We start from the raw sequence: 55,493 nt of genomic DNA, 5'->3' as shown, positions 1-55,493 counted from the left end.
CAGCGGGCGGTGGCCCGGGGCCGTGGCGAGTTCGATGCGTGTGTGGGACTCCTCCATGTGTACCGGCGCGCCCAGCGTGCCCGTGAGGTGGGCGACGCCCGGCACTGCGGCCGCGGCCTCGCCCACGGGGCCCTGCGGGGGCGTGGGCCGTCCCCCGCTGGTGGCCGGTGGCGGTTCCGGGGCGGTGTCCAGGAGGGCCGTGACCCGCAGGTCGATCTCCGTGACCGCGAGTCCCAGAGTGTCCTCGCAGGCGACGAAGAGCGCGGTGCGGAGCCGCTGCGCGAGCACCTGAAGAGGCTCTTCCGCCGCCACGGCGAGGTCCGCTTCGATACGGAGCGGTCCCGGCGGAACAGCGACCGGCGGAGGAGTCGGGGTGGCGGGTGCGCGAGCCGTGTCCGGGGCGATCAGGGCGATCCGGAGCCGGCCCAGCTCGACGCCGTTCACCGCCCGCGCCGCCGCCGCGCGCAGCACCGTGTCCGCCGCCCGTTCGGCCAGCCACACCCCGGCCGCGGTATCGCCGAGGGGCAGCAGTCTGCCCAGCCCGAGCCGGGTCCGTACCGCTCCCGCCCATCCGTGCGCCGTCGTCATTGCTCCAGCCTGCCGCATCCCCGGCGCGAGAGCGGGCAAGCACACATAGTGTGGTCAGCGGGGTCCGGAATCCACTTACGCCCGGGAAAGGGGCGCATGGCGATGACCGACACCGATATCAACGTCAATGTCACGAAGGAAGGCCCGGCCAGGCGAGGCGGTGGCGGCGATCCGGGGACCCGGGGCCGCACCACCATCGCCGACGGCGTCGTCGAGAAGATCGCCGGGCTCGCCGCGCGGGACGTGGTCGGGGTGCACGCCATGGGCAGTGGCGTCTCCCGGACGTTCGGCGCGGTGCGCGACCGGGTCCCCGGCGGCGCCAGGGCCAGCGTCACCCGCGGGGTGAAGGCCGAGGTCGGTGAGGTGCAGACGGCCCTCGACCTCGAAATCGTCGTCGACTACGGAGTGTCGATCTCCGATGTGGCGCGGGCCGTCCGAGAGAACGTCGTGTCGGCGGTCGAGCGGATGACCGGCCTCGAGGTCGTCGAGGTCAACATCGCCGTCAGTGACGTGAAACTGCCGGAAGAGGAAGAAGAAGAGCTGGAACCGCGGATCCACTAGGCCCCGGCCGGCCTGATCGGCCGGACCGGACCTGGGGCAGGGCCCGTCAGGCGGGCGAGAGGAGCTCACGATGAGCATGGCGGTGGCCGGAATGCTGGCCGGTATGGCGCTCGGGTTCGCCGGGTATTTCGGCGGCTTCGCGGCCTTTCTGCTGGTGGCCGCGCTCGGCGCGGTCGGGTTCGTGGTGGGCCGGGTGCTCGACGGCGACCTCGAACCGGGCGACTTCTTCCGGGGCCGTGAGCACGGCGACCGGCGGAGGTGATGACCCCAGTGGCCGCTTTGCCGGTACCGATCCCGGCTGCCGAGCGCGGCGCGACCACGATCGCCGACCGGGTCGTCGCCAAGATCGCCACACGGGCGGCGCGCGAGGCGCTGGAACACGTACCGGAGGGCGGCGCGGAGCCGCACGCCGCGGTCACGGTCCATCACGGCCATGTCCGTGTCCGGGTCGGCCTCGAACTCGACTATCCCTGCGACATCGGCGCCCAGTGCGGTGCGGTGCGTCGCCGGGTCACCCAGCGAGTGGAGACGCTGGCGGGGATGGCGGTGTCCGAGGTGGCGGTCCAGGTGGAGCGGCTGCACTCCGTTCATACGCGTCGCGCGGCCCAGGGGAGGCTTCGATGACCGAGCCGTCCAACGGCACCCAGGGCACGAACAGCACCAAGGAAAAGGACCTGGACCAGTCCGCGTCCGCCGCCGCGTACCGGCCGCGCGCGGCGGCCAAGGGCGGCGCGCGCGCCCACCCCCGGCGGTTCTGGTCCCAGCGCCGGGTCCCGGCCGGGCTGCTGGCGGCGGCGGTGATCGCCGGGGCCGGGGTGTTCCTGTACGACATCGCGGCGGTACGGGCCGGCCGGCCCGGCATGCAGTGGCGCAAATCGCTCGCAGGCCGACTGGACCAGTGGCGGCTGGACGACATCTGGGTGCTGGTGGGCGCGGGCGTCGCGGTGGCGCTCGGCGTACTGCTGATCGTGCTCGCGGTGACGCCGGGGCTGCGGAGGCTGCTGCCGATGCGGCGCGATGACGCCGACGCCGACGCCGACGCGGACACGTACGGGGATGTACGGGCCGCACTCGACCGGGCCGCCGCGGAGCTCGTGCTGCGCGACCGGGCGATGGAGGTGTCCGGGGTGCAGTCCGCGAGGGTACGGATGCGGCGCCACCGCGTCGCGGTCAGTGCCGTGTCCCACTTCCGCGAGCTCGACGACGTACGGGCGGACTTGGACGCCGCCCTCGACTCGGGCATCCGTGAACTCGCTCTCGTCCGGCCGCCCGCGCTGACCGTGCGTGTCCGCAGGCCCGCGAAGAAGCCCTGAGAAGAGGTGGCGACCGGGATGCTGCACATCGTCAACCGCGTGCTGATCGGCCTGGCGGGCCTCGTGCTGCTGGGCGTCGGGGGAGCGGCCCTCGCCGCCGGGCTGGATCTCGACGTGCCGTCCTGGTGGCCGTGGAGAGGTCCCGGCGACGTCCTGGTCAGCGAGGCCGACCGGCGCAGGTGGCGGGCCGAGGACTGGTGGTGGCCCGTGGTGATCGCGGTGCTCGCGGTCGTGGTGCTCCTCGCCGTGTGGTGGCTCGTCGCGCAGCTGCGCCGCCCCCGGCTGGCGGAGGTGCTGGTGGAGAGCGGGGACGGCGAAGGCGCGCTGCTGCGGGGGCGCGCCCTGGAGTCGGTCCTCGCGGGTGAGGCGGAGGACCTGGAGGGTGTGGCTCGCGCGAAGGTGGTCCTGCGCGGCCGCCGCAACGCCCCCGCCGCGCGGGTCCGGCTCCTTCTGGAGCCGCACGCCTCACCGGGCGAGGCCCTGGACCACCTGGCGTCCGAGGCCCTGGCCCGAGCCCGTGACTCGGCGGGGCTGACGGCCCTGCCGGCGGAGGTGCGCCTGCGCGCGGAGAAGCACCGCGCCAAGCGTGTGCTGTGACGTCACGGAGCGGAGCGAGAAGCCCTGCCCCCCGTCGTGACGTCACGGAGCAGGGCCGGCAGCCCCGCCCTGCGTCGTGACCTCAGGAGGCAGGGCGAGAAGCCCCGCCCTCCAGGGACTCCAGAAGGCGCCGCAGGCTGTCCGCGAGTGTGCCGCGGTCCTCCGACGACAGGGCCGCGAGCAGGCGGTGCTCGGTGGCCAGATGGTCGGGGAGGGCCTGGTCGATGAGATCGCGCCCGCTGTCGGTCAGGGTCACGTCCACGACGCGGCGGTCCGACGGGCTCGGGGTGCGGGTGACCAGGCCGCGCTCCTCCAGCCGGTCGAGACGCTGCGTGATCGCTCCCGATGTGACCATGGCCGCGCGCGTCAGTTCGGCGGGCGTGAGCCGGTGGGGCGGGCCGCTGCGGCGCAGCGTCGCGAGGACGTCGAAGGACGCGGCGTCGAGTCCGTGCGCGGCGAACGTGCGACGCAGCTCGGCGTCGATCAGCTGCGAGAGCCGTTTCAGACGCCCGATCACGGCCATGGGTGACACGTCGAGGTCGGGGCGCTGATCGGCCCACTGCCGCAGTACGAGGTCCACGTGATCCGCCATGCCCGGCAGTCTAGCCAATTGCTTAGCACTAAGGTACTTTTCCTTCGTAAGGTCTCTTAGCGCTAAGCGATAGCGCTGGGCCATCGATGTGAGGGAGCAGTCATGCGCATCACCGTCTTCGGAGCGGCCGGAAACGTGGGCAGCCGTGTGGTCACGGAGGCCATCGCCCGGGGTCATGAGGTCACCGCCGTGACCCGGGACCCGGCGCGGTTCCCGGAACTCCACCCCCGCGCCCTCGCCCGGGCCGGGGACGCCGCGAACCCCGAGGACGTGGCCGGGCTGAGCGCCGGTCAGGACGTCGTGATCAGCGCGACCCGGCCCACGCCCGGCCATGAGGCCGATCTCCTCAGGGCCGCCGAGGGGCTGCTGGCCGGGCTCGCCCGCACCGGAACGAGACTGCTGCTCGTGGGCGGCGCGGGGAGCCTGACCCTTCCCGGTACGGACGGGCTCACCGTGCTCGACGACCCCGCGTTCCCGCCCGACTGGCGGCCGATCGCCCTCGCGTGCAACGACCAGCTCGCGGCCTGCCGCGCCGAGACCGTCGTGGACTGGGCGTACCTGAGCCCGGCCGCCGTGCTGGAGCCCGGGGAGCGTACCGGCCGCTACCGCATAGGCGGGGACGAGCTGCTGACGGACGCCGACGGCAACTCGGCGATCTCCATGGAGGACCTCGCGGTGGCCCTGCTCGACGAGGCCGAGCGGCCGAAGCACCACCGCACCCGTTTCACGGCCGCGTACTGACCCCGGGGGCGGGCCTCGAAGGGACCCTCGGGCGGGCCCCGGAACCGACGCCCCGGCGGGCCTCGGAACCACCCCGCCGGGGCGGGCCCCGGAATCGCCCCCGGAGCAGGCCTTGGAACCGACTTTCGGGCGCGCCCCGGAACCAACTCCCGGCGGGCCCCGGAACCGACCCCGGGCGGGCCCTGGAACCCCCCGCCGGTGCCTCGGAACCGGACCCTCCGGGCGCGGCCTTCATAAGCCCTCAGAACCCGTGCCGTGAGCCCCCGTCCACCGGAAGCATCACGCCCGTGAGGTACGAGGCCGCCGGTGACAGCAGGAACGCCGCCGTGCGGCCGAACTCCTCCGGGGTGCCGTACCGCCGCAGCGGGATGAGGGACTCGTTGGCCGCCCTGGCCGAGTCCGCGTCGCCCGACAGCGCGTCGAGCTCGCGGACCCGGTCCGTGTCGATCCGGGCCGGGAGCAGGCCCACGACGCGGATGCCGCGCGGGCCCAGCTCGTCGGCGAGGGACTTGGCGAAACCGGCGAGGCCGGGGCGCAGGCCGTTGGAGATGGTCAGGCCGGGGATCGGTTCATGGACGGATCCGGACAGGACGAAGCCGATGACCCCGCCCTCGCCGAGCGCCGCAGCCGCGCCGCGCGCGAGCCGGACCGCGCCCAGGAAGACCGCGTCGAACGCCGACCGCCACTGCTCGTCCGTGTTGTCGGCGACGAAACCCGGCGCCGGTCCGCCGACGCTGATCAGGACGCCGTCCAGGCGGCCGAAGTGCTCGTGCGCCGCCGCGATCAGACGCTCGGCGGCCGCGGGGTCGGCGTTGTCGGCCGCGATGCCCACCGCGTCCGGCCCCAGTTCGGCGGCGGCGGCCGTGACGGCCTTCTCCTCCCGCCCGGTGATGATCACCTTCGCTCCGTCGGCGGACAGTGCCCGCGCCGACGCGTTCCCCAGTCCTCGCGTCGCTCCGGTGACGACGTACACACGGTCCTTCAGCCCAAGATCCATAGCCCTATCCTGCCGCCTCGTGCGCGGCGAGAGCGAGAGCGGACCCCACCAGGCCGATATGGCTGAACGCCTGCGGGTAGTTCCCCAGCTGCCGCCCCGAGGCCGGGTCGTACTCCTCCGCCAGCAGCCCGACGTCGTTGCGCAGCGCGAGCAGCCGTTCGAAGAGCTCCTTCGCCTCGGCCACCCGGCCGGTCATCCGCAGGGCGTCGACCATCCAGAACGAACAGACCAGGAACGTTCCTTCACTGCCCGGCAGCCCGTCCACCGCGCTGCCGCCCCGCACGCTGTAGCGGCGGATCAGCCCGTCGTGGCCGAGTGCGGCCCGTACCGCGTCGACCGTCCCGATCACCCGGGGATCGTCCGGCGGCAGGAAGCCGACCCGCGGAATGAGTAGCGTCGCCGCGTCCAGTTCCCGCGATCCGTACGACTGGGTGAAGGTGTTCCGCTCCGGGTCGAAGCCCTTCTCGCACACCTCCCGGTGCACCTCGTCCCGCATCGCCCGCCACCGCCCCGCGTCGCCGCGCAGCCCCGCGTCGGCCTCCAGGGCCTTCACGGCACGGTCGGCCGCGACCCACACCATCACCTTGGAGTAGACGAAGTGGCGCCGGTCCCCGCGCACCTCCCACAGGCCCTCGTCCGGCTCGCGCCACTTCGACTCCAGGAAGTTCAGCAGGGTGAGCTGGATGTTCCAGGCGTGCGGCCGGCCCGCGAGCCCCGCCCGGTGGGCCAGGTGCAGCGAATCCATGACCTCGCCGTACACGTCGAGCTGGAGCTGGTCGACGGCCTCGTTGCCGACCCGCACCGGCGCCGAGCGCTCGTAGCCGCTCAGCCACGGCAGCTCCAGTTCGGGCAGCCGCCGCTCCCCGGCGACCCCGTACATGATCTGCAGATCCGCAGGGTCGCCCGCCACCGCCCGCAGCAGCCAGTCGCGCCACGCCGCCGCCTCGCTGAGGTAGCCCGTCGCGAGCAGCGCGTCGAGGGTGAGCGTGGAGTCGCGCAGCCAGCAGAAGCGGTAGTCCCAGTTGCGTACGCCGCCGGGGTCCTCGGGCAGGGACGTGGTGGGCGCGGCGACGATCCCGCCCGTCGGGAGGTACGTCAGTGCCTTGAGGGTGATCAGCGAGCGCAGTACGGCGTCGCGGTACGGCCCCTCGTAACGGCACTGTCCCGTCCACCGCGCCCAGTCCTCCAGGGTCTGCTCCAGTGCCTCGAAGGGCTCGATGAGCCTCGGCCGGGCCTCGTGCGAGGGATGCCAGGTGAGGACGAACGCCACCCGCTCGCCCGCGCCGATCGTGAACGACGAGCGGGTGCTGAGCTCCTGGCCCCAGGTCTTGACCGGCACGGACTGCGGATGCTCGATGCGCAGCCAAACGGAGTCGGGCCCGGCGACCGCCACCCGGTGGCCGTGGGAGCGGCGCACCCACGGCACGATCGAGCCGTAGTCGAAGCGGAGCCGGAGCGTGGCGTACATGTCGACGGTGCCGCTGACGCCCTCCACGATCCGCACGACCTCGGGGACCTTCTCGCGCTGCGGCATGAAGTCGATGACCTTGACCATGCCGGTCCTGGTCTCCCACACGGTTTCGAGGACGAGAGTGCCGGGCACGTAGCCGCGGCTGGTGCACTTCCCGGCGTCCTTCGGCGCGAGCCGCCAGTGGCCGTTGTCCTCGTCGCCGAGGAGCGCGGCGAAGCAGGCCCCCGAGTCGAAGCGCGGCAGGCAGAGCCAGTCGATCGAGCCGTCCATGCCGACCAGGGCCGCGGTCTGCAGATCGCCGATGAGCGCGTAGTCCTCGATACGTTGCGTCACGCTCTGGCGTGTTCCCGCAGTGCCGCTTCCCTAAGCAGTGCCGCTTCCCTGAGCAGCGGCGGTGGCGGGCTCGGCCGTCCCGGTCTGCGCCGCCGCCTCGCGGTCCCGCTTCTCACGGCGTACGAGAACCACCCAGCCGACGGGCACACCGGCCGCGAACAGCCACCACTGAACGGCGTACGCCATGTGTGCGCCGATGGAGTCGTGGTCGGGCGCGGGGATCAGCTCGGGCGTACCGCCCTGCGGCTCCGGCGCGGTCTGCTCCAGATAGCCGCCGAGAACCGGCCGGCCGATCCTCTTGGCCTGCTGCTCGCTGTTGATGAGCATGATCTGACGGGGCGGCAGACCGGCCAGGTCCCTGATGCCGCTGGCGCCGGTCGTCTGGTCCGCCATCAGCCGGCCGGTGACGGTCACCTCGCCCTTGGGGGCGGGCGGCACTTCGGGGAACGCCGCCTGATCGGCCGCCGCGGGCACCCAGCCGCGGTTGACCAGGACGACGCGGCCGTCCGTGAGGACGAGCGGGGTCAGCACGTGGAAGCCGATCCGGTCGTCGCTGTTGGTCCGGCGGCGTACGACGACCTCGTGCGCGGTGTCGTACGTCCCGGTCGCGGTGGCCCGACGCCAGTAGTCGGCGCGCGGAACGGTGTGACCGGGGGAGCTGAGCTCGGTGACCGGGACGGGCCGGGCGGTGAGGTTGTCCGAGATCAGCGCGTTCTGCGCGACCCGGTGCTGGTGCCGGTGCAGCTGCCAGAAGCCCAGCTCGACCATGACGGGGATGAGGACGAGGCTGATGAGGGTGAGGATCACCCACTGCCGGGACAACAGGAAGCGGTACACCCCACGACCGTACAACTCGGCCATGGGGTGCATTCAGGCGGGTGGGGGAGGCCCCGGTGTCCGATGTCCGACCGAAGTCCGACCGAAGTCCGACCGATGTCCGGGGCCAGGGCCGGGGCCCGGGGTCTCACACCTTGTCGACGATGCCCGCCCTCCCCTCCGCGCGGGCGCAGTGTCCGCCGCAGTACCAGTGGCCCTCGACCTCGACGCCCTGGCCGATGATCTGGACCCGGCAGTGTTCACAGATGGGTGCCATCCGGTGGATGGCGCAGGAGAAGCAGTCGAAGACGTGCACCGCGCCCTGCGCGTGCACCTCGAAGGACATGCCGTAATCGTTTCCGCAGACCTCGCAACGTGCCATGCGCCGCATGCTCCGGAGCGCGGGGGCGCGGAGCAAGATCCCGGCTGGCGGGTCGGCGAGGCTGCACCCGACCGGCGCAGTGCCGTCCGCGAGGACCTCCCGCGCGGGTCAGTCCTCCGCCGGAGCCACGTCCCTCAGCAATTGGGTGAAGGCCGCCTCGTCGATGACCGGTGTCCCGAACGACTTCGCCTTGACCGTCTTCGAGGTCGCCGAGTCCGGGTCGTTCGTCACGAGCAGGCTCGTCAGCCGGGACACGCTCGTCGCGACATGCAGCCCCGCCTCGATCGCGCGGTCCTCCAGCAGCTCGCGCTCGATCGAGGTGTCCCCCGAAAAGGCCACCCGCATGCCCTGTTTGAGCGGTTTGTCCGACTCGTAGCGCCCGGGGTTGGGATACGGACACGGCGGCCGCTTCCGTGACGGGCGCCACCCGGCGGCCGACGGGTACGGCTGGTAGGACGACCTCGACGCCTGGTACCCGATGCGGGGGGCGGCCGGGGCCGACGACCACTCGGTCAGCGGCCGGCACTCCAGCAGCGGCAGCCGCACGCCGCGCTCCGCGGCCGCGTGCAGGCTCGGCCGGAACGCCTCGGCCAGCACGCGCGCGTCGTCCAGCGCGTTGTGCGCGCGCTGCTGGACGACGCCGAAGTGCGCGGCGAGGGACTCCAGCTTGTGGTTGGGCAGGGGGAGGGCGAGCTCCTTGGAGAGCGCGATCGTGCACAGCCGCTGCCGCACGGGCGGGACGCGCTCCGCCCGTGCGTACTCCCTGGCGATCATGGACCAGTCGAAGATCGCGTTGTGTGCGACGAGCACCCGGCCCTCCAGCCGGCCCGCGAACTCGTGGGCGATGTCCGCGAAGAGCGGCGCGCCCTCCAGCACGTCGCTCGTGAGTCCGTGGATCCACACCGGGCCCGGATCCCGCTCCGGATTCACCAGCGTGTACCAGTGGTCCTCGACATTTCCCTGCGAGTCCAGCCGGTAGACGGCAGCCGACACTATCCGGTCGTCCCGGGCGAGTCCGGTGGTCTCCACGTCGACGACCGCGTACCCCTGTGGGTACGCGGTCGGCCACGCTGCTGCGGTCATGCGGTCGTCGAGCATGGTCACAGAGAATACGGGGCGTCACTGACAACGCCGTCCGCGCCGCCCGCCCGCCGGCTCCGCCGGACCCGCTCGCCCCGTCAATTCCCGGGGGACAGCAGCGACTCCACCAGTGCCCGTACGGAGCGGGTGAACAGCCGCTCGGGGTCCGCCGGCCGCGCCAGTGCCCGGGCCAGGTCCGGGTCGTGTTCCGCGGTCTCGGTGCCCCACAGCTCGTCCTCGCCCGGCGACTGCACCGGCGCGCGCTCCCGGTTCCGTTCGACGAGGACGAAGCCGACGATCTGGAACTGGACCGCCCGCACGGCCTCGGCGGCGCGCGCCCCCCGCAGCCCCGCGGCGTGCACCTCGTGGACGAGCGCCCGCTGGGCGGGCAGGAACATCCGCTCGGTCAGGCCCCGCTCGTGGACCATCGCGATCAGATGCGGCCGGGCCCGCAGTTCCCGTCGCAGCCGCCGGGCGACGGACTCGATGCGGGCCGCCGGGGTGTGCCCGTACGGGCGGATCGCGCCCATCTCCTGGACGGTCCGTTCGACCAGCGCGTCCAGCAGCGACTCGCGATTGCCGACATGCCAGTAGATCGACGTCACCGCCGTGCCGAGTTCGGTGGCGAGCTTGCGCATCGTGAGGGCGTCCGGGCCGTGCTGCCGGACGAGGCCCGCGGCGGCGTCCAGTACCTCGTCACGGGTCAGGGCGGTACGTGACATGGAGCCCCCAATTCTGGTGCGTGCACGGCTCTTTACCCTTCATCGCAGCCGGTGTAACTGTGTTACAGAACCCCCGACGATGACGCGACGAAGGGTGGTACGACATGGCACGCGTACGGTACGGCGCGCGCACCGAGGCCGAGATCGCCGCGGCCCGCGCGGCCGGCGCCGAACTCCCCGACATCTGGTCCACGGGCGTGGTCGCCCTGTGGGAGACCGACCCGGACGCGGTCGCGGCCGTGCTGCCGCCGCCGCTCAAACCCACCGACCGCCCCCTCGTGCGGGCGAACATCAGCAAGGTCGACCTCCCCGGCTACCCGCTCGGCGCCGGCTCGGTCGCGGTCGCCGCCGCCCACGGGGACCAGCGGGGCTGGTATCCGCTGGTCATGCCGATGACCCACGAGCGGGCCCTGATCGGCGGCCGCGAGGTCTTCGGCGAGCCCAAGAAGCTGGGCGAGGTCACGGTGGAACGCGACGGCCTGGTCGTACGGGCCGCACTCGCCCGGCACGGCATCGCCTTCGTCGAGGTGCGCGGCGCGGTGTCCGAGACGCTGCCGCTGCCCGAGCCGACCGAGAAGACCGACTTCTACTTCAAGTTCCTCCCGTCGGTCGACGGAGCCGGTTCGGGCTTCGACGCCGACCCGGTCCTCGTCCACTGCGTCCGGGGCGAGAAGGTCCGCAAGCTGGAGCGGATCACCGGCGACGTGGTGCTGCGCGAGTCGATGTACGACCCGGTCGCCGACCTGCCCGTCCACCGGCTGGTGGAGCTCACCATCGGCGAGAAGACCACCGACCAGAAGGGGCGCGTGGTGGAGCGGGTCAGCGCACAGGCGCTCCTGCCCTACATCCACCAGCGCTACGACGATCCGCAGCAGATCCTCGACGGCCCGCCGGAGGGAAGCGTCCGATGAGGCCGGAGCCGGGACAGGTCGCCGTCGTCACCGGCGCGGCGAGCGGCATCGGACGCGCGATGGCCCGCCGCTTCGCCGCCGAGGGGCTCAAGGTCGTCCTCGCCGATGTGGAGGAGGCCGCCCTGGCCAAGGCCGCGGACGAGCTCGTCGCGGACGGCGCCGAAGTGCTCGCGCGGGTGGTGGACGTCGCGGACCGGGACTCCGTACGGACCCTCGCGGACGCCGCGTACGAGACCTTCGGGGCCGTCCACGTGCTGTGCAACAACGCGGGTGTCGGCTCGGGCGCCGAGGGCCGGATGTGGGAACACGAGCCGAACGACTGGAAGTGGGCCTTCGCGGTGAACGTGTGGGGCGTCTTCCACGGCATCCAGGCCTTCGTCCCGCGCATGATCGCGGGCGGCGAGCCCGGCCATGTCGTCAACACGTCGTCCGGGGACGGCGGCATCGCCCCGCTGCCCACCGCGTCCGTGTACGCCGTCACCAAGTCCGCCGTCGTCACCATCACCGAGTCGCTGTACGCGCACCTGAAGGCGGAGGGCGCGCGGGTGGGGGCGTCCGTCCTCTTCCCGGGCCCGCACATGCTCCGCACGGGCCTGTGGGAGTCGCACCGCAACCGGCCCGAGCGGTACGCCAAGCAGCGGCCGCGCAGGACCCCGTACCGGAGCCTCGACCAGTACGAGGCCGCGATGAAGGCGGCCGGCCACGACGTGCTGTTCACGCCCGTGGAGGAGGTGGCGGACTTCGTGGTCGAGGGCATCAGGGACGACCGCTTCTGGCTGATCCCGGAGAGCGAGCACAGCGACCGCCAGATCCGGGCGCGTTCGCAGTCGATGCTCGACCGCGCCAACCCGTCGTATCTCGAAAGCTTCATCCTTGAATGAGGCCTTGAATGAGGGACGTGTCATGACGGACCCGAACGACCCCTACCTGATCATCTCCTCCGACTGCCACGCCGGGCTGCCCACCGAGGAGTACCGGCCCTACCTCGACCGCCGTTTCCACCGGGAGTTCGAGGACTTCCTCGCCGGCCGGGACCGCCGCCGTGAGGAGATGACCCGCCTCGGCGTACGCAACGAGGCCTTCGCGGACAAGTGGTTCAGCGACAACGAGGAAGGCCTGCGGGGCGGCTGGGACACCGGCCAGCGGCTCAAGGAGCTCGACGGCGACGGGGTGGCGGCGGAGGTCGTCTTCCCCGACGCGGACGCCGTCGACAGCCGGACCGCCGCACCCTTCGGCGTCGGCCTCGGACTCTCCGGCGACCAGGACCCGGAGCTCGGCATGGCGGGCGCGCAGGCGCACAACCGCTGGCTGGCCGAGTTCGTCTCCGAGAACCCCGCCCGGCACTGCGGCGTCGCCCTGCTCCCCGTCACCGGCGAGGTGGACCGCGTCGTCGCCGAGATCCACCGGGCCAAGGAGTCCGGGCTCGGCGCGCTGATGATCCCCTCCATGTGGGTGGACAAGGCCCCCTACCACGACCGGCGTTACGACCCGGTCTGGTCGGCCGCCGCCGAGACGGGCATGCCGCTGGTCACCCACTCCGGCGCGGCGCCGCGCCAGGAGTACGGCGACCACCTCGGCATCTACGTCTCCGAGGTGACCTGGTGGCCCGCCCGGCCGCTGTGGTTCCTGCTCTGGTCGGGCGTCTTCGAGCGCCACCCCGGACTGAAGTTCGGTGTCGCCGAATCGGGCTGCTGGTGGCTGCCGAACCTCCTGTGGTTCATGGACCGGCTCTACCTCGGCGCGCACGGCGGGAAGAAGCTCTCGCCCTTCGCGGAGCTCAAGCGGCCGCCGAGCGAGTATCTGGACCGGCAGGTCTTCATCTGCGCCACCAACACCAAGCGGCGTGAACTCGCCCAGCGGTACGAGATCGGCGTCGACAACATCCTCTGGGGCTCCGACTTCCCCCACCCCGAAGGCACCTGGCCGAACACCCGCGCCTGGCTGAAGAACACGTTCCACGACATCCCGGTCGCCGAGACCCGCCGCATCCTGGGCCTCGCGGCAGCCGAGGTCTTCGGCTTCGACGTGGCGCGGCTCCAGCCGATCGCCCGCCGTATCGGCCCCACCCCGGCAGACCTCGGCCAGCCGGACGACCAGGCGGCCGTCGAGGCGTCCTGGGCGAGGTCGCGCGAGGTGGGCCGCCACTGGCTCACGGACCACGACTTCCCGTCCCTGGGGGTCATGTCATGACTGACCGCTATACGGTCATCTCCGCCGACTGCCACGCGGGAGCGGACCTCCTCGACTACAAGTCGTACCTGGAGAAGCGCCACCACGACGACTTCGACGCGTGGGCGGCGACGTACGTCAATCCGTACGAGGACCTGCTCGCCGACACCGCCGACCGCAACTGGAACTCCGACCGTCGGGTCGCCGAGCTGGAGGCCGACGGCATCGTCGCCGAGGTCGTCTTCCCCAACACCATCCCGCCCTTCTTCCCCTCCGCGTCCCTGATGGCGCCCGCGCCCACGCGCCAGGAGTACGAACAGCGCTGGGCGGGCCTGCGCGCCCACAACCGCTGGCTCGCCGACTTCTGCTCGCTCGCGCCGGGCCGGCGGGCGGGTGTCGCGCAGATCCTGCTGAACGACGTGGACGAGGCGGTCGCGGAGGTCCGCCGCGGCAGGGAAGCCGGGCTCACGGGCGGGATCCTGCTGCCGGGCACGCCGCCTGGGTCGGGCCTCCCTGAGCTGTACTCGGCGACGTACGACCCGCTCTGGGCGGTCTGCGAGGAGCTGGACGTACCCGTCAACCACCACGGTGGCTCGGCGTCCCCGCCGCTGGGCGACGAACCGGCCGCTCGGGCGGTGTTCATGGTGGAGACGACCTGGTTCTCGCACCGGGCGCTGTGGCACCTGATCTTCGGCGGCGCGTTCCGCCGCCACCCCGGTCTGAAGCTGGTGCTCACCGAGCAGGGCTCGGGCTGGATCCCGGCGGTCGTCGAGATGCTGGACTACTACCACGGCCGGCTGGTCGCGGCGGCCACCCGGGCGTCCACGGCCGAGTCCAAGTTCGGCGCGGGGCTCGCCGCCTCCATGGGCAAGGGGCCCAGCGAGGTCTGGCGCGACAACTGCTTCGTCGGCGCGAGCTTCATGCGCCCCCACGAGGTGCCGCTGCGCGACCGGATCGGCCTCGACAAGATCATGTGGGGCAGCGACTACCCGCACGACGAGGGCACGGCCCCCTACTCCCGCGAAGGCCTCCGCATCGCCTACGCGGGCCTGCCGCGCGAGGAGGTCGCCGCCATGGCCGGCGGCAACGCGGCCCGGGTGTACGGCTTCGACCTCGGCCTGCTCGACGGCCTCGCCGCCGTCCACGGCCCGACCGTGGCGGAGATCGCCGAACCGCTGAAGGAGGTGCCGCCCGACGCCACCAGCCCCGCGTTCGCCCCGGGCGGGTCGGTACGCGTGTGGTGACCCCGCGGTGAGACCCTCCCCGCGTGACCGAACCGACTGACGACGCATCCCACGACGGATCCCAAAACGCGTCCGAAAACGCATCCCACGACGAACCCCACGACCCCCACGGTGAGTCCCTCGGCACCCGCCTCAACTGGCTGCGCGCCGCGGTGCTCGGCGCCAACGACGGCATCGTCTCCACGGCCGGCCTCGTCGTCGGCGTCGCGGGCGCGACCGACGACCGTGGCGCGCTGCTCACGGCCGGCCTCGCCGGACTGCTCGCCGGCTCCATGTCCATGGCCGCCGGCGAGTACGTCTCGGTCTCCACCCAGCGCGACTCGGAGAAGGCGGCGCTCGCGGCCGAGAAACGCGAACTGCGCGAGCAGCCGGACGCCGAACTCGACGAACTGACCGACCTGCTGGCCGACCGGGGCCTCGCCCGCGACACCGCCCGCGAGGCCGCGATCCAGCTCACCGAACGCGACGCCCTGCGGGCCCACGCGCGCGTGGAGCTCGGCATCGACCCCGACCAGCTCGCCAATCCCTGGCACGCGGCGGGCGCGAGCTTCCTCGCGTTCACGGTGGGCGCGCTGCTGCCGCTCCTGGCGATCGTCCTGCCCCCGTCGGCGGACCGGCTGTGGGTGACCGTTCTGTCGGTTCTGGCCGCCCTGACCTTCACGGGCTGGTGGAGCGCCCGGCTCGGGGACGCCCCCGCGGGGCGCGCTATGGCGCGGAACGTGGGCGGGGGAGCGCTGGCGATGGGGGTGACGTACGCCGCCGGGTCGCTGCTGGGGGCAGCGGGGGTGTAGCGAGGGTCCCGGACTTGGCGGAAGTTGCCAAAACTCGCTGACAAGTTGTCTCGCATACTTGTCGGTAACACCATCTAGCCGAGCCCGCACACCCGCCTCTACGGTGCTCGCATGCCGCCCAACCTGCCCGATGTCGTGCTGTGGTCGATACCCGCCTTCGTCCTGCTCACCGTCCTGGAGATGGTCAGCTACCGGCTCCATCCCGACGAGGACGCCACCGGCTACACGGCCAAGGACGCCGCCACCAGCGTCACCATGGGGCTCGGCAGTCTCGCCTTCGACCTGCTGTGGAAGATCCCGATCGTCGCGATCTACACAGCGGTCTACGAGCTCACGCCCGCCCGGATCCCCGTCCTGTGGTGGACGATCCCGCTCATGCTGCTCGCGCAGGACTTCTTCTACTACTGGTCCCACCGCGGCCATCACGTCATCCGCATCCTGTGGGCCTGCCACGTGGTGCACCACTCCAGCCGCAAGTTCAACCTCACGACCGCGCTGCGCCAGCCGTGGACCTCGCTCACCGTCTGGCCGTTCTACCTGCCGCTGATCGCCTGCGGCGTCCACCCGGCCGCGCTCGCGTTCTGTTCCTCGGCGAACCTCGTCTACCAGTTCTGGGTGCACACCGAGCGGATCGACAAGCTGCCGAGGCCCTTCGAGTACGTGCTCAACACGCCCTCCCACCACCGGGTGCACCACGCCTCCCAAGGCGGCTACCTGGACCGGAACTTCGGCGGCATCCTGATCATCTGGGACCGGCTGTTCCGGTCGTTCGTGGCCGAGACCGAGCGGCCCGTGTTCGGGCTCACCAAGAACATCGAGACGTACAACCCGCTGCGCGTGGCCACCCACGAGTACGCCGCGATCGCCCGCGACGTACGGGCCGCGAGCAGCTGGCGCGAGCGGGCCGGACGGGTGTTCCGGGGGCCGGGATGGCAGCCCGCCGCCGAACCGTCCCCGTCCCCGTCCCCGTCTCCGTCCCCGGAGCCTCGGCCGGAGCGCGTCGCGTGAGCAAGGAACGCCTCGCCCGGGTGCTGCTGGTCGCCTTCGGGGTGGCGCTGGCCGCCGACCTCGGGGCACTGGCCGCCGGCTGGGACACCGGGCACCGCATCGCCAAGCCCCTGCTCATGCCGCTGCTCGCGGGGTACGCGGCGACCAGAGGCGCACCCCGGACGCTGATCGCCGCGCTGCTCTTCGGCTGGGGCGGGGACGTGTTCCTGCTGTTCGACGCGGAGTGGGCGTTCCTCGTCGGCATGGGGTCGTTCGCCGCCGGGCACGTCTGTTACCTCGTGCTCTTCGGCCGGGGGCGTACGAGCCCGGCGCTCGGGGTGGCGTACGCCGCCGCCCTCGTCGGCGTCGTCGCGCTCCTGTGGGGCGACCTGCCCGCCGATCTGCGCATCCCCGTCGCCGGGTACTCGCTGCTGCTCACCGCCATGGCGTACCGGTCGAGCGCGCTCGGGCGCACGGCGGGTATCGGCGGGGCGCTGTTCCTGGTCTCGGACACGCTCATCGCGACGGGGGTCGCCGCGTGGCCACAGCTGCCCGCGCCCGACTTCTGGATCATGCTCACGTACGGGGCGGCGCAGTACTTGCTGACAACGGGCTCACTGAGTCCGGCGTACGGTGAGAACGTCGAGATCCGTACCGCCGTCTGAAAAGCAAGGACCCGCACGTCATACGCGCCACCACCATCCACGCCCCGCACGACATCCGTGTGGAGGAGGTGCCCGACCCGACGATCCAGCAGCCCACGGACGTCGTCGTGCGCGTCCTGCTGGCCTGCATCTGCGGCAGCGACCTGTGGGCGTACCGCGGCGAGTCGGCGCGCAATCCGGGGCAGAGGATCGGCCACGAGTTCCTGGGCGTCGTCGAGGAGACCGGCGCCGACGTGGCGGGCTTCGCGCCGGGGGACCTCGTCGTGGCCCCGTTCGTCTGGTCCGACGGCACGTGCGAGTACTGCGCCGAAGGCCTGCAGACGTCCTGCCCGCAGGGCGGGATCTGGGGCATGCCCGGCCACGACGGACGGCCAGGGCGAGGCCGCGCGCGTGCCCCTCGCCGACGGGACGCTGGTCAAGCTCCCGTCCGACGCGGCGTCGGACGACCGGCTGCTCACCGCCCTCCTCGCCCTCTCCGACGTCCTCGGCACCGGCCACCACGCCGCCGTCGGCGCGGGCGTCACCAAGGGCAGCACCGTCGCGGTCGTCGGGGACGGCGCGGTGGGGCTCTGCGGGGTGTTCGCGGCCAAGCGGCTCGGCGCCGAACAGATCATCGCGCTCGGCCGCCACCAGGCGCGCACCGACCTCGCCCGCACCTTCGGCGCCACGGACGTCGTCGCGGCGCGCGGCGACGAGGCCGTCGTGGCCGTACGCGAGCTGACCGGCGGCCAGGGCGCGCACGCCGTCATCGAGGCGGTCGGCACCGAGCAGTCGATGCGCACGGCTGTCGGGATCACCCGCGACGGCGGGGCGATCGGTTACGTCGGCGTGCCGCACGGCTGGGGGTCCCCCCAGGCCGAAGGCCGAGGGGGAGGCACCGGACTGAACCTGAGCGTCATGTTCGACCGCAACATCGCGCTGCGCGGCGGGGTCGCACCCGTGCGGGCCTACATCCCCGAACTGCTCCCGGACATCCTGGAATCCCGCGTGGACCCCTCGCCGGTCTTCGACGTCACCGTCGCCCTGGACGGCGTCCCGGGCGGCTACCGCGCGATGGACGAACGGACTGCCCTGAAAGTCCTGGTCAAGCCGTAGAGGGCGCCGGTGGGCCCCTGTCAGAGGTGCGGTGGGATGTCGTCAGGGACGGGCCTGGGTCGGTAAATCTTGGTGCACAGCTCTTCGCACGACTTGAGGCCTTTATCGGCTTTGTCGAAGCAGGGGCCGAGTGGCCCTCGTTGGTCAATGCACGCCGTAGATTTCTTGGTCCATATTCTCACGCAGGTGGCCTTGCATTCCTTTATGCCCTGCGGAACTCTCTCCCGTGTGGAAAGTGCGCCGAATTGGCTTGGGTCACCGAAGCCGGCGGCGCCCATGGGGCTGCAGGTCCAAGCGACCTGATGCGAGCCTTCCGGGGAGGTAGAGGGCTGTGACGATGCCGTCAAAGCGGCGGTCGCAGGGGTGGCCACGAGGAAAACCGGAGCAGCTACGGCCAGCATCAGCCGCCAGGTTGAACTTCTGACGTGACGATACATGGCGTTCCTCTGGACACGGCGAAGCCGAATTCCTGTTTCGCCTCCACTCTTCTCCTGTCCACCCCCTGAGTCAACCGTCACTGATTCAATTGAAGGCACAATCGGAAAGCTGTGCCGGAGGCGGTCGTTCTCGTGTCAGGCCGTGTCCGATCGTTTCGTCAGGAGTTCTCAGTCGCGGGCGGGTTTCCACCTCGGCGCCCCCTACGCCCACCTCGGCGCATCCGCGCCCCACACCCCTGGCGGGCGGGACCAGTTCGTCGCCCCCGCCGGGGACGACACAGGCGGGAGCGCGTGCCGCAGCCTGCCGAGCGGGCTGTCGGTCTCGGCCAGCCACCGTTCCGGGGCGTACGCACCGGGGGACGGACGCGAGGCCGCACCCCCGGGCAGTTCGTGGACCAGGAAGTGGGCCGTTCGGGCCAGCGCCGTCCGGACGAGCCGCGTGCCCCCCTCGTCCTCCTGCTCGGTCAGGGACCTGAGCACCGCCGCCGCGAGCAGATACCCGGTGGCGTGGTCGAGTGCCTGCGCGGGCAGGGCCCCCGGCCGCTCCTCGGAGCCCTCCAGCACGGCGATCCCGCTCGCGGCCTGGACCAGGCTGTCGAAGCCGCGTCGCGCACCCCAGGGGCCGTCGTCGCCCCAGGCCGACAACCGTGCGATCACCAGGCCCGGCCGCGACAGGCCGTACCGCTCCAGCGCGCCCGGCCGGTAGCCGGTGACCAGGACATCGGCCCCGTCCAGCAGTTCGCCCAACGTCCGCCGGTCCGTCCTGCTGTCCAGATCGAGCGTCGCGGACCGCTTGCCGAAACCGGTGTCGGCGTGCTGGTCCGGCAGCTCGGGCAGCCGGGGCGGATCGACGCGCAGCACGTCCGCGCCGAGCAGCGCGAGCGTGCGCGTGGCGACGGGGCCGGCGATCACCCGGGTCAGGTCCAGCACCCGCAGCGGCCCGGACCGCGCCCGGGGCGCCGCGTCGTCCAGCCGCTCCCGGGCGACCAGCGGGCCGCGGGCCGCCGACGCGCCCTGGGGGTGCGCCGACCACTCCTCGGGCGTGCGCAGCGCGACCGCGAGGCCCCCGGCCTCGTACACGGTCTCCTCGACATCGAGGGCCCGGCGCTCGGCGAGCGCCCGTCCGACACCCTCCTCGTCCGTCTTGAGTGCCGCGAGCAACGCCGCCCGGTGATGGGGATAGTTGGCGTGGGTCCGTACCCAGCCGTCGGCCGTGCGCCAGAACCGGGACAGCGGCGCGAACGTCTCCGGAGCCCGCCCGTCGATCAGCAGATGACGCTCGCTGACGAACGCGGTGGCGACCGCCCCGTCGTCCACCCGCAGCGCGGGCACCGCGCCGCCCTCCCGGCGCGCCGCGTGCTCCGCCGCCGCCAGCGAGCACACCGCCACCGATGCGCCGGCCAGTTCCCGCACGGGCAGCCGGGCGGGGAGCAGGCCTTCCGGGCCGCCGTAGGAGACGCGACCGGTCAGCGCGGGATCACCGCCCAGGGCCGCCCACAGGAGCGCCGTCCCGTCCGGAGCAACGTCCGAAGCAGCGTCAGAAGAAGCGTGTGAGGAAGTGTCGGTCATGGCCCGCACTATGGCACCCGTGGCCCATGCGAAGGGCCCGGGCTCACGATCGTGCCCGGGCCCCGCCGTCACACCGCGAAACTACCGGCGGCGCACCGCGTCCAGCGCGTCCGCGAGCCCGGTCCCGTAGAACCCGTTGTCGTTCTTGCTGCCCTCGCACACCGCGTCGATCTTGCCGTCGCCGTTGATGTCGTACGGCTCACCGCACGCCGTGTCGTCGGCCTGCGCGTACAGCAGCGCCTTCACCTCGGCCGCCGAGGCGCGCGGGTGGGTCGACTTGATGAGCGCGGCGACGCCCGCGACGTGCGGCGACGCCATGGACGTGCCGGCCTTGTAGCCGTAGCCGCCGTTCATCACCGTCGACAGGATCAGCCCGCTCGTGGCCGGGGCGTCCGGCTTCTGATAGGCCGTCGAGTCGCCGCCCGGCGCTGAGATGTCGACGATGCCCCGGCCGTAGTTCGAGTACGACGACTTCAGACCCTTGGCGCCCGTCGCGGAGACCGTCACGACACCCGGCAGCATCGTCGGGTAGTCCAGGCACTCGCGCGGGTTGACCGGGCGCGTCACCGGGGTGGTGTCATTGGGGCTGGTCGTGTCGGTGAGCTCGTCCGCCGCCAGGTCCATCCGGTCGTTCCCGGCCGCGGCGACGTTCACCGCGCCCTTGCGCTCCGCGTACCGCGCGGCCCGGGTCACCGACTCGAGCAGCGCCTTCTGGTCGGCGTCGTTCTTGCACGCGAACAGCCACGGGTCGGTGTAGTAGCTGTTGTTGGTGACGTCGACGTCGTGCTCGGCCGCCCAGACGAAGCCGCAGACGACCGCCTCGGTGTAGAAGAAGCCGTCCGGGTTGGACACCTTGATGCCGGACACCTTCACGCCGGGCGCCACACCGGTCACGCCGACACCGTTCTTCGCGGCGGCGATCGTGCCAGCGACGTGCGTCCCGTGGTCGCTCTCGTGCGCGCCGGGCCGCCAGGAGCCGGGAGTGGTGTCCGGCGCGCCGGTCACACAGTTGGCGGACGCGGCGCTGTCGAAGTTCGGCGCGAGATCCGGGTGGGTGTCGTCGACACCCGTGTCGATGACGGCGACCGTGACGTTCTTGCTGCCCAGCGTCTTCTGGTGGGCCTTGTCCGCCTTGATGGCGGGCAGATCCCACTGCAACGGCTCGAACGGGTCCTGCTCGTCCGTCGCCTTCGCCGCCGCCTTCGCCGCCTCGGCCGCGGCGAGGGGCTGCTCCGCGTCGATCGCGGTGTCGGTCTGCGCGGCCAGCGGCTTGGTCCGGGTCGCGCCCGCCGATGTGACGCCCTTGACCGTCCGGATCGTCTTCGCGAAGTCGGGGTTCTGCGAGTGGACGACGATGACGCCGATCTGGTCGTAGGCGATCACCACCGTGCCGCCGGCCTTCACGATCGCCCGCTTCACCGACTTGGCAGTGGAGTGACCGCCATTGGTGTTGACGACGTACGACAGCTTCGGGCCGTCGGCCGCGACGACGGCGGGCACCTCGTCGGCGGGGGCGGCGGTCGCCGCGCCGGCGGGCAGGATTCCGAGCGACGCCGTGAGCGCCAGACCGGCGGGCAGGGCTATTGCGCGCGTCCGGCTGGATCGCAGATGAGCCATGGGGTCTCCACATCATCCGTATCAGCCGCCCAGTCACCTGTTGTGAATGGACGGGTACATGACGAGTGAAGTTATCGCCGATCATCCGGATATATCAACGGCCCCTGGTGGAAAGCCCTGACGAAAAAAGGGCCGAACTGAACCGCTCCGCCCCGCGATCCGTGACGTTGTCAGGGAGCGGAGCGCCATCGCCCCGACCGATGTCCCTGTTGTTCCTGTTGTCCTGTCGTCCCCGTTGTCCGTTCCTGCTTACCGCACCAGCGTCGCGAGGAGATTCCGTGGCTACCGATGCACCGCCGCCGCCCGGCGATACGGTCACCAGTCCCGCCCAGCCCACCACAGAGTCGTTCGTCGAGGTGCAGGAGAGTGCGGAATTCGGCGAACTGCGCCGCACGTACCGCTCCTTCGCCTTCCCCCTGACGATCGCCTTCATCGCCTGGTACCTGCTGTACGTCCTGCTGTCCAACTACGCCGGCGGCTTCATGGGCACCAAGCTGTTCGGCAACATCAACGTCGCCCTCGTGCTCGGGCTCGCCCAGTTCGTCACCACGTTCCTCATCGCCTGGTTCTACTCGCGGCACGCGGCCGAGAAGCTCGACCCCAAGGCGGAAGCCATCAAGTCCCGCATGGAGGCCGACGCATGAGCAGCACCACCCTCCAGCTCCACAGCGCTCAGCTCGCGGCATCCAGTGCCACCACCGAGCACCGGCCGCTGATCATCTCGCTCTTCGCCGCCTTCGTCGTCGCGACGCTGTTCATCACCGTCTGGGCCGGCCGCCAGACCAAGGACGCCGCCGACTTCTACGCGGGCGGCCGTCAGTTCACCGGCTTCCAGAACGGCCTCGCCATCTCCGGCGACTACATGTCCGCCGCCTCCTTCCTCGGTATCGCCGGCGCCATCGCGCTCTTCGGATACGACGGCTTCCTCTACTCCATCGGCTTCCTGGTCGCCTGGCTGGTCGCCCTGCTGCTGGTCGCCGAACCGCTGCGCAACTCCGGCCGGTACACGATGGGCGACGTCCTCGCGTACCGCATGCGCCAGCGCCCCGTCCGTACCGCCGCGGGCACGTCCACCATCGTCGTCTCGATCTTCTACCTGCTCGCCCAGATGGCGGGCGCGGGTGTGCTCGTCTCGCTGCTGCTCGGCATCACCAGCGACACGGGCAAGATCGCGATCGTCGCCCTGGTCGGCCTGCTGATGATCGTCTACGTCACCATCGGCGGCATGAAGGGCACCACCTGGGTGCAGATGGTCAAGGCCGTCCTCCTCATCGCGGGCACGCTGCTGATCACCTTCCTGGTGCTGTGGAAGTTCAACTTCAACGTCTCCGACCTGCTCGGCAAGGCCGCGGAGAACAGCGGCAAGGGCTCGGCGTTCCTGGAGCCCGGCCTGAAGTACGGTCTCACCGGCACCTCCAAGCTGGACTTCATCTCGCTCGGTATCGCGCTGGTGCTCGGCACCGCGGGCCTGCCGCACATCCTGATCCGCTTCTACACCGTGCCGACCGCCCAGGCCGCCCGTAAGTCCGTGATCTGGGCCATCGGCATCATCGGCGGCTTCTACCTGATGACCATCGCGCTGGGCTTCGGCGCGGCCGCGATCGTCGGACCCGACGCGATCAAGGCCTCCAACAAGGCGGGCAACACGGCGGCGCCGCTGCTCGCACTGCACCTCGGCGGCACCGACTCGACGGCTGGGGCGATCCTGCTCGCCGTGATCTCCGCGGTCGCCTTCGCCACCATCCTCGCCGTCGTCGCGGGACTGACCCTGGCATCCTCGTCGTCCTTCGCGCACGACATCTACGCCAACGTCATCCGCAAGGGAAAGGCGACCGAGAAGGAGGAGGTCCGCGCGGCCCGCTGGGCGACGGTCTTCATCGGCATCGTGTCCATCGCGCTCGGCGCGCTCGCCCGCGATCTGAACGTGGCGGGACTCGTCGCGCTCGCCTTCGCGGTCGCGGCCTCCGCCAACCTGCCGACGATCCTCTACAGCCTCTTCTGGAAGAGGTTCACCACCCAGGGCGCCCTCTGGTCGATCTACGGCGGACTGATCTCGTCGGTCGTGCTCGTCCTGTTCTCCCCGGTCGTCTCCGGCAAGCCCACCTCGATGTTCCCGACCGCGGACTTCGCCTGGTTCCCGCTGGAGAACCCCGGCCTGGTGTCCATCCCGCTGGGCTTCCTGCTCGGCTGGGTCGGCTCCCTGTTCTCCAAGGAGGAGCCGGACAAGGGCAAGTACGCCGAGCTGGAGGTCAAGTCCCTCACAGGCGCCGGTGCCCACTGAGAGAGCTCTCTGTCATACGCATGACCGCGGCCGCGTCGTAGAGTCCTACGACGCGGCCGCGCCGCACCTCGTGGCAAATGGCCCATGTGAGTTGTCAGACCTCTCGCGTAGGCTCGATTCATACGAGTTCCTGTACGACTTCCGGATACCGGGGAGGGGGCCCACTGTGCTCATCGACACTTTCGGCCGTGTGGCCACTGACCTGCGGGTTTCGCTCACGGACCGCTGCAATCTGCGGTGTACGTACTGCATGCCCGAAGAGGGTCTGCAGTGGCTGGCCAAGCCCGACCTGCTCAGCGACGACGAGATCGTCCGGCTGGTCCGTATCGCCGTCACCGAGCTGGGGATCACCGAGGTCCGCTTCACCGGCGGCGAGCCGCTGCTGCGGCCCGGCCTCGTCGGCATCGTCGAGCGCTGCGCCGCCCTCGAGCCCCGCCCCAAGATGTCCCTGACGACCAACGGCATCGGCCTCAAGCGCACCGCGTCCGCGCTGAAGGCCGCGGGCCTGGACCGGGTCAACGTCTCGCTGGACACGCTGCGCCCCGATGTCTTCAAGACGCTGACGCGCCGCGACCGCCACCACGATGTGCTGGAGGGCCTGCAGGCCGCCCGCGACGCCGGACTGACCCCGGTCAAGGTCAACACGGTCCTGATGCCCGGGCTCAACGGCGATGAGGCGCCCGACCTGCTCGCCTGGGCGGTGGAGCACGACTACGAGCTCCGGTTCATCGAGCAGATGCCGCTCGACGCCCAGCACGGCTGGAAGCGCAGCGGCATGATCACGGCCGGTGACATCCTCGAATCGCTGCGTACGCGCTTCACGCTCACCGCCGAGGACGACGCCGCACGCGGCTCGGCCCCCGCCGAGCGCTGGCTCGTGGACGGCGGACCCCACCGGGTCGGGGTCATCGCCTCCGTCACCCGCCCCTTCTGCTCCGCCTGCGACCGCACCCGGCTCACCGCCGACGGACAGGTCCGCACCTGCCTGTTCGCCCAGGAGGAGACGGACCTGCGCGGCGCCCTGCGCTCCGACGCGCCGGACGAGGAGATCGCCCGGATATGGAAGGCCGCGATGTGGGGCAAGAAGGCGGGGTCCGGTCTGGACGACCCGTCCTTCCTTCAGCCCGAGCGGCCCATGTCAGCCATCGGCGGCTGAGCCGTCTCCCGACTGCTGCTCCCAGTCGTCGAGCGTCACGACGTCTTTGAGGAAACCGCGCACGCCGAGGAACTGGGACAGGTGCTCGCGGTGTTCCTCACAGGCCAGCCAGGTCTTGCGGCGGTCGGGGGTGTGCAGCTTCGGGTTGTTCCACGCCAGTACCCAGACCGCCGACGCGCGGCAGCCCTTGGCGGAACAGATCGGGGTCTCGTCACTCACCGGATCATTGTCCACGATGGATCATCGTCCACGATCATCGTGCGGGACTGCGCAAACGAAGCCGTGCAAACGAAGCCGTGCAAACGGAGCTGCGCAAACGAAGCTGTGCAAAGGAGACTGCGCAAAAAGGCGACGCCGAGCAGCCACGGGGGGAGCTGCCCGGCGTCGGTCCGTCGCTCCGACGGGGGATGCGGAGCGCCTACGCAGTATGTCACGCGGAACGGGGTGAGGTGCACCAGAACTTCACGATTGATCTGAGCTTTTCTTGAGCTTTGCGGGCCGGTGAAGGTCGGCGCGGGCCCGGGTTGGGGGTTCAGCTCTGATGGGCGGGGCGTTCCGTCTGGTCCTCCGCCCCGGGCCTGCCCACGTCGAGCATCGGCCGCATGGGCGCCGCGACGAACGTCGACGGCAGGGACGGCGCGTTTTCCCGGCCGGCGTTGGCGATCACCACGGCGATGTAGGGCAGCACCACACCCAGCACCAGGGCCACGATCGCCACATGCCGCTCGACATCCCAGAGCACCGCGGCCAGGATCACCGAGAGGGTCCGTACCGACATCGAGATCACATAGCGACGCTGCCTGGCGCGTACGTCATCGGCCAGGCCCTTACGGGCTCCGGTGATCCGGAAGACCTCGTTCGAACTGTGCTTCCGCATGACATTCCACCGCCCGGCCGCCGCGCCGGACTCTCCCGGCCCGGTTCGGTCTCAACGGTACGCCGCGGCTGCGACGCATTCGAGAGCGGGTCCGCCCCCACCTGGGTGGAGGGTGCCCTGCGTACCACGTACGGAGCTGTCCGACATGCGCCGTATGGCGGATAGATCGAGACTGTCCGTAACGGCTCACGTCGATCCGAACCAGGAGGCAGCCATGGGCTGGTTGTGGGCGATCATTGTCGGGTTCGTGCTGGGCCTGCTCGCCAAGGCGATCCTGCCGGGCAAGCAGCACAGCCCCCTCTGGCTCATCACGATCTTCGGCATCATCGGCGCAATCGTCGGCAACTCCCTCGCGGGGGCGTTCGGAATCCAGGAGACCCCGGGCATCGACTGGGGCCGGCACGCCCTGCAGATCGTTGCCGCCCTGGTCGTCGTGGGCCTCGGGGACATGCTCTACATGTCCGTGCGCGGGAAGAAACAGCGCGCCTGACAGGCTCCGGCACAGCTGACAGCGGACAGACAGCGGAGGCCGGGTGGGCATCACGCCCACCCGGCCTCCGCCATACGCACCGGACGGACTCAGCCGCCCGTGACCTCGACCGCGGCCAGGTTCTTCTTCCCCCGGCGCAGCACCAGCCACCTGCCGTGCAGCAGATCCTCGGTGCCGGGCACGGCGTCCTCGGCGGTCACCTTCGCGTTGTTCACGTAGGCACCGCCCTCCTTGATCGTGCGACGGGCGGCCGACTTGCTCGCGACCAGCCCGACCTCCGCGAAGAGGTCGGCCACCGCGGCCGGCTCGGTCACCCGCGCGTGCGGCAGCTCGGAGAGCGCCGCGCTCAGCGTCGCCTCGTCCAGCTCCCCCAGGTCACCCTGGCCGAACAGCGCCTTCGACGCGGCGATGACCGCCGCGCACTGGTCGGCGCCGTGCACCAGCGTCGTCAGCTCCTCGGCCAGCGCACGCTGTGCCGCCCGGGCCTGCGGGCGCTCCTCGGTGACCTTCTCCAGCTCCTCCAGCTCCTCGCGGCTCTTGAAGCTGAGGATGCGCAGGTACGTGGAGATGTCGCGGTCGTCCACGTTCAGCCAGAACTGGTAGAAGGCGTACGGCGTCGTCAGCTCCGGGTCCAGCCAGACGGCCCCGCCCTCGGTCTTGCCGAACTTGGTGCCGTCCGCCTTGACCATCAGCGGCGTCGCGAGCGCGTGCGCGTTCGCGTGCGGCTCCAGGCGGTGGATCAGATCCAGGCCCGCCGTCAGGTTGCCCCACTGGTCGCTGCCGCCGGTCTGCAACGTGCAGCCGTGACGGCGGTACAGCTCCAGGAAGTCCATGCCCTGCAGCAGCTGGTAGCTGAACTCGGTGTAGCTGATGCCCTGGTCGGACTCCAGCCGGCGGGCGACCGAGTCCTTGGTCAGCATCTTGTTGACCCGGAAGTGCTTGCCGATGTCCCGGAGGAACTCGATGGCGGACATGCCGCCCGTCCAGTCCAGGTTGTTGACCATGACCGCGGCGTTCTCGCCCTCGAAGGACAGGAACGGCTCGATCTGCGCACGGACCCGCTCCACCCAGGCCGCGACCGTCTCCGGGTCGTTCAGCGTGCGCTCCGCGGTCGGCTTGGGGTCACCGATCTGACCCGTCGCCCCGCCCACCAGCGCCAGCGGACGGTGCCCCGCCTGCTGAAGCCGGCGCATGGTGAGCGCCTGCACCAGATGTCCCACGTGCAGGCTCGGCGCCGTCGGGTCGAAGCCGCAATAGAACGTCACGGGACCGTCCGCGAGCGCCTTGCGCAAAGCGTCCTCGTCGGTGGACAGGGCGAACAGCCCACGCCACTTCAGCTCGTCGACGATGTCCGTCACGATTCTGGTTCTCCTCGAAACGATGGATCGGCCGGGGAATCGACCGGGGGATCGACAGGGGTATGACCACAGCAGTCTATTGGGCTCATACGCCCTGGCTGACCGAGCTCATGTTGAAGTCCGGGATACGCAGGGCCGGCATCGCCGCCCTGGTGAACCAGTCGCTCCACTCGCGCGGCAGCGTCTTCTCCGTCCGGCCCGCCTCGGCGGCCCGCGACAGCAGATCGACGGGCGACTCGTTGAACCGGAAGTTGTTCACCTCGCCCGTGACCTCGCCGTTCTCGACGAGATACACCCCGTCCCGGGTCAGCCCGGTCAGCAGCAGCGTCGCCGGGTCGACCTCCCGGATGTACCAGAGGCAGGTCAGCAGCAGCCCGCGCTCGGTGGCGGCGACCATCTCCTCCAGCGAACGCTCACCGTCGCTGTCCAGGATCAGATTGCCGATGCCGGGGGCGACCGGCAGCCCGGTCAGACCCGCGCTGTGCCGGGTGGTGACGAGCCGGTCCAGCTTGCCGTCCCGTACCCACTCGGTCGCCGACAGTGGAAGTCCGTTGTCGAAGACGGAGGCGTCGTCGCCGGAGGAGTGCGCGATCACGAACGGCGCGGACTCCAGTCCAGGCTCGTTCGGGTCGCTGCGCAGCGTGAGCGGCAGCTCGGACAGCGTCTCGCCGACCCGGGTGCCGCCGCCGGGCTTGGAGAAGACCGTACGGCCCTCCACGGCGTCCCGGCCCATCGCGGACCACTGCTGGTAGATCAGCAGATCCGCGACCGCCGTGGGCGGCAGCAGCGTCTCGTACCGTCCGGCGTCCAGCGCGATCCGCCGCTCGGCCCAGCCGAGCCGCTGCGCCAGCTCGGCGTCGAGCACGGCCGGGTCGACGTCCTTGAAGTCCCGCGTCGAGCGCCCCGCCCAGGCGGACCGGCTGCGGTCCGGCGACTTGGCGTTGACCTCCAGGGTCCCGGTGGGCTGGTCGTGGCGCAGCCGGATGCCCGTCGACGTACCGAGGTACGTGGAGGTCAGCTCGTGGTTGGCGAACCCGTACAGCTCACGCCCCCCGGCGCGGGCCCTGGCGAACGCCTCGCCGAGTGCCGGCGCGAAGTCCGCGAAGACCGCCGACGACGTCTCGGCGGGCGCGTCCGTGAAGTCCCCGGCCACCGGGACCCCGCTGACCAGCGGCTGCGCGTCCTCGGCGGGTCCCGCGGCCCGCGCGGCGGCCTCCGCCGCCCGCACCAGCGGCTCCAGGTCATCGGCGGTCACGGCCGACCGCGACACCACACCGGACGCGGTGCCCTGCGCCCCGTCCACGGTGGCGACGACGGTGAGGGTGCGGCCGCGGGTGACGCCGTTCGTGGTGAGCGCGTTGCCCGCCCAGCGCAGATTGGCGGACGACTCCTCGTCGGCGATGACCACGCAGCCGTCGGCGGTGGACAGTTCGAGAGCGCGCTCGACGATCTCGTGCGGCTTGCTGACGCGGCTCATCGACCGGCCTCCTGCCTGGTGTTCAAGATGCTGTGTCGTCCCAGGGGTCGCTGCATGCGACTGCGGCTGCGCCGCGGGCCGGACCCCCAGCAGGGGGCGGTGCGGGCACGTCCGGCGTTCATCGACCGGCCTCCTGCGTGGTGTTCAAGATGTTGACGTCGCGGAACAGCGCGGACGGGCACCCGTGCGAGACCGCCGCCACCTGGCCCGGCTGGGCCTTGCCGCAGTTGAAGGCGCCGCCCAGGACGTACGTCTGCGGGCCGCCGACCTTCTCCATCGAGCCCCAGAAGTCCGTCGTCGTCGCCTGGTACGCGACGTCCCGCAGCTGCCCGGCCAGCCGGCCGTTCTCGATCCGGAAGAACCGCTGACCTGTGAACTGGAAGTTGTAGCGCTGCATGTCGATCGACCACGACCGGTCGCCGACCACATAGATCCCGCGCTCCACGCCGCCGATCAGATCCTCCGTCGACAGACCGCCCGGCTCCGGCCGCAGTGACACGTTCGCCATCCGCTGCACCGGGACGTGCCCGGGGGAGTCCGCGAAGGCGCACCCGTTCGACCGGCCGAGCCCCGTCAGCCGCGCGATGCGCCGGTCCAGCTGGTAGCCGACGAGCGTGCCGTCCTTGACCAGGTCCCAGCTCTGCGCCTCGACGCCCTCGTCGTCGTACCCGATCGTGGCGAGACCGTGCTCCGCCGTCCGGTCGCCGGTCACGTTCATCACCGACGCGCCGTACCGGAGCTTGCCCAGCTGGTCGAAGGTCGCGAAGGAGGTGCCCGCGTACGCCGCCTCGTAGCCGAGCGCCCGGTCGAGCTCCGTGGCGTGGCCGATCGACTCGTGGATCGTCAGCCACAGATTGGACGGGTCCACGACCAGGTCGTACCGCCCCGCCTCGACGCTCGGCGCCCGCATCTTCTCGGCGAGCAGCTCCGGGATCCGGTCCAGCTCGGAGTCCCAGTCCCAGCCGGTACCGGTCAGGTACTCCCAGCCGCGCCCCACCGGCGGCGCGATCGTCCGCATCGAGTCGAACTCACCGGTCGTCTCGTCCACGGCGACCGCGGTGAGCTGCGGATGCAGCCGCACCCGCTGCTGGGTCGTGACGGTCCCCGCCGTGTCCGCGTAGAACTTGTTCTCGTGCACCGTGAGCAGCGAGGCGTCCACATGCGCCACGCCCTCCGCTCCGAGCAGCCGTGCGCTCCAGTCGGCCAGCAGCCCGGACTTCTCCTCGTCGGGCACCGTGAAGGGGTCGATCTCGTACGACGAGACCCACGTCCGCTCCGCGTGCACCGGCTCGTCCGCGAGCTCGACCCGCTCGTCGGAGCCGGCGGCCGCGATCACCTTCGCGGACAGCTTGGCCATCGCCACCGCCTGGCCCGCGACCCGGGCGGCCGCGTCCATCGTCAGGTCGACCCCGGACGCGAATCCCCACGCCCCGCCGTGCACGACCCGCACCGCGTAGCCGAGGTCGGTGGTGTCGGAGGAGCCGGCGGGCTTGGCGTCCCGAAGCCGCCACGCCGCGCTGCGCACCCGCTCCAGCCGGAAGTCCGCGTGCTCGGCGCCGAGCGCCCGGGCCCGCGCGAGCGCCGCGTCGGCGAGGGCCCGCAGCGGTAGTGCCGTGAAGGCTTCGTCGATGGAATGAGCCACGAATGTCTCCTGTCGTGTGAGACCGGTCGCCCTGATCATGTCGCGCTTCGGTGGCCGGTGCCTACCGCTTTCGGTCCGCTTCCGTCCGTCTTCTGTAGAGACCCGACAGCGCATCACGGACGCCACTGTCAGGGGTCGATCCCCATCCGCAACGCCGGTACCGATAGGTTTTCGCAGTACAAGCGCAGTAAAGACCGCATGCAGACCGCTATCGAAAGGGTGATCCAGTGAGCCGCTCGGTTCTGGTCACCGGAGGAAACCGGGGCATCGGCCTCGCTATTGCCCGTGCCTTCGCCGAGGCCGGCGACAAGGTCGCGATCACGTACCGGTCCGGCGAGCCGCCGGCGGAGCTCACGGAGCTGGGCTGCCTGCCCGTCCGGTGCGACATCACCGACGCCGAGCAGGTGGAGCAGGCCTACAAGGAGATCGAGGAGAAGCACGGTCCCGTGGAGGTGCTGGTGGCCAACGCCGGCGTCACCAAGGACCAGCTGCTGATGCGGATGTCCGAGGAGGACTTCGTGTCCGTCCTCGACACCAACCTCACGGGCACCTTCCGTGTCGTGAAGCGTGCCAACCGCGGCATGCTGCGCGCCAAGAAGGGCCGCGTCGTGCTCATCTCCTCCGTCGTCGGGCTGCTCGGTTCGGCGGGTCAGGCGAACTACGCCGCCTCGAAGGCCGGCCTGGTCGGTTTCGCCCGCTCCCTCGCCCGTGAACTCGGGTCGCGGAACATCACCTTCAACGTCGTCGCGCCCGGTTTTGTCGACACGGACATGACCAAGGTGCTCACCGACGAGCAGCGCGCGGGCATCGTCTCGCAGGTGCCGCTCGGCCGGTACGCGCAGCCGGAGGAGATCGCCGCCACGGTGAAGTTCCTCGCCTCCGACGACGCCTCGTACATCACTGGAGCCGTCATCCCGGTTGACGGCGGATTGGGCATGGGTCACTGATCATGAGTGGAATCCTCGCCGGCAAGCGCGTTCTCATCACCGGTGTGCTGATGGAGTCCTCCATCGCCTTCCACACCGCGAAGCTGGCCCAGGAGCAGGGTGCCGAGATCATCCTGACGGCCTTTCCCCGGCCCACCCTGACCGAGCGCATCGCCAAGAAGCTGCCCAAGCCCACCAAGGTCATCGAGCTCGACGTCACCAACGACGAGCACCTCGGCCGCCTCGAGCAGGTCGTGCGCGACGAGCTCGGCGGACTGGACGGCGTCGTCCACTCCATCGGCTTCGCTCCCCAGGACGCCCTCGGCGGCAACTTCCTGAACACGCCGTTCGAGTCCGTGTCGACCGCGATGCACGTCTCGGCGTTCTCGCTGAAGTCGCTGACGATGGCCTGCCTGCCGCTGTTCCCGCAGGAGGGCGCCTCGGTGGTCGGTCTGACCTTCGACGCCCAGTTCGCCTGGCCGCAGTACGACTGGATGGGCCCGGCGAAGGCGGCGCTGGAGGCCACCTCCCGCTACCTCGCCCGCGACCTGGGCAAGCAGAACGTCCGCAGCAACCTCATCTCGGCCGGCCCGATCGGCTCGATGGCCGCCAAGTCCATCCCGGGCTTCGGCGAGCTCGCGGACGTGTGGAACCACCGCTCCCCGCTGGAGTGGAACATGGCCGACCCCGACCCGGCCGGCCGCGGTGTGGTCGCGCTGCTCTCGGACTGGTTCCCGAAGACCACCGGCGAGATCATCCACGTCGACGGCGGCGTGCACATGATGGGCGCGTAACGACGCGTAACGACGCGTAAGCGTCACCCGAACATCAGCGATGCCCCGGTCACCCGCAGTACGCGGGGGCCGGGGCATCGCCCGTTCGGGTCAACGGAACGGGCGGGCGGACCCATGTTCGGGTGAGAGTGGAGGTGCGTTCCCTCCCTGTGGTGCAGCCGCGGCGGTCGCCGCAGTACGGCCGAGGAGGTCCTTCTTGTGCGTACGATCCGGCGTTCCGTGCCCGTGCTGGGGCTGCTGGCGGCACTGGCGACCCTGGTCTGGCCGGTGCCCGGAGCCGTCTCCGCGCCCCACCGGGAGCCCGCGCCGCGGCCCTTCGGGGCCGACTGCGACGTCGTCGTCGAAGGGTCCCGTGCGACGGCGAACTGCCACAACTCCTATCTCGACACCGACCGTGTCCAGCTGCACGTCGAATGCGTCCGGTGGTGGGACGTCGACGCGGACAGCGGACCGGTCGATGTCGCCCCCACCGCCTACGCCACCCTCACCGAGCGCTGCTGGAAGGAGATCAGCTCCGCCTGGGTGAGCCACGCCCGCGTCTCCTGACGGTCCACGTCTCCTGACTCGGTCTTTCCTGTCGGTGTTCTCCGACGGTCAGTCCGTGTTCCGCAGGCACATGTAGGGGTAGCTCGCCGCCTCCGACGCCGCGGTGTCCCCGTCGCCGGCACGGATCGCCTCGACCAGCCGCGCGTGGTCCATGTGGTTCTCCGGGCGCAGGTCGTGCCCGACGTCGTCGCGCAGCCAGTCACGCAGGAGATCGCCCAGGTCGGCGTAGAGCCCGGTCAGTACGTCGTTGTGGGACGCGGCGACCACGGCCAGGTGGAGGGTCGCGTCGGCCGCGACGAACCGTTCGGCGTCACCCGTCTCCCATGCCTCCTCGCGGCGCGCGAGCAGCGTGTCCAGCTGCTTCAGGTCGCGCTCCGTGCGATGCTCGGCGGCCAGCCGGGCGGCGGACGATTCGAGGGTGGAGCGCACCTCGGCGATGTGGCGCGGATCGGCGTCGGCGAACCTGCGGTGCATGACTCCGGCCAGCTCGCTCGTCGCGACGACGTAGGTGCCCGAGCCCTGGCGGATGTCCAGTAGACCGTTGTGCGCGAGCGCGCGTACGGCCTCACGGACGGTGTTACGGGCCACGCCCAGCTGCTCGACCAGCTCCGGCTCGGTCGGGATGCGTGAGCCGACCGGCCACTCGCCCGAGGTGATCTGGTTGCGCAGCTCGGCGATCACCTGGTCCGAGAGTCCGGACCGTCGGGGAGAGGTCAGCGCCATGGTGCTCCTTCACACAAGACACGTACAAGATTGGACAACCAATCATCCCATGATTCTATGATGGCGCCATGTCGGACGAGACCCAGACCCTGAACCCTGCCGCCGCGGCAGCCCGTACACCCACTGATTCCGCCGCTCCCTCCACCGCCCCGAAGCCCTCGATCTGGCTCACCCGGGTGGTGATCGTCGGTCTCGTCCTCGCCGCGCTCAACCTGCGCCCCGCCATCACCAGCCTCGGCGCCCTCCTCGAAGAGGTGCAGAACGGGCTGCACATGAGCGGCACCGTGGCCGGGGTCCTCACCTCCGTACCACCGCTCTGCTTCGCCGTCTTCGGCATCACGGCGCCCCGGCTCGCCCGCCGCTTCGGCCCCGCCGCCATCGTCTGCGCCGGTATGGCGGCCGTCGCCGCGGGTCTGCTGATACGCCCCCTCATGAGCGGAACCGCCGGATTCCTGGCCGCCAGCGCGCTCGCCCTGATGGGCATCGCCGTCAGCAACGTGCTCATGCCGGTGATCGTCAAGCGGTACTTCCCCGACCGCATCGGCAGCGCCACCGGGCTCTACTCCATGGCGCTCTCCCTCGGCACCGCGGTCGCCGCGGCCGCGACCGTACCCATGACCGAGGCGCTGGGCGGCAGTTGGCGCACCGGCCTCGCCGTCTGGGCCGTGCTCGCCGCCGTCGCCGTACTGCCGTGGATCCCGCTCGTACGCGACCGGGACGCGGCCACCTCCGAGGCCCGGTCGGCGGCCCCGGCCGCCCCCGCCGCCACGAACGCGACCGGACCGGCACCGGCCCTGCGGCTCACCCGGAGCCGCACCGCCTGGGCCCTCGCCTGCTTCTTCGGCCTCCAGGCCACCGGCGCGTACATCACCATGGGCTGGATGCCGCAGATCTTCCGCGACGCCGGAGTCCCGGCGGGCACGGCGGGCGTCCTGCTGGCCGTCACCATGGTCATGGGCGTACCGCTCGCCTTCGTGATCCCCCGGATGGCCACCCGGCTGAAGACGCAGGGCCCGATCGTCCTCGCCCTCGGCCTGTGCGGGCTGACCGGCTACCTGGGTCTCTACTTCGCGCCCGCCGCCGGCGCCTGGGCCTGGGCGCTGCTGCTGGGCGTCTCCAACTGTTCCTTCCCGCTCGCGCTGACGATGATCGGCATGCGGTCCAGGACCGGTTCGGGCGTCGCACGGCTCTCCGCCTTCGCCCAGAGCACCGGGTATCTGATCTCCATCCCCGGACCGCTGCTCATCGGTGTGCTCTACCAGCACAGCGGTGGCTGGGACCTGCCGCTGGCACTGATGGCCGGGCTGCTGGTGCCGCAGATCGTCGTCGGCAGCCTGGCGGGGCGGGACCGGACGATCGAGGACGAAGCCGGGATGCGAGACTGAGCCCATGCCTGTGCTCGACCCGAACCCCCCGAACGGCCAGAAGAAGCTCCTGCTCGTCTTCGGCGCCATGATCGCCATCACGGTGGTCATCGGCATCGTCGCCTCGATCGCCTCACCGTGAGAACGCGTCACCGGGAGCACCGTGAGAGCGCCTCACGTTGAGTACGCCTTCCCTCTGACAACGGACGAGTTCCCTCTGACGACGGACGAGGGTGGGGCCCGCACCCCCATCCCCTAGGGGGTGAGCGTCAGGGTGAAGTGGGTGGGTCACCGGATGGGCGACCGGGCCCATGATCCGTACGTTTGAAGCAGCTCAGCAGTCCTGCTCAGCCGCGCACCTTCAGACACACGGAGGCGGCCATGCCGGCCCGTACCCACGCCCGGTCCCACACCCCGTCGCGCGCCCGGTCCCACGCTCGTTCCCGCGTCCTGGCCGCGGGCGGCGCCGACATACGGCTGCGGTGGTGGGGCGTCGCCCTGCCGGTGATCGCCTTCATCCTGCTGCTGGTGCTGATGACCGGGTCGGGCGAGGCGCACGCCGCCGTGGCGGACCCGTCGCTGAGCGCCCTTCTCGAGCGGATACGGCAGATCCTGACCGGCTCGTGACCCGGCCTCCGCGCCCTGTCACCCTTCGCGGGAGAGCACGTCAACAACCCGCGCCCACTGGCTGATTTCATGCGAAGCTGAGGAGCATGAGCGTCGACGTACCCGCCCGAAGGATCGCCCTGCTCCGCCATGCGAAGGCCGACTGGGCCCAGGAGTCCGATCATGAGCGGCCCCTCGCCGAGCGAGGCCGCGCGGACGCCCCCGTGGCCGGCCGCAAGCTCGCCGATACCGGTATCGGCTTCGACCTGGCCCTGTGCTCCACGGCGCTACGGACCCGCGAGACCTGGAAGCTCGCCGTCCACGAGCTGCCGCAGCGCCCGCGGACGGTGTACGAGGAGCGGATGTACGAGGCCTCGCTCGGCGACCTTCTGGCCCTGCTCAACGAAACCCCGGACGATGTCGACGACCTGCTCCTGATCGGCCACAACCCCGGGATGCACGCCCTCGCCGACGCCCTCGCGGGTGAGGCGGAGGGCGACACACTGGCCCGGATGAACCGGAGCGGCTTCCCCACGGCCGCCTTCGCCGTCATCGGTTTCTCGGGCTCCTGGAAGTCCGTCGAGCACGGCGTGGGCAGGCTCCTCGACTACTGGGCCCCGCACGCGTAACGGGCCCCCGCCGCCTATGGATCGGCCCCGGCGCGCGAGCCGCGCACCGGGGCCTGATCTGATGCGTATCAGCGGTCGGTCCAGTCAGTCCTCGTGGACATCCGCCGCCTCGACCTCTTCCCGGGTGATCCCGAGCAGATACAGCACGGTGTCCAGGAACGGCACGTTGACCGCCGTGTCCGCGGCCTTCCGCACGACCGGCTTGGCATTGAATGCCACCCCGAGCCCGGCGGCGTTCAGCATGTCCAGGTCGTTGGCGCCATCGCCGATCGCGACCGTCTGCGCCAGTGGTACGCCCGCCTCGGCGGCGAACCGGCGCAGCAGCCGTGCCTTGCCCGCCCGGTCCACGACCTCGCCGATGACCCGGCCGGTCAGCTTCCCGTCCACGATCTCCAGCGTGTTGGCGGAGGCGAAGTCGAGAGCGAGACGCTCCTTCAGATCGTCCGTGACCTGGGTGAACCCGCCCGACACGACGCCGACTTGGTAGCCGAGCCGCTTGAGGGTACGGATCAGGGTGCGGGCACCCGGAGTGAGCCGCACCTCCGTGCGCACCTTGTCCACCACCGACGCGTCGAGCCCCTCCAGCAGCGCCACGCGCGCGTGCAGCGACTGCTCGAAGTCGAGCTCCCCGCGCATCGCGGCCTCGGTCACCGCGGCGACCTGGTCCTCGCAGCCGGCGTGCGCGGCGAACAGCTCGATGACCTCGTCCTGGATCAGCGTGGAGTCCACATCCATGACGACCAGCCGCTGCGCCCTGCGGTGCAGCCCGGCCGACACGACCGCGACATCCACCCCGATCTCATGGGACTCGATCGCCAGCGCCGTACGCAGCGGCTCGGTCGGGCAACCGGACACCGCGAACTCCACGGCCGTCACCGGATACTTCGCCAACCGGAAAATACGGTCGATATTTCCGCCGGTCCCGGTGATCGTGGCCGCTATGGCCGCCGTGGCCTCCGCGGTCAGGGGGTGCCCGAGCACCGTGACGTGGGAACGGCCGCTACCGCGCGGCCGGTTGTCGCCGGTGCCGGAGATGATCTCGGCCTGGAGCCTCAGCGACTCGGCCCAGCTGTGCACGGTGGCCCGCAGCTCGCCCTCGGTCCCGGGAGACGGCTCGGTGACGAGGGCGCACAGGACGATGCGGCCACGCGTGACCACCTGCTCGATGTCGACCACGTCGAGTGAGTAGGCGGCGAGGGTGTCGAAAAGCCCGGCGGTGATCCCGGGACGGTCCTTCCCGAAGATCTTGACGAGCAGGGTGGGGACGTCAGACGTCTGTGGGGGCTGCGATGCGCTCATGGTACTTCCACGGTATCGGGCACCGAGTGCCAGGCGCGCCCGCGTCCCGCGTTACGGACAGCCCCGTGGGCGGGCAGGCCATTCGCCGGGGCCCCACCCGGCCCACCGGCCCGCACCCGCCGTACGTCCTCAGCCGGGCGGCCGGTCCTGCGGGTCGCCCGGGGGCGGCCGAAGATGCGGGGGCAGCCGCAGATACGGATTCGTGTCCGGGTTCGGCGGCCGGTACGGCACCGACGGACTGTACGGCCCGACGAACGCCACGGGCGCCTCCCGCCCGACAGTGCGCACCGCCCCCATCGCGAGCGCGACCACCGCCCCCGCCCCCCCGGCGCTCGCCCCCCACACCGCCCCCAGCGGCACCGCCACCCCCAGATCCCCCCGCAGCTCGACCCCGGCCCCGAACGCGTCGACGCCGAGCACCGACAGCGACGCGTCCGCCGACACCTCCGCCAGCGCCACCAGCAGCGGCAGCGCGAGCGCCGTGACCACCCCCAGCGACAGCGCGCACCGCCCGGCGAACCCCGCCGCCCCGACGCCCGCCGCCCGAGACGTCCGTACCGCGGCCAGCACACCGGCCGCCAGCATCATCAGCGCGCAGGCCACGGCCAGCAGCCACACCCGCTCGTCCAGCTCCGCGAGCCGCCCCACCGTCACCGGCTCGCCCGCCGACACCCGCAGCAGCTCGTCGAGCGGATCCGGCAGCACCCGCGCCAGCGCACCGGTCGCCCTGCCCTCCCACGGCACGAAGAGCCCGAGCGGGATGCCCAGCCACACCCCGTTGGGCGTCCCCAGGAGCGCGGCGCCGCCGATCCGCTCCGGATGCTCGTCGCCGACCGCCGCGTACGCCGCCGCCGCGCCGCCCGCCGCCACCGCGACCAGCACCATGGTCACCAGCGCGGACGCGGCGGGCCGTACCACCCGGCCCGCCGCGTCCCACCCCGGCGGCAGCGGCGTACGGCGCGACGCGAGCAACGCCACGAGCAGCACCGCGAGGACCCAGAACAGCGCGCCCGCCAAGGAATCGGCGGTGTCCACGGTGAACCCGACGGACGCCTTCGCCTCCACCAGGTCCCCGATCCGGTCGGGCAGCAGCCCCCCGACGTCCCAGCCGTCGCCGATGTCCCCCAGCCCGGGAATCCCGACCCCGCCCCCACCGCCGTCCGGCAGCCCCGGCAGCTCATCGAGCCCCAGCGCACGCCCGTCGATGGTGATGACGTCGTGCCCCGCCCACGCCAGCCCGCCGACCGCGCCGAGGAACAGCGCCACCAACGCGGCCGCCCGCGCCGCCAGTTCCGTACCCGACACCCACGCGCCCGCCCCGCGCAGCGACCGCAGGAAGAAAGAGGAGAGCAGCAGCGCTCCGACAAGGCTCACCCCGAGTGGCGTGATATCGACGGCCGTACGCGCCGCGGCGCCCTCCAGGCCGAACACGGACACATCGCCCGAGGGCGTGACGGATCCCCCCACCGCGAGCACGGTCACCGCCGCCGTCATCGGGCCGAGCGAGCCGCTCGAATCGGCGCCGAGCAAGTGCAGTCCGAGCGCGGCGGTGCCCGCCATCCCGGCCATCGCCCAGCTCACCGCCGCGATGGAGGCGAGGATCACATCGCCCCATGGAATCCCGCTCCTCGGGGCCCAGTCGTCGTGCGCCACCATCAGGACCCCCCGATACGTACGGACTTGTCCCCTTCGTTCATGATCCGTGCGCACTCATGCGCGCATACCACTCTCCGGGCGTGTTTCTCCGCCGTCAACGGCGCACCGGGGCAAGCCTGAACGCCCTCTTCACAAGGCCCGACTTTCGGATGCGGGACCGGGCCTGAAATAGTTCCCCACGATGTTCACCATCCCTAGACTCCCTGCGACGGGGGTAACTCGGGGGACAACTAGTGGGGCATGGAGTGCCGGAACTCGTACTGGAATTGAATGGAAGGACCTGGACTCTCGATGCGTCCAGGTCGTACACCCTCGGCCGCGATCCGCAGGGTGACCTGGTGATCGACGACGCCAGGGTCTCGTGGCGGCACGCCACGATCAGCTGGGGCGGCCGGAGTTGGGTCATCGAAGACCACGGCAGCACCAACGGCACCTATGTGCAGGGCCAGCGCATCCATCAGATGGAGATCGGCCCGGGATCCGCCGTGCACCTCGGCAACGCGACCGACGGTCCGAGACTGAACCTGTCCGGCGCCGCGGCCGGCGCGTACAGCGCCCAGGCCGCCGCGCAGCAGGCGGCGCAGCACGCCCCGCAGGCCCACCAGGCCGCCGCCCAGGCCCCGCAGGCCCCGGCCCAGCAGCCGCCGCCGCAGCAGCAGTGGCAGCAGCAGGCCCCGCAGGCCCACCAGGCCGCCGCCCAGGTGCCGCAGGCCCAGGTCCCGCAGCAGCAGTGGCAGCAGCAGGCCCCGGCGCACCAGGCGCCGGCCGCGCACATCCCGCACCAGCAGGCCCCGGGCGGGGGCGGCGGCCCCGCGGGTGCCCCGCCGGTCCACGGCGACCGCAGCCCGACCACGTTCCACCAGTTCGCCCTCGGCCGCGTGATGCGGATCGGCCGTGCGCTGGAGAACGAGCTGGTCGTCTCCGACCTCCAGGTCTCGCGCCACCACGCCGAGTTCCACGTCACCCCCGACGGCCGCTTCGAGATCCGCGACCTCGGCTCCCACAACGGCACGTACGTCAACGGCCAGCCGCTCGCCAAGTCCGGCTCCGCGCTCCTCGGCCCGAACGACATCGTCGGTGTCGGTCACTCGACCTTCCGGCTCGTCGGTGACCGCCTCGAGGAGTTCGTCGACACCGGTGAGGTCTCCTTCTCCGCCCGCCACCTCACGGTGACGGTCGACGGCGGCAAGCAGATCCTCAAGGACGTCTCCTTCGGCGTCCCGGAGAAGTCGCTCGTCGCGGTCATCGGCCCGTCCGGCTCCGGAAAGTCGACCCTGCTCAAGGCGCTCACGGGCTACCGCCCGGCCAACCAGGGTGACGTCCTCTACGACAACCGGAACCTGTACAAGCAGTTCGCCGAGCTGCGCCAGCGCATCGGTCTGGTCCCGCAGGACGACATCCTGCACAAGGAGCTGACCGTCCGCACGGCCCTGAAGTACGCGGCCAAGCTCCGCTTCCCCGGCGACACCGCCGAGGCCGAGCGTGCGGCCCGTATCGACGAGGTGCTGCGCGAGCTGAAGCTCGACATCCACAAGGACAAGAAGATCACCTCGCTCTCGGGTGGTCAGCGCAAGCGCGTGTCCGTGGCCCTGGAGCTGCTCACCAAGCCGTCGCTGATCTTCCTGGACGAGCCGACCTCGGGTCTCGACCCGGGCATGGACCGCGACGTCATGCAGCTGCTGCGCGGCCTCGCCGACGACGGCCGCACGGTCCTGGTGGTCACCCACTCCGTCGCCGAGCTGGCCCTCTGCGACAAGCTGCTGGTCATGGCGCCCGGCGGCTCGGTGGCGTACTTCGGCCCGCCGGAGGAGGCGCTCAACTTCTTCGGCTACGAGACCTGGGCCGACGTCTTCTCCGCCTTCGAGAACTACCGCGACTACGACTGGGCGGGCCGCTGGAAGGGCTCGCAGCACTACCAGATGTACGCCGCGGACCTCGACGCCGTCGCCCCGCAGTCCGTCCACATGCCGCCCGCGCAGCAGATGCGGCCGCCGAAGCCGCAGGGCTGGGGCTCGCAGCTGCTCACGCTGATCCGCCGTTACCTCGCGGTCATCGCGTCGGACAAGGGCTTCATGGCGCTGACCGTCCTGCTCCCCGCGGTGCTCGGTACGGTCGCCACCCTGATCCCGGCCCCGCACGGCCTCGGCTTCGGCCCGACCGCCGCGCGCACCAACGGCGACGGCGCCACCGTGCTGCTGATCACCGCAGTGGGTGCCTGCTTCGCCGGAGCGGCCAACTCCGTACGAGAACTGATCAAGGAACGGGTCATCTACGAACGGGAGCGGGCGACCGGCCTGTCCCGTTCGGCGTATCTGATGTCCAAGGTGATCGTCCTCGGTCTGGTCACGGTCCTGCAGGGCGCGATCATCGGCGGCATCGGCTTCGGCTTCAACAAGGCTCCCGAGGAGGGTCTGCTCCTCGGCGACTCCACCCGGATCGAGCTCACCCTGCCGATCATGGCGCTCGGCTTCACCTCGATGATGTTCGGCCTGATCATCTCCGCGCTGGTGAAGACCGCCGAGAAGACCATGCCGCTGCTGGTGATGTTCGCGATCGTCCAGGTCGTCTTCACCGGCTGCCTCTTCACGCTGCACGGCTCCGCCGGTGTCGACCAGCTGTCCTGGCTGATGCCGTCCCGCTGGGCGGTCGCCGCGGCCGGCACCACGGCCTCGCTGAACATCCTCTTCCCGAACCGGGACGACCCGACCGACACCGACCCGCTGTGGGACCACGAGCTCAGCCAGTGGTTCATCGACATGGGCGTGCTGATCGGCCTCGGCGTGATCTGCGGTGTCATCGTGGCGCGCCTGCTGCGCCGCCACGAGCCCGAGGTCATGCGCAAGTAGTCGGCCGGTACGGCACGGCTGTACGTCACGTCTGTACGACGCCGAAGGGCGGCACCCCGCACGGGGTGCCGCCCTTCGGCGTCGTGGACAGCGTCCCGTCAGTAGGCGCTGTTCACGTTGTCCATGGAGCCGTAGCGGTCGGCCGCGTAGTTGCAGGCGGCGACGATGTTGGCGACCGGGTCGTACTGGTCCCAGGAGGTGCCGGGGATGTGGTACGCGTCGAAGGTCGGCTTGATGACCTGGAGCAGGCCCTTCGACGGGATGCCGTTGATGGCGTTGATGTCCCAGTTGTTGATCGCACGCGGGTTACCGGAGGACTCGCGCATGATGTTCTTGTGGATGCCCTGGTAGGTGCCCGGGATGTTGTGCTTCTTCATGATGTCCAGGGCCTCGCGGATCCAGCCGTCCAGGTTGTTCGCGTAGACGGGCTTACGGGCGGCGGCGCGGCTCGCCTTCTGCTCGGCGGCGCGCTTCTTCGCGGCGGCCTCGGCCTTGGCGGCGGCAGCGGCGTCGGCCTTGGCCTTCGCGACAGCGGCGGCCTTCGCCTTGGCGGCAGCGGCGGTCCTGGCCTGCTGGTCGACGAAGGACGACTGGTTGGCGATGCTCGCCTGGAGGGCGGCGGCCTTGGCCGTGTCGACGCCGGTGGACCAGGCGACGGGGGCGGCGGTGACGGCCTGCGTCCCGGTGCCGGCGGAGGCGTTGCCCGGGACGAGCGAGAACGCGAGGGCGGTGGCGCCGACGGCGGCCACACCAGCGATCGAGAACTTGTTGGTCTTGGACATACGGCGGGTGCCGGGGGTTCGGGACGCGGACATGCGAGACGTACCTCTTCGAATAGCGGGAGTCGCGGAGGCCGGGAGGCGCAGCGCCTGCTCGGCGGCGACGGACGCAATTCTTAGCGGTCGCAAAATCCTGTGGCAAAGGTGTGACGTACGATCCGGGATAGTGGAACGGGGAGCCGCAAAAACGGACAAGTCAGTCGCTCTGTGCCGCTCACGTGTCCTTTATGTATCCACTAGCACGCTTCGTAAGTGACGTAGGTCCTATGCGCGGGCTCACATCGGGCGCCCGGTGGTCTCACCTAGGGTTGCGTCAGCAACGCAATGTGTGACTGGCCTCGTCCGGCAGGATGAGGTGCACGTCCCCGAACTCGTGCCAGAGGTAGAGACGCCGTACCGCCTCGGCATAACCCCGGCCCAGCGCCTCGCGCCCGGCGAGCGCCTCCAGCATCAGCAGATGCGAGGCCTCCGGCTCGTGCAGACCGGTCAGCAGACCGTCCACCACCCTCAGGGCCTGTCTTCCGGATCGGGCCGGGCTCGCGTGCCCTGGCACACGCATCTGCTGCGTTGTCGTCGGTCGGCATGGCTCCGCCATGTCTCCCTCCTCCGCCTTGCAGCTGCACGCACCAGACCCCGCTCGCTGATCCGGCCCGACCCGGGAGACAGGCCCTACCCCCCGCGCGGGCGTGACGACGAGATCCGTCCACCCCCCGGCCGCCCGCACCACCCTGTCGGGCCCGGCGGCGGACTCCAGCGCCCGCACCGCCGTCGTCCCGACCGCGAGCACCCTGCCACCGCCCGCGCGCGCCGCGTTCACCAGCCACGCCGTCGCCGCGGACACCTCGAAGCGCTCCGGATACGGCGGCTCGTGAACCTCCGCCGACGCCACCCCGGTATGCAGCGTGACCGGCGCGAACTGCACTCCCCGGCGCACCAGCTCCGCCACCAGCTCCGCCGTGAACGGCCGCGCCGCGCTCGGCATCTCCGCCGACCCCGCCCCGTCGGGCGCCGCCAGCGCGAACACCGTCTGGTACGCGGCCAGCGGCTGGTCCCGCTCGGTGTAGCGGTACCGGATGGGCCTGCCGCGGCGCCGCATCAGCTCGGGTACGTCCACGGACGCGGCGGCCCACCACAGCCGGGCCCCGCCCGGCACCACAGGCTCCTCCAGGACGAGCGCCCCGCCCCCGGGCAGCCGTATCCGCGCCCCCGCCGGCCCGCCCGCCCGGGGCCGTGTACTCCCCGCCCCGTCCGGCGTCCGCAGCTCCACCGCCCACCGCCCGTCGTCCCCCCGGGTGGAGAAGTGCACGACGAGCCGCTCCCCGGCGAGCCGCCCGTTCACGGCGGCCGGCAGCGTCGCCGACGTGTTCACCACCAGTACGTCACCGGCCCGCAGCAGCCCCGGCAGCTCCCGGAACGCGTGGTGCGACACCTCCGCCCCGCGCGACACCATCAGCCGTACGTCGTCCCGCCCGCCCCCGCGCTCCTCCGCCGGCACCCGCGCGGACAGCCCGTCGGGCACCCGCAGCGCCCCCAGCACGCCCGGTCCGGCCATCACCGCACCCCCGCCGGCGCGGCCGCCGTGTACCGCCCGCTCGCCGGACGCTCGTCCAGCAGCCGCAGGAAGCCCGGAACCACCGACTCCGGAGCCGGCCTCGGCTCGTCGTCGTCCGGGACGGCCGCCGCGTACAGGTCCGTCCCCATGTCGCCCGGGTCGACCGCCCAGACACGCAGCCCCGGCTCCTCCTCCGCCAGGACCGTCGCGAGGTGGTCGAGCGCGGCCTTCGAGGCCCCGTAACCGCCCCAGGTCTCGTACGCCTCGGCCGCCGCGTCCGACGAGACCGCGATCACCGCGCCCGCCGCCCCGGCCCGCAACAGCGGAAGCGCCTCCTGTACCAGCCCCAGCGCCGCCACGACATTGGTCTCCAGCGCCGCCCGCAGCCCCTCCAGCGGCTGCTCCGCCAGCCGCACCAGCGGCTCCGCGCCCAGCGCGCTCGCATTGCTCACCAGCAGATCCAGCGAACCCAGGCGGCGGGCCGCCGCCACCAGATCCGTACGGTGCGCGGCGTCCGTGACATCCCCGGGCACCGCCGTCACCCGCGTCCCGTGCTCCCGCAGCCCGCGTGCGGTCTCCTCCAGCACGGACGCCGTCCTCGCGTCCAGCACCAGATCCCAGCCGCGCCGCGCGAGCGCCTCGCCGAGCGCACGGCCGAGGCCCTTGGAGGCCCCCGTGATGATGGCGACAGGCATGACATCCATCCCCTCTGCTGCTCGGAAGCCCGTTGCCTCCGAATGCACCCAGAGTGGAACCGGTGCCCGCCCGGCCACCTCGTCCCCGGGCCCGTACCAGGCCGGTCACTTCGACCTACGCCCGAGGTCCCGGGCAGTCGGCGTCCACAGGCCGATACGCACGGTCACACCCCGCCGGTACGGTGATCTCATGAGTCATCGACCGAGCTCCGGCCTGGCCGCCGTGAGCACCGCGCTGCTCGCCATGAGCCGGCATCTCGAGGTCCGCGACGTCCTCAAGACGATCGTCGCCTCGGCCCGCGAGCTGCTCGACGCGGAGTACGCGGCGCTGGGCGTGCCCGACGACCACGGCGGCTTCGCCCAGTTCGTCGTCGACGGCGTCAGCGACGAGCAGTGGCGGGCCATCGGCCCCCTCCCGCGCCAGCACGGCATCCTCGCCGCGATGCTCCGGGACGCGCGGACCGAGCGGCTCGCGGACGTACGGAAGGACCCTCGCTTCGAGGGCTGGCCCTCCGCCCACCCCGACATGTCCGATTTCCTGGGCCTGCCGATCAAGGACGGCGACGAGACGATCGGCGCGCTCTTCCTCGCCAACAAGCGGTGCCCCCGCGTGGACGGCGGCTGCGGCTTCACACAGGAGGACGAGGAGCTGCTGTCGATCCTCGCCCAGCACGCCGCGATAGCCCTCACCAACGCCCGGCTGTACGAGCGCAGCCGCGAGCTCACCATCACCGAGGAGCGCTCACGCCTCGCCCATGAGCTCCACGACGCCGTCAGCCAGAAACTGTTCTCGCTCCGGCTGACCGCCCAGGCCGCGGCGGCCCTCGTCGACCGCGACCCGGCGCGGGCCAAGGGCGAGCTGCAGCAGATCGCGATCCTGGCCGCCGAGGCCGCGGACGAGCTGCGGGCCGCGGTGGTCGAGCTGCGCCCGGCGGCCCTCGACGAGGACGGCCTGGTCAATACGCTCCGTACGCAGATACAGGTGCTCGACCGGGCCCACACCGCGCGGGTCACCTTCGACACCTGCGGGGTGCGCGCGCTCCCGGCCGCCCAGGAAGAGGCCCTGCTGAGGGTCGCCCAGGAGGCCCTGCACAACGCGCTGCGGCACTCCGGAGCGGACCTGGTCGCCGTCAGCCTGGCGCGCCGCGGCCAGGGCGCGGTCCTCAGCGTCACGGACGACGGCAAGGGCTTCGAACCCAGCGCGGTCCGCAGGGCCGGCCGCCACCTGGGCCTGGTCTCGATGCGTGACCGCGCGGGCGGCGTCGGCGGCACACTCACGGTGGAATCGGCGCCCGGCAAGGGCACCACGATCGAGATGGAGGTCCCCGGTGGCTGAGAAGGCAATCCGAGTGCTGCTGGTCGACGACCATCAGGTCGTCCGCCGCGGCCTGCGCACCTTCCTCGAGGTCCAGGACGACATCGAGGTCGTGGGGGAGGCCGCGGACGGCGCCGAGGGGGTCGCCCGTGCCGAGGAGCTGAAGCCGGACGTGGTCCTGATGGACGTGAAGATGCCCGGCACCGACGGCATCGAGGCGCTGCGCAAACTCCGCGAACTCGCCAACCCCGCCAAAGTACTGATCGTCACCAGCTTCACCGAGCAGCGCACCGTGATCCCCGCCCTGCGCGCGGGCGCCTCGGGTTACGTCTACAAGGATGTGGACCCGGACGCGCTGGCCGGAGCGATCCGTTCCGTGCACGCGGGCCACGTGCTGCTCCAGCCCGAGGTGGCGGGCGCGCTGCTCGCCCAGGACGACCCCAACACCGGGCAGGGAAGGGGCACTTCGCTGACCGACCGGGAGCGCGAGGTGCTCGGGCTCATCGCCGACGGGCGGTCCAACCGGGAGATCGCCCGGGCCCTCGTCCTCTCCGAGAAGACGGTCAAGACCCACGTGTCGAACATTCTGATGAAGCTCGATCTGGCGGACCGCACGCAAGCGGCGCTGTGGGCCGTGCGGCACGGACTCGCTGGCTGATCGGAACGTTTCGGCAGGTCATCGGGACACCGTTCCGGACCGTCTCCTTCCGGTCTGAGATTCATACCGTCGTGTGTATGTCGCCCACACGGCGTATCCCGATCGACTCGCGACCGTTCTCCATGGCGAGCTGCGGCGATCCGCCGCAGCGATGCCTAGGAGGAGCCTGAAAGTGAAGAACCTGAAGAAGGCCGTTGCCGTCACCATGGTCGCCGGTGGTCTCGTCGCAGCCGGTGCCGGCGTCGCCTCCGCCACCAACGCCCACGCGGACGGTCACGCCGTCGGGTCCCCGGGCGTCGTCTCCGGCAACCTGGTTCAGGCCCCGGTCCACGTCCCGGTCAACGCCACGGGCAACAGCGTCAACGTCATCGGTGTCCTCAACCCCGCCTTCGGCAACCTGAGCACCAACGGCTGACCGAGCCGCCCCCAGCAGTGACCACCGGCCCCCAGGCGCACGCCTGGGGGCCGGTCGCCGTTCCAGCACCGCCGTCAGCGCTCCCTGTCCAGCTCCTCGACGTACGCGTTGTACGCCGCCACCTGCGCGCGCCGGGCCACCCGCTCCACCGGCCGGAGCGCGGCCCCCGTTGCCGCGAGCCTCTTTTTGACACGTCCCTTGCACCGCGCGGCGCCGGGGCGCCTTGCGGGCTTCGGGGCGCTGTGCCGGACTCCGTCCGGCGGGCGGGGTTCGGGTGCCCCGCTTTACGGTCGCCTTCGCTCCAGATCCTCCACGTACGCGTTGTACGCGGCTACCTGTGCCCGCCGGGCCACTCGCTCGACCGGCCGGAGCGCGGCCCCCCTCGCCGCGATTTCCGACGCGCTCACCGCACCGCCGTGCCCGCTCTCGTACGCCAGCGAGATCAGCAGCCCGACCCGCTGCGCCAGCTCCAGGACCCGCACCGCCCGCGGCGGATATCCGGGCGCGAGCACCTCCCGCCCCGCATGGGCCCGAGCCCGGTACGCGTCCGCCGCGGCCTCCGCGACCGGGCCCGACCCCGCCACATCGAGCTTCGACAGCACGAGAGTCGCCTCCCGCAGGGCCTCCGCCAGCTCCCGCTCCGCCTCCCCGAGCGAGGGCACGTCGGCGGGCGGGGCCTCCCGCACCGGCAGACAGTGCCAGACGACCTCCACATGGACATCACCGGACGGCCCGGCCTCGTACACCTCCGGAACCAGCCCGTACGCCGCGCCGTGGCCGACCACCGCCTCCTCCGCCTCCAGCGCCCGCGCGTTGAAGTCCGCCGGCCCGCTGAGCCCCAGCGGATGCCCCGCCGCGGGCAGCGCGACCCGGAAGCCGGTCACCCCGAGTCCGCGCAGCCGCCCCAGCGCGAGCGTGAGCCCGACCGGGGCCGCCTCGCCCGGCAGTCCCTCCACACGATGCACCGCGTCGTCCCCGACAATCGCGAGCGCCGCGTCATCCGGTGATACAAACCCGGCCAACAGGGCATTTCCCCATGCGGCCAGCCGTCCTGAGCGTGGTTCCGAGAGCATGGACTAAGCCTAGGTACCGGACCGGGGGACCGGCACACATCACCTGTGGCGTAGGTTTTCCCTGGGAGCCGCGCCCACAGGCGCACACGGCCCCGGGGACCCTCTCGACGATTGCATGGGGAGACAACGCGCTCATGAGCGATGTACTGGAGCTGGTGGACGTATCCGTGGTCCGCGACGGACGCGCTCTGGTGGACGACGTCTCCTGGTCGGTCAAGGAGGGTGAGCGCTGGGTGATCCTCGGTCCCAACGGCGCGGGCAAGACCACCCTCCTCAACATCGCCTCCAGCTACCTCTTCCCCACCACCGGCACCGCCCGCGTCCTCGGTGACCCCCTCGGCAAGGTCGACGTCTTCGACCTCCGCCCCCGTATCGGCATGGCCGGCATCGCCATGGCCGAGAAGCTGCCCAAGCGCCAGACCGTCCTGCAGACCGTCCTCACCGCCGCGTACGGCATGACCGCCACCTGGCACGAGGACTACGACGCCGTCGACGAGGAGCGCGCCCGCGCCTTCCTCGACCGCCTCGGCATGTCCGACTACCTGGACCGCAAGTTCGGCACGCTCTCCGAGGGCGAGCGCAAGCGCACCCTCATCGCCCGCGCGATGATGACCGACCCCGAGCTGCTGCTCCTCGACGAGCCCGCCGCGGGCCTCGACCTCGGCGGCCGCGAGGACCTGGTCCGCCGCCTCGGCCGGCTCGCCCGCGACCCGTACGCCCCCTCCATGATCATGGTCACCCACCATGTCGAGGAGATCGCACCCGGCTTCACCCACGTCCTCATGATCCGCCAGGGCAAGGTGCTCGCGGCGGGCCCCATGGAGACCGAGCTGACCTCCCGCAACCTCTCGCTCTGCTTCGGCCTGCCGCTCGTCGTCGAGCGCAACGGCGAACGCTGGACGGCCCAGGGACTCCCGCTCTCCTGACACCACACACCGGGATACCGGCAGCCCCCGATCACGCACCCTGTCCGGGCAGCGGCCACCGCCCTACCATGCCCATGTGGACATCGACGCATGGGTGTGGTGGCTGATCGCAGCGGTGGGACTCGGCATCCCGCTCGTCCTGACCGCGATGCCCGAATTCGGCATGCTCTCCGCAGGAGCGGTCGCCGGTGCCGTCACCGCGGCCCTCGGCTTCGGCATCGTGACCCAAGTCGTGGTCTTCGCGGCCGTCTCCGTCGCCCTCATCGCGGTCGTCCGCCCCATCGCGGCCCGCCACAGCTCACAACGCCCAGGACTGGCCACCGGCGTCGACGCCCTGAGAGGCCGTCAAGCCACCGTCCTGGAAAGGGTCGACGGCAGCGGCGGCCGTATCAAGCTCGCGGGCGAGATCTGGTCGGCCCGCGCACTCGACGCCGACCAGACATTCGAACCCGGCCAGCAGGTCGACGTCGTCGAGATCGACGGAGCGACCGCCGTCGTGATGTGACGTCTCGTCATGGTCATGTGACCGAACCGGTCCCACGGCCGCCCGCGGTCTGCGAAACTCGATCATCAGATTCATCAGATTCATCGGGATCATCAGATCCATCCGGCAGCGAAGGGCACGGGGAGCACGATGCCATCGATCATCATCGTCCTGATCATTCTGGTGGTGCTTGTCTTCATCGCCCTGATCAAGACGATCCAGGTCATCCCACAGGCCAGCGCCGCCATCGTCGAACGCTTCGGCCGCTACACCCGCACCCTCAACGCGGGCCTGAACATCGTGGTGCCGTTCATCGACTCGATCCGCAACCGCATCGACCTCCGCGAGCAGGTCGTGCCGTTCCCGCCCCAGCCGGTGATCACCCAGGACAACCTCGTCGTCAACATCGACACGGTCATCTACTACCAGGTCACCGACGCCCGCGCCGCGACGTACGAGGTCGCCAGCTACATCCAGGCGATCGAGCAGCTCACCGTCACCACCCTGCGCAACATCATCGGCGGCATGGACCTGGAGCGGACCCTCACCTCCCGCGAGGAGATCAACGCGGCCCTGCGCGGCGTCCTCGACGAGGCCACCGGCAAGTGGGGCATCCGCGTCAACCGTGTCGAGCTCAAGGCCATCGAGCCCCCCACCTCCATCCAGGACTCGATGGAGAAGCAGATGCGCGCCGACCGCGACAAGCGCGCCGCGATCCTCACCGCCGAAGGTATCCGCCAGTCGCAGATCCTCACGGCCGAGGGCGAGAAGCAGTCCGCGATCCTGCGGGCCGAGGGCGAGGCCAAGGCCGCCGCCCTGCGCGCCGAGGGCGAGGCCCAGGCCGTCCGTACGGTCTTCGAGGCCATCCACGCAGGCGACCCCGACCAGAAGCTCCTCTCGTACCAGTACCTCCAGATGCTCCCGAAGATCGCCGAGGGGGACGCCAACAAGCTCTGGATCGTGCCCAGCGAGATCGGCGACGCGCTCAAGGGACTCTCCGGAGCCATCGGCAGCTTCGGCGGCCCGCTCGGCAACAGCAACAACAACCAGCAGAGCGGCGGCACCGAGCGCCGCGAGCAGCCCCCCATCGACTGACACATACACGCAGTCGTGCATGATCAGTGAGGCCCCTCGACCTTCATGGCGGGGAGGCGACACACTGATCATGTGAGGAGATGGCTTTGTCCATCTGGGAAGCTCTCGCGGTCTTCGCCGCCGGTACGGCGGCCGGCACCATCAACACCATCGTCGGATCGGGTACGCTCATCACCTTTCCCGTCCTGCTGGCCACCGGCCTCCCCCCGGTCACCGCGACCGTCTCCAACGCCCTTGGCCTGATACCGGGATCGATCAGCGGAGCCATCGGCTACCGCGCCGAACTCACCGGCCAGCGCACCCGCGTCCTGCGCCTCGGCCTCGCCGCCCTCATCGGCGGCCTGGCCGGCGCGATGCTGCTGCTCCTGCTGCCCTCCACCGCCTTCGAGACCATCGTCCCGGTCCTGGTCGCGCTCGCCCTGGTCCTGGTGATCCTCCAGCCCCGCATCTCCAAGGCGGTCCAGGCCCGCAGGGAACGGAACGGCTCCACCGACACCCACCCCGACGGCGGACCGCTCCTCTTCACCGGCCTCATGCTCGCCAGCGTCTACGGCGGCTACTTCACCGCGGCCCAGGGGATCATCTACCTCTCCCTCATGGGCATGCTGCTCCACGACACCCTGCAGCGGCTCAACGCCGTCAAGAACATCCTCGCCGCGATCGTCAACGGCGTCGCCGCCCTCTTCTTCCTCTTCGTCGCCGACTTCGACTGGACCGCGGTGCTGCTGATCGCCGTCGGCTCCGCCATCGGCGGCCAGATCGGCGCCAAGGTCGGCCGCAAGCTCTCGCCGACGGTCCTGCGGGCGGTGATCGTCGTGGTCGGCGTCACCGCCATCGTCCAGCTGCTGCTGCGCTGACACACGAAAGCCCGCCTCCCTCCGGAGGCGGGCTTCCCCGACGCGCCGAGCCGATACGCGGAGCCGTTACGCCGCCGCCTGCGCCAGCCACTCCGGCAGCGCCGACCGCTCACCGGCACGCAGCGACAGCAGCATCGCCTCCGCGGGCGACGGCACGAACGGTTTGTGCAGCAGCGGCATCCCCGCCTGCTCCGGCGTACGGTCCGCCTTGCGGTGATTGTCCTCCGCGCAGGACGCGACGGTGTTCAGCCAGCTGTCCGCACCACCTCGCGACTTCGGCACCACATGGTCCACGGTCGTCGCGCGCCTCCCGCAGTAAGCGCACCGGTGCTGGTCCCGTACCAGCACACCCCGCCTCGACCACGGCGCCTGTCTTCGGAACGGCACCCGTACGTATCTGCAGAGCCTGATCACCCGCGGCACCGGAAGCTCGAGCTCGGCGGCACGCACGCGAAGACCGGGGTGGGACTGCTCGACGACGGCCTTGTCCTGCAGCACCAGCACCACCGCACGGTTGAGCGTCACCGTCGACAGCGGCTCGAAGCTCGCGTTCAGTACCAGCGTGTCCCGCATTGTGCCCACCTCCCGTGTGCCGGCCCAGCCCCTGTTGGCGGGCTCTGGGCTCGGATCAACTCTGGCCGGGCACGCCGCGATGGACAACGCAATATCCGCGCACAACGAAAGATGCCCGCTCCTGATCTCTCCAAGACCAGGAGCGGGCAAACAAAAGACGAACGCTCGAAGCTAGCCCCGGTTCTCGTACTCCCCGACGAGCTGGGCGCGCGCCAGTGCGTGGAACCGCAGATGGAAGCCCACGACCGCCGGCGACACATCGTCACCGGGACCCAGCTTCTCGCTGTCCACCGCGTACACGGTGAAGACATAGCGGTGCGGCCCGTCGCCGGGCGGCGGGGCGGCCCCGCCGAAGTCCTTCGACCCGTAGTCGTTGCGGACATGCACCGCGCCGTCGGGCAGCCCCTCGAACTTCCCACCCCCCGCACCCGCCGGCAGCTCCGTGACCGATGCCGGAATGTCGAACAGCACCCAGTGCCAGAACCCGCTGCCGGTCGGTGCGTCCGGGTCGAAGCAGGTCACGGCGAAGCTCTTGGTCTCCGCCGGGTACCCCTCCCACCGCAGCTGAGGCGAGGTGTCGCCGCCCGATTTCACCTGAGCGCTCTTCAGCACCGCACCGGGCTGGAGGTCATCGCTCGTCACCGTGAACGACGGAACGGGTGGATGGAAGTCATGAGGCAGCGGAGCCCTCTTCGCCTCGGTCACGTCTGAACCTCCGAATCGGCTTCTCTGCGTGTACGCGCCTACGCACACACGCTTGCGTCACCGAGCCTAGAGCCCTGGAACCCTAGAGCCAGTTACGACGGCCACCGACATCGGCGAGCCACTGGTTGAGGTAGGCGGCGTAGTCGGTCGTCCCGAAGTTGTGCAGGTCCACCTGGAAGGACCGGTACGAGTCGCTGCCCTCACTGAACAGCCCCGGCTTCTTGTCCATCTCCAGAACGACGTCCATCTCGCGGCCGTCGGCGATGAAGGTGAGCTCGACCTGGTTCAGCCCCCGGTACTGCTGCGGCGGCAGGAACTCGATCTCCTGGTAGAAGGGGAGCCGCTGGCGTGTCCCACGGATGTGCCCACGCTCCATGTCCGCGCTCTTGAAGCGGAAGCCCAGCTGGACGAAGGCATCGAGGATCGCCTGCTGCGCGGGAAGCGGATGCACACTGATCGGGTCCAGGTCGCCCGAGTCCACGGCCCGCGCGATCTCCAGCTCGGTCGTCACACCGATGTTCATCCCGTACAGCTGCTGGCCGCCGATCGCCGTGATCGGCGTCTCCCACGGGATCTCCAGCCCGAACGGCACCACATGCACGGCACCGGCCTTCACCTCGAAGGCGCCGCCGAGACGCTGCTTGGTGAACTCGATGTCCTGCTTGACCTCCTGGTCACCGCCCTCGACCTCGACGCGCGCCTGCAGACCGACGGACAGCCCCTCGATCTGCTGGTCCACCGACCCGCCCTGGATCCGCACCTCGCCCTGGACGACCCCACCAGGAACGACGTTCGCCTCGGTCAGCTCCGTCTCGACCGACGCACCGCCGGCACCCAGGCTCGCGAGCAGCTTCTTGAACCCCATGCTCCAGTCCTCCTTCTTGGTTCTGACCCCTACCTACGCGCGACGACCGTAGTCGGTTCCATCCGGCGACGAGCACGCCGGTGGCGAGTACGCTCGTACGCCATGATCGAGAGCCGCGACCGTACGCCGCTGCCCCGGGAGTTCTTCGACCGCCCGGTCCTCGACGTCGCCCCCGACCTGCTCGGCCGCACCCTGGTACGCCACACGGCCGACGGCCCCATCGAGCTCCGCCTCACCGAAGTGGAGGCGTACGCCGGCGAGGCCGACCCGGGTTCCCACGCCTACCGGGGCCGCACGGCGCGTAACGGGGTGATGTTCGGCCCGCCCGGACACGCGTACGTCTACTTCACCTACGGCATGTGGCACTGCCTCAACCTGGTGTGCGGCCCGGAGGGCATGGCGAGCGGTGTGCTGCTCCGCGCCGGCGAGATCCGGGTGGGCGCGGAGCTCGCCCGTAAACGTCGAATCTCGGCCCGCAATGACAAGGAACTGGCCAAAGGCCCGGCCCGCCTGGCCACGGCCCTCGACATCGACCGCACCCTCGACGGCGCGGACGTCTGCGTCAAGAGGAACACCCCCGACGCCCCTCTGACCATCCTCACGGGGACCCCCCCGCCCCTTGAGCAGGTACGGAACGGTCCACGGACGGGCGTCGGCGGCGACGGCGCCGACCACCCCTGGCGCTATTGGATCGCGGACGACCCCACGGTGAGCCCCTATAGGCCTCATGTGCCACGCCGCAGGGCAACTTGACTCGGCGAAGCGAGACGCCTAACGTAGCCCGAGCCGCTTGAACAGGGACTGCTGTTTACAGCCCCCGAAGCGGCCATCCACTACCTGCGACGAACCCATACCGGGTGCGATTTCGGCATGCCGAAATTAGATCCGATCGGCTCGATTATGAGCCGCCGGGGAAATCAGCTAACGTAGTGAACACGCCGAAAGGCAAAAGGCCCTCCAACGGCCACCGGAAACTAAATCCGACCCGGAAACGGAACGGAAAAGAGTCTGGTAAGGTTGGAAACACCGAAGGGAAGCGCCCGGAGGAAAGCCCCAGAGAATGTTCTGCGGGTGAGTACGAAGGAAGCGTCCGTTCCTTGAGAACTCAACAGCGTGCCAAAAATCAACGCCAGATTAGTTGATACCCCGTCTC

58 protein-coding genes and 1 pseudogene (1 of these 59 running past the window's edge) are annotated in these 55,493 nt (G+C 71.0%); 34 read left to right on the top strand and 25 right to left on the bottom strand.

Annotation, left to right across the window (positions count from 1 at the left end):
• Positions 1–588, bottom strand: partial view of a hypothetical protein gene (locus ABT342_RS22110; protein ID WP_351576393.1) — the 5' portion only. Its footprint begins 96 nt before the window's first position; 588 of the gene's 684 nt are visible here — the first part of the coding sequence; it begins with the start codon at positions 586–588; the stop codon falls past the left edge of the window.
• Between the two features lie 102 nt (positions 589–690).
• Between ABT342_RS22110 and ABT342_RS22105 the strand changes: the two genes are divergently transcribed.
• The 5 genes from ABT342_RS22105 (at position 691) to amaP (ending at position 3,059) form a co-directional block, all read left to right on the top strand.
• A complete protein-coding gene (locus tag ABT342_RS22105) occupies positions 691–1,149 on the top strand; it encodes an Asp23/Gls24 family envelope stress response protein (protein WP_351576390.1) in 459 nt (152 codons plus the stop codon).
• Positions 1,150–1,219: 70 nt separating this feature from the next.
• Positions 1,220–1,411 carry a hypothetical protein gene (locus tag ABT342_RS22100; protein ID WP_351576387.1) on the top strand — a complete coding sequence of 64 codons (192 nt, stop codon included), beginning with the start codon at positions 1,220–1,222 and terminating at the stop codon, positions 1,409–1,411.
• Complete coding sequence (locus ABT342_RS22095) at positions 1,411–1,773, top strand: Asp23/Gls24 family envelope stress response protein (protein WP_351576384.1); 363 nt, start codon at positions 1,411–1,413, stop codon at positions 1,771–1,773. The genes ABT342_RS22100 and ABT342_RS22095 overlap by 1 nt, the downstream gene beginning before the upstream one ends.
• Positions 1,770–2,462: a DUF6286 domain-containing protein gene (locus ABT342_RS22090; protein ID WP_351576381.1), complete on the top strand. Its 693-nt coding sequence runs from the start codon at positions 1,770–1,772 to the stop codon at positions 2,460–2,462. Before ABT342_RS22095 ends, ABT342_RS22090 begins: the two co-directional genes overlap by 4 nt.
• Positions 2,463–2,480: 18 nt before the next feature.
• Positions 2,481–3,059 (top strand): alkaline shock response membrane anchor protein AmaP, encoded by a 579-nt coding sequence (amaP, locus tag ABT342_RS22085; protein WP_351576378.1) that lies wholly within the window; start codon positions 2,481–2,483, stop codon positions 3,057–3,059.
• An 82-nt stretch (positions 3,060–3,141) separates the two neighbouring features.
• Here amaP and ABT342_RS22080 read toward each other — a convergent pair whose 3' ends face one another.
• Entirely contained in the window at positions 3,142–3,651 is a 510-nt protein-coding gene (locus tag ABT342_RS22080) for a MarR family winged helix-turn-helix transcriptional regulator (protein ID WP_351576375.1), read from the bottom strand.
• Between the two features lie 102 nt (positions 3,652–3,753).
• On the opposite strand from ABT342_RS22080, the gene ABT342_RS22075 reads away from it, so the two are divergent.
• The gene (locus tag ABT342_RS22075; RefSeq protein ID WP_351576372.1) at positions 3,754–4,392 is read left to right on the top strand and encodes an NAD(P)-dependent oxidoreductase; all 639 of its coding nucleotides are present in this window, start codon (positions 3,754–3,756) and stop codon (positions 4,390–4,392) included.
• Positions 4,393–4,633: 241 nt separating this feature from the next.
• Here ABT342_RS22075 and ABT342_RS22070 read toward each other — a convergent pair whose 3' ends face one another.
• The 6 genes from ABT342_RS22070 to ABT342_RS22045 form a co-directional block, all read right to left on the bottom strand.
• Entirely contained in the window at positions 4,634–5,389 is a 756-nt protein-coding gene (locus tag ABT342_RS22070; RefSeq protein ID WP_351576369.1) for an SDR family oxidoreductase, read from the bottom strand.
• Positions 5,390–5,393: 4 nt separating this feature from the next.
• The gene (locus ABT342_RS22065) at positions 5,394–7,193 is read right to left on the bottom strand and encodes a glycoside hydrolase family 15 protein (protein WP_351576366.1); all 1,800 of its coding nucleotides are present in this window, start codon (positions 7,191–7,193) and stop codon (positions 5,394–5,396) included.
• A gap of 30 nt (positions 7,194–7,223) precedes the next feature.
• Positions 7,224–8,030 carry an SURF1 family cytochrome oxidase biogenesis protein gene (locus ABT342_RS22060; protein ID WP_351576533.1) on the bottom strand — a complete coding sequence of 269 codons (807 nt, stop codon included), beginning with the start codon at positions 8,028–8,030 and terminating at the stop codon, positions 7,224–7,226.
• A gap of 127 nt (positions 8,031–8,157) precedes the next feature.
• The gene (locus ABT342_RS22055) at positions 8,158–8,391 is read right to left on the bottom strand and encodes a metallothionein (protein ID WP_124002417.1); all 234 of its coding nucleotides are present in this window, start codon (positions 8,389–8,391) and stop codon (positions 8,158–8,160) included.
• A 108-nt stretch (positions 8,392–8,499) separates the two neighbouring features.
• Positions 8,500–9,495, bottom strand: coding sequence for a DEDDh family exonuclease (locus ABT342_RS22050; protein ID WP_351576361.1), 996 nt, complete (start codon positions 9,493–9,495; stop codon positions 8,500–8,502).
• A gap of 74 nt (positions 9,496–9,569) precedes the next feature.
• Complete coding sequence (locus ABT342_RS22045) at positions 9,570–10,193, bottom strand: TetR/AcrR family transcriptional regulator (protein ID WP_351576357.1); 624 nt, start codon at positions 10,191–10,193, stop codon at positions 9,570–9,572.
• 104 nt (positions 10,194–10,297) lie between these two features.
• On the opposite strand from ABT342_RS22045, the gene ABT342_RS22040 reads away from it, so the two are divergent.
• The 8 genes and pseudogenes from ABT342_RS22040 (at position 10,298) to ABT342_RS22005 (ending at position 18,055) form a co-directional block, all read left to right on the top strand.
• Positions 10,298–11,104 carry an acetoacetate decarboxylase family protein gene (locus ABT342_RS22040; RefSeq protein WP_351576354.1) on the top strand — a complete coding sequence of 269 codons (807 nt, stop codon included), beginning with the start codon at positions 10,298–10,300 and terminating at the stop codon, positions 11,102–11,104.
• Complete coding sequence (locus tag ABT342_RS22035) at positions 11,101–11,985, top strand: SDR family NAD(P)-dependent oxidoreductase (protein WP_351576351.1); 885 nt, start codon at positions 11,101–11,103, stop codon at positions 11,983–11,985. The genes ABT342_RS22040 and ABT342_RS22035 overlap by 4 nt, the downstream gene beginning before the upstream one ends.
• Positions 11,986–12,007: 22 nt before the next feature.
• Positions 12,008–13,294, top strand: a complete 1,287-nt coding sequence (locus ABT342_RS22030) for an amidohydrolase family protein (protein WP_351576348.1) — start codon at positions 12,008–12,010, stop codon at positions 13,292–13,294.
• Positions 13,291–14,517: an amidohydrolase family protein gene (locus tag ABT342_RS22025; protein ID WP_351576345.1), complete on the top strand. Its 1,227-nt coding sequence runs from the start codon at positions 13,291–13,293 to the stop codon at positions 14,515–14,517. The genes ABT342_RS22030 and ABT342_RS22025 overlap by 4 nt, the downstream gene beginning before the upstream one ends.
• A gap of 140 nt (positions 14,518–14,657) precedes the next feature.
• Complete coding sequence (locus tag ABT342_RS22020) at positions 14,658–15,308, top strand: VIT1/CCC1 transporter family protein (protein ID WP_351576530.1); 651 nt, start codon at positions 14,658–14,660, stop codon at positions 15,306–15,308.
• A gap of 111 nt (positions 15,309–15,419) precedes the next feature.
• Positions 15,420–16,316, top strand: a complete 897-nt coding sequence (locus tag ABT342_RS22015) for a sterol desaturase family protein (protein ID WP_351576342.1) — start codon at positions 15,420–15,422, stop codon at positions 16,314–16,316.
• Complete coding sequence (locus ABT342_RS22010; RefSeq protein ID WP_502965588.1) at positions 16,238–16,960, top strand: lysoplasmalogenase; 723 nt, start codon at positions 16,238–16,240, stop codon at positions 16,958–16,960. The genes ABT342_RS22015 and ABT342_RS22010 overlap by 79 nt, the downstream gene beginning before the upstream one ends.
• 20 nt (positions 16,961–16,980) lie before the next feature.
• Positions 16,981–18,055: pseudogene (locus ABT342_RS22005) on the top strand (zinc-dependent alcohol dehydrogenase family protein).
• Positions 18,056–18,693: 638 nt separating this feature from the next.
• On the opposite strand, the gene ABT342_RS22000 reads toward ABT342_RS22005, so the two are convergent.
• Positions 18,694–20,061 (bottom strand): CoA transferase, encoded by a 1,368-nt coding sequence (locus tag ABT342_RS22000; protein WP_351576336.1) that lies wholly within the window; start codon positions 20,059–20,061, stop codon positions 18,694–18,696.
• A gap of 81 nt (positions 20,062–20,142) precedes the next feature.
• Positions 20,143–21,678: a S8 family peptidase gene (locus tag ABT342_RS21995; RefSeq protein ID WP_351576333.1), complete on the bottom strand. Its 1,536-nt coding sequence runs from the start codon at positions 21,676–21,678 to the stop codon at positions 20,143–20,145.
• Positions 21,679–21,956: 278 nt separating this feature from the next.
• On the opposite strand from ABT342_RS21995, the gene ABT342_RS21990 reads away from it, so the two are divergent.
• From ABT342_RS21990 to moaA, 3 genes are all read left to right on the top strand, one after another.
• Entirely contained in the window at positions 21,957–22,322 is a 366-nt protein-coding gene (locus ABT342_RS21990; protein ID WP_351576330.1) for a DUF485 domain-containing protein, read from the top strand.
• Positions 22,319–23,959 (top strand): monocarboxylic acid transporter, encoded by a 1,641-nt coding sequence (locus tag ABT342_RS21985; protein WP_351576327.1) that lies wholly within the window; start codon positions 22,319–22,321, stop codon positions 23,957–23,959. The genes ABT342_RS21990 and ABT342_RS21985 overlap by 4 nt, the downstream gene beginning before the upstream one ends.
• A 166-nt stretch (positions 23,960–24,125) precedes the next feature.
• Complete coding sequence (moaA, locus tag ABT342_RS21980) at positions 24,126–25,115, top strand: GTP 3',8-cyclase MoaA (protein WP_351576324.1); 990 nt, start codon at positions 24,126–24,128, stop codon at positions 25,113–25,115.
• Here moaA and ABT342_RS21975 read toward each other — a convergent pair.
• Together ABT342_RS21975 and ABT342_RS21970 are read right to left on the bottom strand one after the other, a co-directional pair.
• Complete coding sequence (locus ABT342_RS21975; protein WP_351576321.1) at positions 25,098–25,334, bottom strand: hypothetical protein; 237 nt, start codon at positions 25,332–25,334, stop codon at positions 25,098–25,100. The genes moaA and ABT342_RS21975 overlap by 18 nt on opposite strands.
• Positions 25,335–25,647: 313 nt before the next feature.
• Positions 25,648–25,992 (bottom strand): DUF3099 domain-containing protein, encoded by a 345-nt coding sequence (locus tag ABT342_RS21970; RefSeq protein ID WP_351576319.1) that lies wholly within the window; start codon positions 25,990–25,992, stop codon positions 25,648–25,650.
• Between the two features lie 214 nt (positions 25,993–26,206).
• On the opposite strand from ABT342_RS21970, the gene ABT342_RS21965 reads away from it, so the two are divergent.
• A complete protein-coding gene (locus tag ABT342_RS21965; protein ID WP_351576316.1) occupies positions 26,207–26,482 on the top strand; it encodes a GlsB/YeaQ/YmgE family stress response membrane protein in 276 nt (91 codons plus the stop codon).
• Between the two features lie 89 nt (positions 26,483–26,571).
• Here the strand turns inward: ABT342_RS21965 and tyrS are convergent, their stop codons facing one another.
• From tyrS to ABT342_RS21950, 3 genes are all read right to left on the bottom strand, one after another.
• Positions 26,572–27,840 (bottom strand): tyrosine--tRNA ligase, encoded by a 1,269-nt coding sequence (gene tyrS / locus ABT342_RS21960; protein ID WP_351576314.1) that lies wholly within the window; start codon positions 27,838–27,840, stop codon positions 26,572–26,574.
• An 85-nt stretch (positions 27,841–27,925) separates the two neighbouring features.
• Positions 27,926–29,317 carry a metallopeptidase TldD-related protein gene (locus ABT342_RS21955; protein WP_351576311.1) on the bottom strand — a complete coding sequence of 464 codons (1,392 nt, stop codon included), beginning with the start codon at positions 29,315–29,317 and terminating at the stop codon, positions 27,926–27,928.
• A gap of 118 nt (positions 29,318–29,435) precedes the next feature.
• The gene (locus ABT342_RS21950) at positions 29,436–30,998 is read right to left on the bottom strand and encodes a TldD/PmbA family protein (protein WP_502965587.1); all 1,563 of its coding nucleotides are present in this window, start codon (positions 30,996–30,998) and stop codon (positions 29,436–29,438) included.
• 188 nt (positions 30,999–31,186) lie between these two features.
• Between ABT342_RS21950 and fabG the strand changes: the two genes are divergently transcribed.
• From fabG to ABT342_RS21935, 3 genes are all read left to right on the top strand, one after another.
• Positions 31,187–31,906 carry a 3-oxoacyl-[acyl-carrier-protein] reductase gene (gene fabG / locus ABT342_RS21945; protein WP_351576305.1) on the top strand — a complete coding sequence of 240 codons (720 nt, stop codon included), beginning with the start codon at positions 31,187–31,189 and terminating at the stop codon, positions 31,904–31,906.
• A 2-nt stretch (positions 31,907–31,908) separates the two neighbouring features.
• Complete coding sequence (gene fabI, locus ABT342_RS21940) at positions 31,909–32,679, top strand: enoyl-ACP reductase FabI (protein ID WP_351576302.1); 771 nt, start codon at positions 31,909–31,911, stop codon at positions 32,677–32,679.
• Between the two features lie 198 nt (positions 32,680–32,877).
• Positions 32,878–33,225 (top strand): hypothetical protein, encoded by a 348-nt coding sequence (locus ABT342_RS21935; protein ID WP_351576299.1) that lies wholly within the window; start codon positions 32,878–32,880, stop codon positions 33,223–33,225.
• A 48-nt stretch (positions 33,226–33,273) separates the two neighbouring features.
• On the opposite strand, the gene ABT342_RS21930 is transcribed toward ABT342_RS21935, so the two are convergent.
• Positions 33,274–33,948: a FadR/GntR family transcriptional regulator gene (locus ABT342_RS21930; RefSeq protein ID WP_351576296.1), complete on the bottom strand. Its 675-nt coding sequence runs from the start codon at positions 33,946–33,948 to the stop codon at positions 33,274–33,276.
• A 68-nt stretch (positions 33,949–34,016) separates the two neighbouring features.
• Between ABT342_RS21930 and ABT342_RS21925 the strand changes: the two genes are divergently transcribed.
• From ABT342_RS21925 to ABT342_RS21910, 4 genes are all read left to right on the top strand, one after another.
• On the top strand, positions 34,017–35,333 hold the full coding sequence (locus tag ABT342_RS21925) for a CynX/NimT family MFS transporter (RefSeq protein ID WP_351576294.1): 1,317 nt from the start codon (positions 34,017–34,019) through the stop codon (positions 35,331–35,333).
• 4 nt (positions 35,334–35,337) lie between these two features.
• Positions 35,338–35,454 (top strand): SGM_5486 family transporter-associated protein, encoded by a 117-nt coding sequence (locus ABT342_RS21920; RefSeq protein ID WP_351576292.1) that lies wholly within the window; start codon positions 35,338–35,340, stop codon positions 35,452–35,454.
• A gap of 239 nt (positions 35,455–35,693) precedes the next feature.
• Positions 35,694–35,939, top strand: a complete 246-nt coding sequence (locus ABT342_RS21915) for a hypothetical protein (RefSeq protein ID WP_351576290.1) — start codon at positions 35,694–35,696, stop codon at positions 35,937–35,939.
• An 86-nt stretch (positions 35,940–36,025) separates the two neighbouring features.
• Entirely contained in the window at positions 36,026–36,547 is a 522-nt protein-coding gene (locus ABT342_RS21910) for a SixA phosphatase family protein (protein WP_351576287.1), read from the top strand.
• Between the two features lie 84 nt (positions 36,548–36,631).
• On the opposite strand, the gene serB is transcribed toward ABT342_RS21910, so the two are convergent.
• Both serB and ABT342_RS21900 read right to left on the bottom strand, forming a co-directional pair.
• Complete coding sequence (gene serB / locus ABT342_RS21905; protein WP_351576284.1) at positions 36,632–37,846, bottom strand: phosphoserine phosphatase SerB; 1,215 nt, start codon at positions 37,844–37,846, stop codon at positions 36,632–36,634.
• Between the two features lie 129 nt (positions 37,847–37,975).
• Entirely contained in the window at positions 37,976–39,502 is a 1,527-nt protein-coding gene (locus tag ABT342_RS21900) for a streptophobe family protein (RefSeq protein WP_351576281.1), read from the bottom strand.
• A 245-nt stretch (positions 39,503–39,747) separates the two neighbouring features.
• Between ABT342_RS21900 and ABT342_RS21895 the strand changes: the two genes are divergently transcribed.
• Positions 39,748–42,348, top strand: a complete 2,601-nt coding sequence (locus ABT342_RS21895; RefSeq protein WP_351576278.1) for an FHA domain-containing protein — start codon at positions 39,748–39,750, stop codon at positions 42,346–42,348.
• 98 nt (positions 42,349–42,446) lie between these two features.
• Here the strand turns inward: ABT342_RS21895 and ABT342_RS21890 are convergent, their stop codons facing one another.
• The 3 genes from ABT342_RS21890 to ABT342_RS21880 form a co-directional block, all read right to left on the bottom strand.
• Positions 42,447–43,163 (bottom strand): transglycosylase SLT domain-containing protein, encoded by a 717-nt coding sequence (locus ABT342_RS21890; RefSeq protein WP_351576275.1) that lies wholly within the window; start codon positions 43,161–43,163, stop codon positions 42,447–42,449.
• A gap of 277 nt (positions 43,164–43,440) precedes the next feature.
• Positions 43,441–44,679, bottom strand: coding sequence for an S-adenosylmethionine:tRNA ribosyltransferase-isomerase (locus ABT342_RS21885; protein ID WP_351576272.1), 1,239 nt, complete (start codon positions 44,677–44,679; stop codon positions 43,441–43,443).
• On the bottom strand, positions 44,679–45,374 hold the full coding sequence (locus ABT342_RS21880) for an SDR family NAD(P)-dependent oxidoreductase (protein ID WP_351576269.1): 696 nt from the start codon (positions 45,372–45,374) through the stop codon (positions 44,679–44,681). Before ABT342_RS21880 ends, ABT342_RS21885 begins: the two co-directional genes overlap by 1 nt.
• 190 nt (positions 45,375–45,564) lie before the next feature.
• Here ABT342_RS21880 and ABT342_RS21875 point away from each other — a divergent pair, with 190 nt between their 5' ends.
• The 3 genes from ABT342_RS21875 (at position 45,565) to ABT342_RS21865 (ending at position 47,762) form a co-directional block, all read left to right on the top strand.
• On the top strand, positions 45,565–46,710 hold the full coding sequence (locus ABT342_RS21875; RefSeq protein WP_351576266.1) for a GAF domain-containing sensor histidine kinase: 1,146 nt from the start codon (positions 45,565–45,567) through the stop codon (positions 46,708–46,710).
• Entirely contained in the window at positions 46,703–47,347 is a 645-nt protein-coding gene (locus tag ABT342_RS21870) for a response regulator (protein WP_351576263.1), read from the top strand. Before ABT342_RS21875 ends, ABT342_RS21870 begins: the two co-directional genes overlap by 8 nt.
• A 172-nt stretch (positions 47,348–47,519) precedes the next feature.
• Positions 47,520–47,762 carry a chaplin gene (locus ABT342_RS21865; RefSeq protein WP_351576260.1) on the top strand — a complete coding sequence of 81 codons (243 nt, stop codon included), beginning with the start codon at positions 47,520–47,522 and terminating at the stop codon, positions 47,760–47,762.
• 284 nt (positions 47,763–48,046) lie between these two features.
• Here ABT342_RS21865 and ABT342_RS21860 read toward each other — a convergent pair whose 3' ends face one another.
• Entirely contained in the window at positions 48,047–48,835 is a 789-nt protein-coding gene (locus ABT342_RS21860) for an Rv1486c family protein (RefSeq protein WP_351576257.1), read from the bottom strand.
• Between the two features lie 134 nt (positions 48,836–48,969).
• Between ABT342_RS21860 and ABT342_RS21855 the strand changes: the two genes are divergently transcribed.
• The 4 genes from ABT342_RS21855 to ABT342_RS21840 all read left to right on the top strand — a co-directional run bounded on the left by ABT342_RS21855 (position 48,970) and on the right by ABT342_RS21840 (position 52,197).
• The gene (locus ABT342_RS21855; RefSeq protein ID WP_351576254.1) at positions 48,970–49,761 is read left to right on the top strand and encodes an ABC transporter ATP-binding protein; all 792 of its coding nucleotides are present in this window, start codon (positions 48,970–48,972) and stop codon (positions 49,759–49,761) included.
• A 76-nt stretch (positions 49,762–49,837) separates the two neighbouring features.
• The gene (locus ABT342_RS21850) at positions 49,838–50,266 is read left to right on the top strand and encodes an NfeD family protein (RefSeq protein WP_351576251.1); all 429 of its coding nucleotides are present in this window, start codon (positions 49,838–49,840) and stop codon (positions 50,264–50,266) included.
• 129 nt (positions 50,267–50,395) lie between these two features.
• Positions 50,396–51,340, top strand: a complete 945-nt coding sequence (locus tag ABT342_RS21845; protein ID WP_351576248.1) for an SPFH domain-containing protein — start codon at positions 50,396–50,398, stop codon at positions 51,338–51,340.
• A gap of 86 nt (positions 51,341–51,426) precedes the next feature.
• The gene (locus tag ABT342_RS21840; RefSeq protein WP_351576245.1) at positions 51,427–52,197 is read left to right on the top strand and encodes a sulfite exporter TauE/SafE family protein; all 771 of its coding nucleotides are present in this window, start codon (positions 51,427–51,429) and stop codon (positions 52,195–52,197) included.
• A gap of 66 nt (positions 52,198–52,263) precedes the next feature.
• Here the strand turns inward: ABT342_RS21840 and ABT342_RS21835 are convergent, their stop codons facing one another.
• The 3 genes from ABT342_RS21835 to ABT342_RS21825 all read right to left on the bottom strand — a co-directional run bounded on the left by ABT342_RS21835 (position 52,264) and on the right by ABT342_RS21825 (position 54,340).
• Complete coding sequence (locus tag ABT342_RS21835) at positions 52,264–52,770, bottom strand: HNH endonuclease (RefSeq protein WP_351576242.1); 507 nt, start codon at positions 52,768–52,770, stop codon at positions 52,264–52,266.
• Positions 52,771–52,941: 171 nt separating this feature from the next.
• Positions 52,942–53,475: a YbhB/YbcL family Raf kinase inhibitor-like protein gene (locus tag ABT342_RS21830; RefSeq protein WP_351576239.1), complete on the bottom strand. Its 534-nt coding sequence runs from the start codon at positions 53,473–53,475 to the stop codon at positions 52,942–52,944.
• 82 nt (positions 53,476–53,557) lie between these two features.
• The gene (locus tag ABT342_RS21825; protein WP_351576236.1) at positions 53,558–54,340 is read right to left on the bottom strand and encodes a sporulation protein; all 783 of its coding nucleotides are present in this window, start codon (positions 54,338–54,340) and stop codon (positions 53,558–53,560) included.
• Positions 54,341–54,442: 102 nt separating this feature from the next.
• Between ABT342_RS21825 and ABT342_RS21820 the strand changes: the two genes are divergently transcribed.
• Positions 54,443–55,093, top strand: a complete 651-nt coding sequence (locus ABT342_RS21820) for a DNA-3-methyladenine glycosylase (RefSeq protein ID WP_351576233.1) — start codon at positions 54,443–54,445, stop codon at positions 55,091–55,093.
• The last annotated feature ends 400 nt before the right edge of the window (positions 55,094–55,493 follow it).

The organism is Streptomyces sp. NPDC000410 (assembly GCF_040300305.1).
Lineage (GTDB): Bacteria > Actinomycetota > Actinomycetes > Streptomycetales > Streptomycetaceae > Streptomyces.
This window is presented reverse-complemented; position numbering and strand designations above follow the sequence as displayed.

Coding starts and splice junctions, on each gene's coding strand:
- ABT342_RS22105 (WP_351576390.1), top strand. CDS start 691: ATGACCGACACCGATATCAACGTCAATGTCACGAAGGAAGGCCCGGCC.
- ABT342_RS22100 (WP_351576387.1), top strand. CDS start 1,220: ATGAGCATGGCGGTGGCCGGAATGCTGGCCGGTATGGCGCTCGGGTTC.
- ABT342_RS22095 (WP_351576384.1), top strand. CDS start 1,411: ATGACCCCAGTGGCCGCTTTGCCGGTACCGATCCCGGCTGCCGAGCGC.
- ABT342_RS22090 (WP_351576381.1), top strand. CDS start 1,770: ATGACCGAGCCGTCCAACGGCACCCAGGGCACGAACAGCACCAAGGAA.
- amaP (WP_351576378.1), top strand. CDS start 2,481: ATGCTGCACATCGTCAACCGCGTGCTGATCGGCCTGGCGGGCCTCGTG.
- ABT342_RS22080 (WP_351576375.1), bottom strand. CDS start 3,651: ATGGCGGATCACGTGGACCTCGTACTGCGGCAGTGGGCCGATCAGCGC.
- ABT342_RS22075 (WP_351576372.1), top strand. CDS start 3,754: ATGCGCATCACCGTCTTCGGAGCGGCCGGAAACGTGGGCAGCCGTGTG.
- ABT342_RS22070 (WP_351576369.1), bottom strand. CDS start 5,389: ATGGATCTTGGGCTGAAGGACCGTGTGTACGTCGTCACCGGAGCGACG.
- ABT342_RS22055 (WP_124002417.1), bottom strand. CDS start 8,391: ATGGCACGTTGCGAGGTCTGCGGAAACGATTACGGCATGTCCTTCGAG.
- ABT342_RS22045 (WP_351576357.1), bottom strand. CDS start 10,193: ATGTCACGTACCGCCCTGACCCGTGACGAGGTACTGGACGCCGCCGCG.
- ABT342_RS22040 (WP_351576354.1), top strand. CDS start 10,298: ATGGCACGCGTACGGTACGGCGCGCGCACCGAGGCCGAGATCGCCGCG.
- ABT342_RS22035 (WP_351576351.1), top strand. CDS start 11,101: ATGAGGCCGGAGCCGGGACAGGTCGCCGTCGTCACCGGCGCGGCGAGC.
- ABT342_RS22030 (WP_351576348.1), top strand. CDS start 12,008: ATGACGGACCCGAACGACCCCTACCTGATCATCTCCTCCGACTGCCAC.
- ABT342_RS22025 (WP_351576345.1), top strand. CDS start 13,291: ATGACTGACCGCTATACGGTCATCTCCGCCGACTGCCACGCGGGAGCG.
- ABT342_RS22015 (WP_351576342.1), top strand. CDS start 15,420: ATGCCGCCCAACCTGCCCGATGTCGTGCTGTGGTCGATACCCGCCTTC.
- ABT342_RS22010 (WP_502965588.1), top strand. CDS start 16,238: ATGGCAGCCCGCCGCCGAACCGTCCCCGTCCCCGTCCCCGTCTCCGTC.
- ABT342_RS22000 (WP_351576336.1), bottom strand. CDS start 20,061: ATGACCGACACTTCCTCACACGCTTCTTCTGACGCTGCTTCGGACGTT.
- ABT342_RS21995 (WP_351576333.1), bottom strand. CDS start 21,678: ATGGCTCATCTGCGATCCAGCCGGACGCGCGCAATAGCCCTGCCCGCC.
- ABT342_RS21985 (WP_351576327.1), top strand. CDS start 22,319: ATGAGCAGCACCACCCTCCAGCTCCACAGCGCTCAGCTCGCGGCATCC.
- ABT342_RS21970 (WP_351576319.1), bottom strand. CDS start 25,992: ATGCGGAAGCACAGTTCGAACGAGGTCTTCCGGATCACCGGAGCCCGT.
- ABT342_RS21965 (WP_351576316.1), top strand. CDS start 26,207: ATGGGCTGGTTGTGGGCGATCATTGTCGGGTTCGTGCTGGGCCTGCTC.
- ABT342_RS21955 (WP_351576311.1), bottom strand. CDS start 29,317: ATGAGCCGCGTCAGCAAGCCGCACGAGATCGTCGAGCGCGCTCTCGAA.
- ABT342_RS21950 (WP_502965587.1), bottom strand. CDS start 30,998: ATGATCAGGGCGACCGGTCTCACACGACAGGAGACATTCGTGGCTCAT.
- fabI (WP_351576302.1), top strand. CDS start 31,909: ATGAGTGGAATCCTCGCCGGCAAGCGCGTTCTCATCACCGGTGTGCTG.
- ABT342_RS21930 (WP_351576296.1), bottom strand. CDS start 33,948: ATGGCGCTGACCTCTCCCCGACGGTCCGGACTCTCGGACCAGGTGATC.
- ABT342_RS21925 (WP_351576294.1), top strand. CDS start 34,017: ATGTCGGACGAGACCCAGACCCTGAACCCTGCCGCCGCGGCAGCCCGT.
- ABT342_RS21920 (WP_351576292.1), top strand. CDS start 35,338: ATGCCTGTGCTCGACCCGAACCCCCCGAACGGCCAGAAGAAGCTCCTG.
- ABT342_RS21915 (WP_351576290.1), top strand. CDS start 35,694: ATGCCGGCCCGTACCCACGCCCGGTCCCACACCCCGTCGCGCGCCCGG.
- ABT342_RS21910 (WP_351576287.1), top strand. CDS start 36,026: ATGAGCGTCGACGTACCCGCCCGAAGGATCGCCCTGCTCCGCCATGCG.
- serB (WP_351576284.1), bottom strand. CDS start 37,846: ATGAGCGCATCGCAGCCCCCACAGACGTCTGACGTCCCCACCCTGCTC.
- ABT342_RS21900 (WP_351576281.1), bottom strand. CDS start 39,502: ATGGTGGCGCACGACGACTGGGCCCCGAGGAGCGGGATTCCATGGGGC.
- ABT342_RS21890 (WP_351576275.1), bottom strand. CDS start 43,163: ATGTCCGCGTCCCGAACCCCCGGCACCCGCCGTATGTCCAAGACCAAC.
- ABT342_RS21885 (WP_351576272.1), bottom strand. CDS start 44,679: ATGGCCGGACCGGGCGTGCTGGGGGCGCTGCGGGTGCCCGACGGGCTG.
- ABT342_RS21880 (WP_351576269.1), bottom strand. CDS start 45,374: ATGCCTGTCGCCATCATCACGGGGGCCTCCAAGGGCCTCGGCCGTGCG.
- ABT342_RS21875 (WP_351576266.1), top strand. CDS start 45,565: ATGAGTCATCGACCGAGCTCCGGCCTGGCCGCCGTGAGCACCGCGCTG.
- ABT342_RS21860 (WP_351576257.1), bottom strand. CDS start 48,835: ATGCTCTCGGAACCACGCTCAGGACGGCTGGCCGCATGGGGAAATGCC.
- ABT342_RS21855 (WP_351576254.1), top strand. CDS start 48,970: ATGAGCGATGTACTGGAGCTGGTGGACGTATCCGTGGTCCGCGACGGA.
- ABT342_RS21845 (WP_351576248.1), top strand. CDS start 50,396: ATGCCATCGATCATCATCGTCCTGATCATTCTGGTGGTGCTTGTCTTC.
- ABT342_RS21835 (WP_351576242.1), bottom strand. CDS start 52,770: ATGCGGGACACGCTGGTACTGAACGCGAGCTTCGAGCCGCTGTCGACG.
- ABT342_RS21825 (WP_351576236.1), bottom strand. CDS start 54,340: ATGGGGTTCAAGAAGCTGCTCGCGAGCCTGGGTGCCGGCGGTGCGTCG.
- ABT342_RS21820 (WP_351576233.1), top strand. CDS start 54,443: ATGATCGAGAGCCGCGACCGTACGCCGCTGCCCCGGGAGTTCTTCGAC.